This window comes from Micromonospora sp. SL4-19, from assembly GCF_047921475.1.
Lineage (GTDB): Bacteria > Actinomycetota > Actinomycetes > Mycobacteriales > Micromonosporaceae > Micromonospora.
Genome location: NZ_JBLROB010000001.1, coordinates 56,572 through 114,242, shown reverse-complemented (window position 1 = coordinate 114,242; position 57,671 = coordinate 56,572). Strand labels below are relative to the sequence as shown.

Annotated in this window: 47 protein-coding genes and 1 pseudogene (2 of these 48 only partly in view); 23 read left to right on the top strand and 25 right to left on the bottom strand. The window is 71.8% G+C overall.

Annotated elements, in window-relative coordinates:
• A protein-coding gene (locus tag ACNAVT_RS00500) for a LamG-like jellyroll fold domain-containing protein (protein WP_416291700.1) crosses the window boundary here: on the top strand, positions 1-704 show its 3' end. It extends 3,529 nt beyond the left edge of the window; the window shows 704 of its 4,233 coding nt (coding positions 3,530-4,233); the start codon falls outside the window, past its left edge; the stop codon is at positions 702-704.
• Between the two features lie 161 nt (positions 705-865).
• Here ACNAVT_RS00500 and ACNAVT_RS00495 read toward each other — a convergent pair whose 3' ends face one another.
• On the bottom strand, positions 866-1,678 hold the full coding sequence (locus ACNAVT_RS00495) for a maleylpyruvate isomerase N-terminal domain-containing protein (RefSeq protein WP_416291699.1): 813 nt from the start codon (positions 1,676-1,678) through the stop codon (positions 866-868).
• Positions 1,679-2,006: 328 nt separating this feature from the next.
• Here ACNAVT_RS00495 and ACNAVT_RS00490 point away from each other — a divergent pair, with 328 nt between their 5' ends.
• Positions 2,007-9,536 carry a LamG-like jellyroll fold domain-containing protein gene (locus ACNAVT_RS00490; protein ID WP_416291697.1) on the top strand — a complete coding sequence of 2,510 codons (7,530 nt, stop codon included), beginning with the start codon at positions 2,007-2,009 and terminating at the stop codon, positions 9,534-9,536.
• A gap of 59 nt (positions 9,537-9,595) precedes the next feature.
• The gene (locus tag ACNAVT_RS00485; RefSeq protein ID WP_416291695.1) at positions 9,596-10,096 is read left to right on the top strand and encodes a hypothetical protein; all 501 of its coding nucleotides are present in this window, start codon (positions 9,596-9,598) and stop codon (positions 10,094-10,096) included.
• A gap of 36 nt (positions 10,097-10,132) precedes the next feature.
• Here ACNAVT_RS00485 and ACNAVT_RS00480 read toward each other — a convergent pair whose 3' ends face one another.
• Positions 10,133-11,383: an MFS transporter gene (locus ACNAVT_RS00480; protein WP_416291693.1), complete on the bottom strand. Its 1,251-nt coding sequence runs from the start codon at positions 11,381-11,383 to the stop codon at positions 10,133-10,135.
• A 76-nt stretch (positions 11,384-11,459) separates the two neighbouring features.
• Here ACNAVT_RS00480 and ACNAVT_RS00475 point away from each other — a divergent pair, with 76 nt between their 5' ends.
• The 3 genes from ACNAVT_RS00475 (at position 11,460) to ACNAVT_RS00465 (ending at position 14,805) form a co-directional block, all read left to right on the top strand.
• Positions 11,460-12,032: a hypothetical protein gene (locus ACNAVT_RS00475; protein WP_416291691.1), complete on the top strand. Its 573-nt coding sequence runs from the start codon at positions 11,460-11,462 to the stop codon at positions 12,030-12,032.
• A gap of 149 nt (positions 12,033-12,181) precedes the next feature.
• Positions 12,182-13,513, top strand: a complete 1,332-nt coding sequence (locus ACNAVT_RS00470; protein WP_416292806.1) for an AAA domain-containing protein — start codon at positions 12,182-12,184, stop codon at positions 13,511-13,513.
• Positions 13,514-13,515: 2 nt separating this feature from the next.
• On the top strand, positions 13,516-14,805 hold the full coding sequence (locus ACNAVT_RS00465; protein ID WP_416291689.1) for a D-alanyl-D-alanine carboxypeptidase family protein: 1,290 nt from the start codon (positions 13,516-13,518) through the stop codon (positions 14,803-14,805).
• Between the two features lie 15 nt (positions 14,806-14,820).
• Here the strand turns inward: ACNAVT_RS00465 and ACNAVT_RS00460 are convergent, their stop codons facing one another.
• The gene (locus tag ACNAVT_RS00460; RefSeq protein ID WP_416291687.1) at positions 14,821-16,509 is read right to left on the bottom strand and encodes a dolichyl-phosphate-mannose--protein mannosyltransferase; all 1,689 of its coding nucleotides are present in this window, start codon (positions 16,507-16,509) and stop codon (positions 14,821-14,823) included.
• Here ACNAVT_RS00460 and ACNAVT_RS00455 point away from each other — a divergent pair.
• The gene (locus ACNAVT_RS00455) at positions 16,508-17,131 is read left to right on the top strand and encodes an FIMAH domain-containing protein (RefSeq protein WP_416291685.1); all 624 of its coding nucleotides are present in this window, start codon (positions 16,508-16,510) and stop codon (positions 17,129-17,131) included. The genes ACNAVT_RS00460 and ACNAVT_RS00455 overlap by 2 nt on opposite strands.
• 43 nt (positions 17,132-17,174) lie before the next feature.
• Here the strand turns inward: ACNAVT_RS00455 and ACNAVT_RS00450 are convergent, their stop codons facing one another.
• From ACNAVT_RS00450 to ACNAVT_RS00415, 8 genes are all read right to left on the bottom strand, one after another.
• Complete coding sequence (locus tag ACNAVT_RS00450; protein ID WP_416291683.1) at positions 17,175-19,346, bottom strand: APC family permease; 2,172 nt, start codon at positions 19,344-19,346, stop codon at positions 17,175-17,177.
• A 143-nt stretch (positions 19,347-19,489) separates the two neighbouring features.
• Complete coding sequence (locus ACNAVT_RS00445; RefSeq protein ID WP_416291681.1) at positions 19,490-20,140, bottom strand: SAM-dependent methyltransferase; 651 nt, start codon at positions 20,138-20,140, stop codon at positions 19,490-19,492.
• A gap of 172 nt (positions 20,141-20,312) precedes the next feature.
• Complete coding sequence (locus tag ACNAVT_RS00440; protein ID WP_416291679.1) at positions 20,313-21,497, bottom strand: YncE family protein; 1,185 nt, start codon at positions 21,495-21,497, stop codon at positions 20,313-20,315.
• Positions 21,498-21,586: 89 nt separating this feature from the next.
• Entirely contained in the window at positions 21,587-22,636 is a 1,050-nt protein-coding gene (locus ACNAVT_RS00435; protein ID WP_416291677.1) for a DUF418 domain-containing protein, read from the bottom strand.
• Between the two features lie 507 nt (positions 22,637-23,143).
• A complete protein-coding gene (locus ACNAVT_RS00430; RefSeq protein WP_416292804.1) occupies positions 23,144-24,352 on the bottom strand; it encodes an ABC transporter permease in 1,209 nt (402 codons plus the stop codon).
• A 56-nt stretch (positions 24,353-24,408) separates the two neighbouring features.
• Positions 24,409-25,104 (bottom strand): ABC transporter ATP-binding protein, encoded by a 696-nt coding sequence (locus tag ACNAVT_RS00425; RefSeq protein WP_416291675.1) that lies wholly within the window; start codon positions 25,102-25,104, stop codon positions 24,409-24,411.
• Positions 25,101-26,204 carry an efflux RND transporter periplasmic adaptor subunit gene (locus ACNAVT_RS00420; protein ID WP_416292802.1) on the bottom strand — a complete coding sequence of 368 codons (1,104 nt, stop codon included), beginning with the start codon at positions 26,202-26,204 and terminating at the stop codon, positions 25,101-25,103. Before ACNAVT_RS00420 ends, ACNAVT_RS00425 begins: the two co-directional genes overlap by 4 nt.
• A gap of 107 nt (positions 26,205-26,311) precedes the next feature.
• Positions 26,312-26,866 carry a hypothetical protein gene (locus tag ACNAVT_RS00415; RefSeq protein WP_416291673.1) on the bottom strand — a complete coding sequence of 185 codons (555 nt, stop codon included), beginning with the start codon at positions 26,864-26,866 and terminating at the stop codon, positions 26,312-26,314.
• Between the two features lie 133 nt (positions 26,867-26,999).
• Between ACNAVT_RS00415 and ACNAVT_RS00410 the strand changes: the two genes are divergently transcribed.
• Both ACNAVT_RS00410 and ACNAVT_RS00405 read left to right on the top strand, forming a co-directional pair.
• Positions 27,000-27,656 carry a response regulator transcription factor gene (locus ACNAVT_RS00410; protein WP_416291671.1) on the top strand — a complete coding sequence of 219 codons (657 nt, stop codon included), beginning with the start codon at positions 27,000-27,002 and terminating at the stop codon, positions 27,654-27,656.
• Positions 27,653-28,903 carry a sensor histidine kinase gene (locus ACNAVT_RS00405; protein ID WP_416291669.1) on the top strand — a complete coding sequence of 417 codons (1,251 nt, stop codon included), beginning with the start codon at positions 27,653-27,655 and terminating at the stop codon, positions 28,901-28,903. The genes ACNAVT_RS00410 and ACNAVT_RS00405 overlap by 4 nt, the downstream gene beginning before the upstream one ends.
• 50 nt (positions 28,904-28,953) lie before the next feature.
• Here the strand turns inward: ACNAVT_RS00405 and ACNAVT_RS00400 are convergent, their stop codons facing one another.
• The gene (locus tag ACNAVT_RS00400; protein ID WP_416291667.1) at positions 28,954-29,274 is read right to left on the bottom strand and encodes a GYD domain-containing protein; all 321 of its coding nucleotides are present in this window, start codon (positions 29,272-29,274) and stop codon (positions 28,954-28,956) included.
• 482 nt (positions 29,275-29,756) lie between these two features.
• Between ACNAVT_RS00400 and ACNAVT_RS00395 the strand changes: the two genes are divergently transcribed.
• Complete coding sequence (locus ACNAVT_RS00395) at positions 29,757-33,008, top strand: ATP-binding protein (protein ID WP_416291665.1); 3,252 nt, start codon at positions 29,757-29,759, stop codon at positions 33,006-33,008.
• 164 nt (positions 33,009-33,172) lie between these two features.
• Here the strand turns inward: ACNAVT_RS00395 and ACNAVT_RS00390 are convergent, their stop codons facing one another.
• The 3 genes from ACNAVT_RS00390 to ACNAVT_RS00380 are packed head-to-tail and all read right to left on the bottom strand — an operon-like array spanning position 33,173 to position 35,614.
• Positions 33,173-34,027, bottom strand: a complete 855-nt coding sequence (locus tag ACNAVT_RS00390) for an ABC transporter permease (RefSeq protein ID WP_416291663.1) — start codon at positions 34,025-34,027, stop codon at positions 33,173-33,175.
• Positions 34,024-35,037 carry an ATP-binding cassette domain-containing protein gene (locus tag ACNAVT_RS00385; protein ID WP_416291661.1) on the bottom strand — a complete coding sequence of 338 codons (1,014 nt, stop codon included), beginning with the start codon at positions 35,035-35,037 and terminating at the stop codon, positions 34,024-34,026. The genes ACNAVT_RS00390 and ACNAVT_RS00385 overlap by 4 nt, the downstream gene beginning before the upstream one ends.
• Before the next feature lie 22 nt (positions 35,038-35,059).
• Entirely contained in the window at positions 35,060-35,614 is a 555-nt protein-coding gene (locus ACNAVT_RS00380) for an NADPH-dependent FMN reductase (RefSeq protein WP_416291659.1), read from the bottom strand.
• Between the two features lie 158 nt (positions 35,615-35,772).
• Here ACNAVT_RS00380 and ACNAVT_RS00375 point away from each other — a divergent pair, with 158 nt between their 5' ends.
• Positions 35,773-36,273: a GNAT family N-acetyltransferase gene (locus ACNAVT_RS00375; RefSeq protein WP_416292800.1), complete on the top strand. Its 501-nt coding sequence runs from the start codon at positions 35,773-35,775 to the stop codon at positions 36,271-36,273.
• A gap of 365 nt (positions 36,274-36,638) precedes the next feature.
• On the opposite strand, the gene ACNAVT_RS00370 is transcribed toward ACNAVT_RS00375, so the two are convergent.
• The 4 genes and pseudogenes from ACNAVT_RS00370 to ACNAVT_RS00355 form a co-directional block, all read right to left on the bottom strand.
• Positions 36,639-37,136 carry an aldo/keto reductase gene (locus ACNAVT_RS00370; RefSeq protein WP_416292798.1) on the bottom strand — a complete coding sequence of 166 codons (498 nt, stop codon included), beginning with the start codon at positions 37,134-37,136 and terminating at the stop codon, positions 36,639-36,641.
• 98 nt (positions 37,137-37,234) lie between these two features.
• A pseudogene (locus tag ACNAVT_RS00365) lies at positions 37,235-37,552 on the bottom strand (aldo/keto reductase); the annotation flags it as partial.
• Between the two features lie 186 nt (positions 37,553-37,738).
• A complete protein-coding gene (locus ACNAVT_RS00360) occupies positions 37,739-38,773 on the bottom strand; it encodes a hypothetical protein (protein WP_416291657.1) in 1,035 nt (344 codons plus the stop codon).
• A 152-nt stretch (positions 38,774-38,925) separates the two neighbouring features.
• Positions 38,926-39,780 carry an aldo/keto reductase gene (locus ACNAVT_RS00355; protein WP_416291655.1) on the bottom strand — a complete coding sequence of 285 codons (855 nt, stop codon included), beginning with the start codon at positions 39,778-39,780 and terminating at the stop codon, positions 38,926-38,928.
• Between the two features lie 245 nt (positions 39,781-40,025).
• Here ACNAVT_RS00355 and ACNAVT_RS00350 point away from each other — a divergent pair, with 245 nt between their 5' ends.
• The 4 genes from ACNAVT_RS00350 to ACNAVT_RS00335 are packed head-to-tail and all read left to right on the top strand — an operon-like array spanning position 40,026 to position 44,724.
• Positions 40,026-41,654 (top strand): vWA domain-containing protein, encoded by a 1,629-nt coding sequence (locus tag ACNAVT_RS00350; protein WP_416291654.1) that lies wholly within the window; start codon positions 40,026-40,028, stop codon positions 41,652-41,654.
• Positions 41,651-42,250 (top strand): hypothetical protein, encoded by a 600-nt coding sequence (locus ACNAVT_RS00345; RefSeq protein WP_416291653.1) that lies wholly within the window; start codon positions 41,651-41,653, stop codon positions 42,248-42,250. Before ACNAVT_RS00350 ends, ACNAVT_RS00345 begins: the two co-directional genes overlap by 4 nt.
• Before the next feature lie 16 nt (positions 42,251-42,266).
• Entirely contained in the window at positions 42,267-43,403 is a 1,137-nt protein-coding gene (locus ACNAVT_RS00340) for a hypothetical protein (RefSeq protein WP_416291652.1), read from the top strand.
• 13 nt (positions 43,404-43,416) lie between these two features.
• Positions 43,417-44,724, top strand: a complete 1,308-nt coding sequence (locus ACNAVT_RS00335; protein WP_416291651.1) for a toxic anion resistance protein — start codon at positions 43,417-43,419, stop codon at positions 44,722-44,724.
• 52 nt (positions 44,725-44,776) lie between these two features.
• On the opposite strand, the gene ACNAVT_RS00330 is transcribed toward ACNAVT_RS00335, so the two are convergent.
• The gene (locus tag ACNAVT_RS00330) at positions 44,777-45,316 is read right to left on the bottom strand and encodes a DUF1697 domain-containing protein (protein ID WP_416291650.1); all 540 of its coding nucleotides are present in this window, start codon (positions 45,314-45,316) and stop codon (positions 44,777-44,779) included.
• Positions 45,317-45,431: 115 nt separating this feature from the next.
• Complete coding sequence (locus ACNAVT_RS00325) at positions 45,432-46,103, bottom strand: hypothetical protein (RefSeq protein ID WP_416291649.1); 672 nt, start codon at positions 46,101-46,103, stop codon at positions 45,432-45,434.
• 175 nt (positions 46,104-46,278) lie between these two features.
• On the opposite strand from ACNAVT_RS00325, the gene ACNAVT_RS00320 reads away from it, so the two are divergent.
• From ACNAVT_RS00320 to ACNAVT_RS00310, 3 genes are all read left to right on the top strand, one after another.
• Positions 46,279-47,496, top strand: a complete 1,218-nt coding sequence (locus tag ACNAVT_RS00320) for a HupE/UreJ family protein (RefSeq protein ID WP_416291648.1) — start codon at positions 46,279-46,281, stop codon at positions 47,494-47,496.
• A gap of 173 nt (positions 47,497-47,669) precedes the next feature.
• The gene (locus ACNAVT_RS00315) at positions 47,670-49,598 is read left to right on the top strand and encodes a fibronectin type III domain-containing protein (RefSeq protein WP_416291647.1); all 1,929 of its coding nucleotides are present in this window, start codon (positions 47,670-47,672) and stop codon (positions 49,596-49,598) included.
• A gap of 92 nt (positions 49,599-49,690) precedes the next feature.
• Positions 49,691-50,770, top strand: coding sequence for a WxL protein peptidoglycan domain-containing protein (locus ACNAVT_RS00310; protein ID WP_416291646.1), 1,080 nt, complete (start codon positions 49,691-49,693; stop codon positions 50,768-50,770).
• A gap of 60 nt (positions 50,771-50,830) precedes the next feature.
• Here ACNAVT_RS00310 and ACNAVT_RS00305 read toward each other — a convergent pair whose 3' ends face one another.
• Together ACNAVT_RS00305 and ACNAVT_RS00300 are read right to left on the bottom strand one after the other, a co-directional pair.
• A complete protein-coding gene (locus tag ACNAVT_RS00305; RefSeq protein ID WP_416291645.1) occupies positions 50,831-51,265 on the bottom strand; it encodes a Rho termination factor N-terminal domain-containing protein in 435 nt (144 codons plus the stop codon).
• Positions 51,262-52,236, bottom strand: coding sequence for a ParA family protein (locus ACNAVT_RS00300; protein WP_416291644.1), 975 nt, complete (start codon positions 52,234-52,236; stop codon positions 51,262-51,264). The genes ACNAVT_RS00305 and ACNAVT_RS00300 overlap by 4 nt, the downstream gene beginning before the upstream one ends.
• Positions 52,237-52,354: 118 nt before the next feature.
• Here ACNAVT_RS00300 and ACNAVT_RS00295 point away from each other — a divergent pair, with 118 nt between their 5' ends.
• The 5 genes from ACNAVT_RS00295 to ACNAVT_RS00275 are packed head-to-tail and all read left to right on the top strand — an operon-like array spanning position 52,355 to position 56,337.
• On the top strand, positions 52,355-53,974 hold the full coding sequence (locus tag ACNAVT_RS00295; protein ID WP_416291643.1) for an AAA family ATPase: 1,620 nt from the start codon (positions 52,355-52,357) through the stop codon (positions 53,972-53,974).
• Positions 53,975-54,002: 28 nt separating this feature from the next.
• Complete coding sequence (locus ACNAVT_RS00290; RefSeq protein WP_416291642.1) at positions 54,003-54,455, top strand: hypothetical protein; 453 nt, start codon at positions 54,003-54,005, stop codon at positions 54,453-54,455.
• Positions 54,452-54,664, top strand: a complete 213-nt coding sequence (locus ACNAVT_RS00285) for a DUF2997 domain-containing protein (RefSeq protein ID WP_416291641.1) — start codon at positions 54,452-54,454, stop codon at positions 54,662-54,664. Before ACNAVT_RS00290 ends, ACNAVT_RS00285 begins: the two co-directional genes overlap by 4 nt.
• Positions 54,648-55,673, top strand: a complete 1,026-nt coding sequence (locus ACNAVT_RS00280; protein ID WP_416291640.1) for a type II secretion system protein GspK — start codon at positions 54,648-54,650, stop codon at positions 55,671-55,673. Before ACNAVT_RS00285 ends, ACNAVT_RS00280 begins: the two co-directional genes overlap by 17 nt.
• Complete coding sequence (locus tag ACNAVT_RS00275; protein WP_416291639.1) at positions 55,651-56,337, top strand: 4Fe-4S single cluster domain-containing protein; 687 nt, start codon at positions 55,651-55,653, stop codon at positions 56,335-56,337. The genes ACNAVT_RS00280 and ACNAVT_RS00275 overlap by 23 nt, the downstream gene beginning before the upstream one ends.
• A gap of 10 nt (positions 56,338-56,347) precedes the next feature.
• On the opposite strand, the gene ACNAVT_RS00270 is transcribed toward ACNAVT_RS00275, so the two are convergent.
• Entirely contained in the window at positions 56,348-57,067 is a 720-nt protein-coding gene (locus tag ACNAVT_RS00270) for a hypothetical protein (protein WP_416291638.1), read from the bottom strand.
• Between the two features lie 2 nt (positions 57,068-57,069).
• A protein-coding gene (locus ACNAVT_RS00265; protein WP_416291637.1) for an ABC transporter permease crosses the window boundary here: on the bottom strand, positions 57,070-57,671 show its 3' portion. 181 nt of this gene lie beyond the right edge of the window; 602 of the gene's 783 nt are visible here — the last part of the coding sequence; its start codon lies off the right edge, out of view — the gene reads right to left on this strand; the stop codon is at positions 57,070-57,072.

Sequence of the window (57,671 nt, the reverse complement as noted above, 5' to 3'; positions counted from 1 at the left end):
TCGGTGAGACCACGGCCAAGTCGGGCTGGCCGGCCACGGTGAAGTGGAGCGGCCTGACCGAGCGTGAGCTCTACGCCTGGACCACCACCAGCCGCACCGGCAACGGTGACCAGGTGGGCTCGGTCGACCAGTTCGGCGGCATCTTCATCGCCACCGCCGCCGGCACGGACGTCACCGCGCCGGTGCTGACTGTCCCCGCCTCGACCTCGGTCAAGCAGGGGCAGGACTTTGATCCGCTGGCCGGGGTCACCGCGGTGGACAACACCGACGGTGATGTCACCGACCGGATCCAGGTGATCGGCACCGTCGACACCACCACCCCGGGCAGCTACCCGCTGACCTACCTGGTCGCTGACACCAACGGCAACCAGGCGGTCGCCAACCGGGTGGTCACCGTCACCGCGACCCCGACCGTGGAGCGCACCCCGACCTCGGTCCGGGCCAACGACGTACAGGTCAACTGGAAGGCGACCCTGAAACTGACCGCAACCGTCACGCCCACCAAGGCGACCGGTCCGGTGCAGTTCATGATCGGTGAGGACGTGCTCTGCGAGGCCCAGGTCAAGAAGGGCACCGCCTCCTGCAGCGTCCGCATGCTGCCCAACCCCGGCACCCACAAGGTGCGGGCGGTCTACGGCGGCGACGAGACCCACGCGGCGTCGTACGTCGAATTCACCCTGACGGTGATCGACAACAAGCGCTGATCGAGGGGCGCTGAGGCAAGATCCCTGAGCGGGGCCGGTTCTGTCGGGCCGGCCCCGCATCTGTTTCACGGTGACCCCAGCGGTCTGCGCGGCCGGCTACCGCTCCTGAACCGCGATCGCGGAGTCCTGGTCGCCGCCCCGCGTCCGGCTGGGTCAGGCCGTCACGGGATGGCGAAGAAGCCGAGGAACCGGAAGGCGAGCCACGGCTTGCGTCCCCACGCCCGCAGTTTCCCGCGGGCAATCAACGGCCACTGGCCGCTCAGGCCGGTGCTCAGCAGGAAGAACGACACCGGGTCGACCGAGATGGTGCAGTCGACCCGCCGCGGTGGGGTGTCGCTGACCGTGGCGACCCCTTGGGTGAAGAGCACCCAGAACCGGGAGAGGCCGCGCAGCCGCAACTCGTAGCACGCGCTCAGGTCCCGCACGGCGGCCCGGTCGACGAGGCGGGGCATGGTGGTGCGGATGAACGGCAGGATCAGTTCGACGTGCTGCGGCCGGACGATCGGTGGCAGCCGAAGCGCGGCGGCGATCGCGGTGCCGTGGCTCAGCATGTGCGCGAGCAGATAACAGCTGAACACGCCCAGCGGCATCGGGCCCATCGGGGTGTCGACGATCTCCGTGGCGGGTCGGACCCGGGCCGCCTCGATGAACGCCGCGGCCTGTCCGGCGATCCGCTGCGCGAGTACGCCCGGGTTGCGCTCGGTGTATTCAGTCAGCGACTGCGCGTTCGCAATGGCCAGCCCGGCCTTCGTTCCGTCGCCGTGAGTTGCCGGCCGGCCGGCGGCGATGGTGGCCATGAGTTCGTTGGCCGTCGCCAGATGTGCTGCCGCTTCGGCGGCGGTCCAGTCCGCGCCGGGGATGGGGATGTCGGCGGTGGGTAGCGGGCCGATCAGATCGGCCAGCCGCTTCGCTACGGCAAGGATTTCGTCGGGCAGCTCGCCACCACCGGCGGGGTCGGCTGTCGTCGGGGCCATGACCGCCGATCCTGATCGATCCCTAGCATCCTGTCCAGACGCCGGCTCGCGCTGTGTGCCGGGACCGTCCAGCATCCCGGTGGCTTCGCCATCGTTCGCCCGATGTGGTCGCTGACAGGGGTTAGTCGACGATCTCGACTACTACGTTCCGTGCTCTATCTGTTACCGGTCACATAATCAAGGTCTTGATCGATGCATCTCCAGCAATCTATGTTCTGCTCGCCTCGACTGGGGGGCCGAACGGGAGGGCGCTGTGCCGACGCATCGCTGGCAGTCTCGGGTGTTCATCACTGCGGCCGGCGGGGCCTACGCCGGTTGGGTTCGCCGGTTGGCGATTCTGTTGGCGCTGGTCCTGGTGGCGACGCTGACAGAGGTGCCAGAGCGTCCGGTCCGCCCAGCGCAGGCGGCAGCGCCCGCGGCGGCACCGAAGCCGAAGTGCCCGGATGATCGGGCGGATGAGGTGTCGGCGGCGGTCGCGGCGAAGATGTGTGGCGCTCGGGTGGAGGTCGCGGGCCGGCGGTCGGAGACGACGCAGGTGTTCGCGAACCCGGACGGCACGTTGACGGAGGAGCGGTCCCTCGCTCCGGTACGGGTGCGTGAGGGCGACCGGTGGGTGCCGGTGGACTTGACGCTGGAACGTCGGGCGGACGGCTCGGTCGCGCCGAAGGCACATCCCCGGGCGCTCACGTTCTCCGGTGCCGCCTCGGGTGCGGGGGAGCATGAGCTGGTCGCGGTGGGTGAGGGCGCTGACCGGAGCTCGCTGGCGTGGGTGGGACCGCTGCCGGAGCCCGTGGCGGAGGGCCGCACGATCACCTACCCGGACGTGCTGCCGAGTGTCGACCTGGTGTTCCACGCGCACACGACCGGCTACGAGCAGCACTTTGTGGTGAAGGACCGGGGCGGGCTGGCGCAGGTGCGCAAGCTCAGCCTGCCGATGCGGACCGGCAAACTCGCGGCGGTCGCTGACGGCATGGGCGGCCTGGTGTTGAAGGACGCCAAGGGCGGGCAGGTGGGGCGGGCTCAAACCCCGTTGATGTGGGACGCCGAGGTGGCCCCGCAGTCCCTGGAGCACGTCAACCATGGCCGGGTCGGGCTCCGTGCCCTTGGCAAGGGGGCCGGTCGTACGGTGGTGGAGTTGACGCCGGACGCGGCGTTCCTGGCCCGGTCGGACCTGTCGTTCCCCGTGACCATCGACCCGCCGACGTCGCTGTCGCCGTCGTTCGACGCGTTCGTGCAGAACAGCTACAGCAGTGACCAGTCGGGTTCGCCGGATCTGAAGCTCGGCTACTCCAACGACGGTGGTTCGTTCACGGCGCGGTCGTACCTGCGGTTCAACACCACCGGGTTCGCGGGCAGTCGGATCATCACGGCGAAGCTGCGGCTCTGGAACTACCACTCGTGGTCGTGCACGGCGGCGTCCTGGGAGGCGTGGCGCACCGACTACGCGGATTCGTCGGTGCGGTGGACGAACCAGCCGGCCGCGCGGGCGAAGGTCGGCACGTCGACGGAGACGAAGGGCTACAACGCCTCCTGCAACGACGGCTACGTCTACATCGAGGTCGGCCCTGCCCTGCAGTACGCGGCGGACACCAGCGCGACCAGCGCGAGCGTGATGCTGCGGGCGACAAATGAGTCGTTGAACCTGTCGTGGAAGCGGTTTGACTCGGCCGAAGGCGTCCATCCGCCGTTGGTGACGATCACCTACAACAGCGCGCCGGGCACCCCGTCGGCGCTGGCCGTCGCGCCCTGCTACACCCTGTGCGGGGCGGGGGCGCGCACCGCCGCCGTGCGGCCGACGCTGTCGGCGAAGCTCGCGGACGCGGATGCCGGGCAGACGTTGCAGGCCGAGTTCGAGGTGCGCAACAAGACCACCCAGGCGACGGTCGCGACGTCCGGTTTGCTGTCGGGTAACCCGGCGTGGACGAACGGGTCGACCGCAAGCTGGCAGGTGCCGGTCGACCTGGTCAACGACACCCAGTACGAGTGGCGGGTGCGGGCCAAGGACGCGTGGAGCTACGGCGCCTACAGCGCGTGGACGACGCTCACCGTGGACACCGCCAAGCCGGGGGTGCCGTTCGTGTCGGCCACCATCTACCTCAACGACGGGCAACCACACGGTGGCGCGGAAGCGCCGGACACGTTCACCTTCACCCCGGCGTCCGGCACCAACGACCTCGCGGCGTTCGTGTACAAGCTCGACTACGAGGCCACGGCTACGACGCTGTCCGCCACCGGCGCCACGTCGGTGACGGTGAGCCCGCGCGACGGGCATCGCACGCTGACGGTGCAGGCGAAGGACTCCGCCGGCAACCTGTCCAACGCCAACCAGTACGTGTTCGACGCCGGTGCGGCCGCGTTGGCGCAGCCGCTACCCGGAGCGACAATCGTCAAACGCACCAAGATGCAGATCAGCACCCCGGTGGCCGGCTACACCCGCGCCTATTTCGAATACCGGCGCGGCCCGGGCGGGGCGACATTGCCGGTCCCGTCGGCGAACCTGACCTCGGCAACCGGTGCCCCGATCACCGCCACCGCGGCCAGCCCCGTCAACCTGTCCTCGCTGGGCGGGTACGCGATCTGGAACGCCACCGACACCCTGGGCCTGGTCGGCGGCGTGGTCGAGGTCCGCGCCCAGATCTACACCGCCACCGGCGGCACCCCCGCCTACACCACCCCGTGGGTGCGCGCGTCGGTCGACTCCAGCGGTGACGGGGCCGCGAGCGACGAGATCGGACCCGGCTCGGCGAACCTGCTCACCGGGGACTACGCGCTCTCCGCCACCGACACGGACGAGATGGGCCTGACGGTGGCCCGGTCGTCGTCGTCGCGGACGCCGACCGACGGCTATCAGCCGATGGGGCAGCTGCTGACCGCGAACCAGCAGCAGGTCTCCACGGACCTGGCGGGGTTCACCGTGCCGTTCACCTCGGCGGCGGCCCGATCGACCGCGTTCGGTCAGGGTGAGGTCACCCCGGTCGCGTCTGTGGAGATCACCCCGGTCACCACGACCAGCAACGACACGTATGTGGCCGTTGGCGGAGACGGCGGCGGCATGCGGCTGGGCATGGTCGCGGGCAGGATGTATCGGGCGACGGGGTGGATCTATGTGCCCGCGAGCACCGGTCTGGTGCCTGCCTTCGCCCAGCGTGGCCTGCGGATCGTCGGCTTCTACAAGCTCGGCGACAACTACTTCGAGGTCGCCTCGCCCCTGGCCGCGTACACCGACGGCTGGCAGGAACTGTCGGTGGACATGAGCGTGCCCGCCGGTGCGACCGAGGCGTTCTTCCGGCTCTACAACGGCATGCAGGGCGGCTCCGGCCGCAAGGTCTACTGGGACAACCTGTCGGTCACCGAGATCATGGCCCCGTTCGGCCCCGCCTGGTCCGGCGGGGCGACCGGTGGCGCGGCCGACGTCGACTACACCACCGTCACCCTGCCTGAGCCATCGCTGGCCCAGGTCAACACCATCGGCGGCGGCTGGATCACCTTCGCCCGCAACCCCGACGGGGTCAGCTATACCCCTGAGCCGGGGGCCGAGGGCATGGTGCTGAGCAAGGTCGGCAGCACGGCCTACCGGCTGACCGAGCTCGACGGCAGCGTCACCGAGTTCACCCAGCAGGGCAGCATCTGGGCGGCCACGTCGTCGTGGACCTCCGAGGCCAACACCACCACCCGCTACGTTTACGACACCACGGGCGGCCGGGCGTTGCTGAAGAAGGTCATCAACCCGGTCGAGCCTGGGGTGGACGACACGAACCGCTGCACCACCGCCGTCCCGGCCCGTGGCTGCGAGGTCCTCGAATACGAGTACGCCACCACCACCAGCTCTGGACTGAGCCAGAGCGTGTTCGGTGACTACACCGACCGGGTCTCCGGCGTGAAACTGTGGACCTGGGACCCGAACACGTCCGCGATGACCGCCACCCAGACCGCGAAGTACGCGTACGACAACCTGGGCCAGCTCCGCGAGGTGTGGGACCCTCGGGTCAGCCCGCCGCTGAAGACGGCCTACGAGTACACCGGAGGCCGGGTCAGCAAGCTCACCCCGGCAGGTGAGCTGCCCTGGCAGTTCGACTACGGCAACCCCGACATCGACGCCGCGGCGCTTCGCTGGGACCTCGACGCCGGCTCCGGCACCACCGTCACCGACTCCTCGGGCAGCGGCCGGACCGGCACCATCGCCAGCGGCGTCGGCTGGGCCCAGGGCAACGACCCGGACAACCCGGCGGACAAGGCAGCCGCGTTCACCGGCGGCACCGGCCAGCAGATCAGCGTCGCCGGCACCACGCCGTCGAACACCTCGTCGTACACGGTGTCGGCATGGGTGCGGATCAAGGACAAGTCGGTCAACCGGACGGCGGTGTCGAAGGACGGCACCCGGACCAGTGGGTTCTTCCTCAACTACGTGGCCGCCGACGACAAGTTCGCCTTCTCCCGCGTGACCACGGACAGCGACACCGCCACCCCGGTGCGGGCGCTGGCGAACACCACCGCCGTCGCCGGGCAGTGGACCCACCTGACCGGCGTCTACGACACCGCCAGCGGCAAGATGAAGCTCTACGTCAACGGTGTCCTGCAGAACACCACCGCGGCGACCGGCGGTTGGGAGGCCACCGGCGGCTATGTGATCGGCCGGGCCAGGTGGGCCGGCGCCGCCAGCAACATCTGGGACGGCGAGATCGACGACGTCCGCATCTACGGCAAGGCCCTCACCGACGACCAGGTCGCCACCCTGGCCGGGGACGAGAACGCCGGGCGGCTGCTGAAAGCCCGCCGCGCAGCGCTGCAGCAGGGCTCCAAGACCGCCACCGACGGCGAGGTTGCCACCAACCTGGTCTACAACGTGCCGCTCACCCAGGCCGCCGGCGGCCCCTACAACCTCGGTGCCGCCTCGATCGCCACCTGGGGGCAGATCGACCTGCCCACCGACGCCACCGCCGTGTTCGGGCCGGAGGACAACCCGGGCCGCAACCGGGCCACCCCCACCGCCCCCGGCACCGGCGGCTACCCCTACGCCACCGTCCACTACCTCTCCGCGGGCGGTAAGGAGGTCAACACCGCCACGCCGGGCGGGAACATCGACACCAACGAGTACGACCGGTTCGGTAACGTGGTCCGGACCCTGGAGGCCACGGACCGGGCACTCGCCCTGGGCATCCTGCCCAACGCCAGCGCCTACCTCGCCGAACTCGGGCTGGCGAACTCCGACACCGCCACCCGGGCTCTGGCGCTGTCCACGGTCAGCGCGTACAGCGCCGATGGTGTTGATGTCGTTGACACCCTTGGCCCCACCGTCACCATGGTCCTGGAGAGCCCGCTGGCCGACCCGGACGGGGCCGGACCGCTGCAGGCGATCCCTGCCGGCGCCACGGTGATCGGCCGGACACACAGCGCAAAAACCTACGACGAGGGCAAGCCGGACGGCGCAACCTACCACCTGGTGACGACCGAGACCGAGGGCGCGCAGGTCGTCGGCTACCCCGACGCGGACGTCCGGATCAGCAAGAGCGGCTACGACGCGCACAACGGCGGCACGTCCGGCTGGGTGTTGAAGACCCCGACCAAGGTGATCGCCGACGCGGGGCCGGGCGGCCGGAACCTGACCGCTTACACGGTCCACGACAGCGCGGGACGGGTGACCAAGTCCTGGGGGATCGGATCCTCCGGCTCGGATGCGAAGGGTAACTACGCGATCTACTACACGGCCGGGCCGAACGCCAGCCAGGCATCGTGCGGGAACCGGCCGGAATGGGCCGGCCAGCCGTGTGTGACCAACGCCAACAGCACGATCACCGGCCACGACTCCGCCCGCATGCCCGGACACCTGCCGTGGCGCAACATCGAGCGGTACAACCGGTGGGGTGACCCGGAGAAGATCGTCGACTATGTCGAGGGCGCCTACCGGGTCAGCACCACCGGCTACGACTCGGCCGGTCGGGTCAGCTACAGCTGGGTGTCCAACGACCTCGGCGGATCGCTGGGATCGGTCAACACGGTCTACGACACGACCACCGGCAACGTGATCGAGAGCCGCTTCGACGGTTCCAAGATCACCCGAGAGTACGACCTGCTGGGCCGGCTCGCCGTGTATACCGACGCGGACGGCGGCCGGACCGTCAACGAGTTCGACCGATACGGCAAACCGACCAGGGTGTCCGACCCGACCGGCTACGCCGTCTACGCCTACGACCGCAACGCTGAACCGCGTGGCCTGATGACCAGCGTCACCGACAGCGTGGCCGGCACCTTCAAGGCGAAGTACTCACCCGACGGGCAGCTCACCGAGCTGAAGTACCCCGGCGGTCTGACGCGCACCGACCGGCTCGACGCCAACCTGCAACCGGTGGAGCGGACCTACACCCGCGACTCCGACGGCGCGACGATCTACTCCGAGTCCGTGGTGGCGAACAGCGCGGGCCAGTGGGTGAACCACTCCTACACCGGCGGCGCCAAGAACTACGGCTACGACCGGCTCGGACGCCTGGTGAAGACCCGGCACGACAGCGCCATCACCGGCGGCTGCGTCACCCGCACCTACACCTACGACGACCGGTCCAACCGCACCCGCAAGGCCAGCTTCGCCCCGGCCGCCGACGGCGGGTGCCAGGAGGACACGGCCGATGCGGAGGAAGACCATAGCTACGACACCGCCGACCGCCTGGTCGACGCCGGCTACGTGTACGACAATTTCGGCCGCACCACCGCGCTGCCGGGCGGGCTGACCAACACTTACTACGCCAACGACCTCGTCAAGCAGCAGCAGCTCGGCGACACCCGCCAGACGTGGACCCTCGACCCGGCGCACCGGTTCCGGGCCTTCACCACCGAGACCCTCGTCAACGATGCCTGGGTCAACACCACCTCCAAGCTGAACCACTACGGCGACGACTCCGACAAGCCTCGATGGATTGCCGAGGACGCCACTGGCGCCGTCACCCGGAACGTCCCGGGGCCCGACGGTGACCTCGTCGCCACGACGTCCTCGAGCAGTGGCGCCCGGCTGCACCTGACCAGCCTGCACGGAGACGTGGCCGCGACGGTCGACACCGAGCTGACCGAACCCGAGCTGTTCGACTACGACGAGTTCGGCGCGCCGATGCAGGCACAGGCCGACCAGCGGTACGGCTGGCTGGGCGGCAAACAGAGGTCCGCTGAGACGCTCGGCGGAGTCGTCCTCATGGGTGTTCGGCTGTATCTGCCGGCCATCGGCCGGTTCCTGCAGGTCGATCCCGCCGAGGGAGGCAACGCGACCGCCTATGACTACTGCACTGGCGATCCGGTCAACTGCTTCGACCTGGACGGAAAGTGGGGCCTCTCGTCCCTCAAAAATGGCCTCAAGAAGATCGCCGGCGCGGCGGTGTCCGCCACCAAATCGGTGGGCTCCTTCCTGATCCAGAATGCGGGCACCATCTCGGCCGTCACCGGCGTCCTGGCATTCGTGCCAGGCCTGCAGTGGATGGGTGCGATATCGCTGGCCTTCGGGGTGATCGACGCGGTGTCGTCCTGCAAGGGACGGAAGGCAGTCTCATGTGGCCTGGGCATCGCGGGAGCCGTCATCGGTGGCTCGGCGATGAGGTTGGCGAAGACCGCGAACAAAGCCCGAGCCGGTTATCAGAGCGCCCAGAAAGCGCGGGCCGCCTACAAGCCAGGGGCGAACTCCCGTAAGTTGCAGAACAAACGCAAGCTGAGCAAGGCGGCGGTGAACGCGAGAAAGGCCTTCAACAAGGCCCAGCGGCGGTACAACCCGTGGAAGTACGCCGGTGTTGGCTACGCTGCCACGGCGGGAGCCCAGACGGCCTGCAAGTTCGTGCGTCCGTGCGGAAGCAGGGTGAGTAGGTGGCGAGGCGGTTGGCTCTGAGCGACGACCGGGGTCCGAGGGATTCCCTCTCGGACCCCGGCGGTCGCCTGGTGCGTCTGATGGCCGCACCGGTGGTCTGGCTGACGGGGTTGGCCGATGACCGGGCGGCACTACGCCGCCAGACGGTGCAGCGGCCGACGCACTCCGTCGAGGCCAACCTGCGCAACCAGGAACGAGGCTACGCGTGGACGGTGTTCGGCGCATCGTGGGCGTTCGGTGGTGTGGCTGCTGACCTGCTGCTCGAGCCGGTGATCGGGAAGACGGCCGCCGACACGTTCTTTGGTGTGGTGATGTTCGGGCTGGTGCTGTCGGCGGTCAGCGCAGGGTTGAGCGGGCTGCGAGCCATGGCGGCGGGCCGGTGGGGCTGGCTGGTGTTCCCCGGCGATGCGGCGGACAAGAAGACCCGGCTGCGGCTGCGCCAGCGCCAAGGCTCCCAGGCAAACACCAGCGGGCGCCGGCGCGTGCGGTTGGTGCGGTGGGCGTGCCAGCCGTGGCGGTGGGATCCGCTGGTCGCGGCGATCGTGGCGATACCGTTCTACTTTGCCGGCGTGAACGTGTGATCGGCACATCCCCGATGCGGCGGTGCGCGGCCGACCTCACCGAGACCCGCCAGTAACTGCCGAGGCCTCGTCCCCGTCATGGCCTCCGGCGGAGTGCGCCGCCAGCATCGGAGCGGCCGGTGAGGGACGGGCGGTGCGCGGTCGCGCGTCAACGGCGAGAACCGCCAGCGCGGCCAGCGTCAGCAGCCCGCCGGCAAGCGCGAGCGGCTGCGGCCCCGGGCCGGGCAGGAGGGCACTGCCGAGCAACGACCCGACCCCGATGCCGACGTTGATGGCGGTGCTGACGCCGGCCGACGCGAGATCGGTGCTGCCGGGGGCGAGTTGGAGCATCCGGCTCTGCACGGCGGTGCCGAACGCCGCGTAGGCGATGCCGATGCCGGCGAGCAGGACCGCCGTGGCGGGCCGGAGCGAGCCGAGCGCGTACAGGCCGAGCAGGCTGGCCGTTCCGACGCCCAACGGTGCCAGCAACGAGGCGATCGGATGGGCGTCCAGGGTGCGGGCGACGATGATCGTGCCGGCGACGCCGGCCACGCCGGAGACGAACAGCAGCGGCGCCAGCGCGGCAGCGGTGAAGCCGCTGACGTCGAGCAGGAACGGCGTGACGTAGGTCTGCAGGGTCAGGAAGCCGGTGATGCCGAGGGCGGTGGCGACCAGGAGCATCGTGAAGCGCCGTGCGTGCGGTGCGGTGCCCCGGGCGGCACCCCCGGCGGCCGGTGGGTAGGACGGGATCAGCGCGACCACCGCGACGGCGATCGCCAGGCCGACCCCGGCCAGCACCGCGAACGACGCACGCCAGCCGGCCTGCTGCCCGAGCCAGGTGCCCAGCGGCACGCCGAGCACCGGTGCGAGCGCCGCCCCGGTCGAGAACAGTGCCACCACCCGGCCCCGCACGGCGGCCGGGAAGGGGCCGGTCACGGTCGCCGAGGCGACGGACCAGAACAGGGCCTGGGTCAGCGCGGTGACCAGGCGGGCACCGGCCAGCACGGCGTACATCGATGCGAGCGCGGCCGCGACGTTCGCCACCGCGAACAGGATCATCGTGGCGCCGAGCAGTTGGCGGCGAGGGATCCGGTGGGTCAACCGAGCCAGCGGTACGGACGCCAGCACGACCACGACGGCGTACCCGCTGACCAGCAGGCCCACCTGCGAGCGCGACCGGTCGAGGTCGGGTGCGATGACGGTGAGCAGGCCGATCGGCAGCAGCTCGGTCGTGATGAACGCGAACGCGGCGAGGGAGAGCACGACGAGCGCCGCCCTGGCCCTGCCCGGTGAAACCTCCGGCGCCACGTCCCACCCTCCTGTCCGACTACCCGCGTCAGGCCAGCGGCCCCAGGTGCCGCCGCCGTAACACTAAGCTGACGCCGTGCCGACGGAGGATGGCGAAATCGACCTGGACAGGTACGAGCGTGAGCCGGCCGGATCGGCGGGCGCCGGCCCGAGAAGGCTCGCGGCAAGGCACTCGCTGGCCCTGCGCTTCGTCGCTGCCTTCGTGGCCGGTGTCGTGCTGGGCGGCGTCGGTGTCAAGGTGCTTCGAGACTCGCGTGAACAGCGGGAGCGGACGGTCTCACTCGTGGCCATGCCTGCATCAACCAGTGGCGTGAGTGCGGGCTCTCCGGGCCTGGTTCGACTGCAGGGTCAATTGGCGTTGATCAACGCCGGCTCCGCGCCGCTCACGGTTCATGCGGCCACGGGGCAGAGGCCGGACGCGCGGATCAGGGACACCGGCCAGTCGCGGCTGATACGACCTGGCGGCACCGTCCTGATCGACGTCGAGCTGCGATTCGATTGCTCGATCCCGATCGAGAACGAGCCGTTGCCGACGCGGTTTTCGGTGAAGACCGACGACAACCAGGACAGAGAGGTCGACTACCCGGTCGCCGTAGGGGAAAGCGTCTGGCAGCGAGACGCTGCGCAGGCGTGCCAGCGCCTGCTCTGACGCCCGTCCCCTGCGGGGGCACCTCCGGGTCGAGCTGGTGGTCTTGCGAACCGCTGCCCCGGCACGTACAACCGGGTGTCCGTGGGCGCCGGGCCGCCGCCCCGACCGATAGGGTGCCGGAAACGCCGTGCCGGGGAGGGGACATGTCGATGCTCGCTGAGCTGGCGGTGCCGCCCGCGGTCGAGGCGGAACGGGTCATCACCGCCGTGCTGGCCGACCTGCGCTCCGGCGCGCACCGGGGCGTGGTGGTCGACTCCCCGCCCGGCGCCGGCAAGTCCACGCTCGTGGTCCGCGCCGCCGTCGAACTGGCCGCCGCCGGCGAGTCGCTGATCATCATCGCGCAGACCAACGAGCAGGTCGACGATCTCATCGACCGGCTCGCCCGCAAGGCCCCCGAGCTGCGCATCGGCCGGCTCTCCGCCACCGACTACAAGCCGTCCGAGCGGGTCGAGGGCCACGAGACGGTCCGGGTCGCCGCCAAGGTCGCCGACCTCGCCGGCTCGGCGATCATCATCGGTACGGCTGCCAAGTGGGCCACCGTCGCCGAGGGCGTCTGGCCGTGGGCGATCGTGGACGAGGCGTACCAGATGCGCTCGGACGCCCTGCTGCGCGTGGCCGGCCGGTTCGAGCGGGCGCTGTTCGTGGGGGATCCCGGGCAGCTCGACCCGTTCTCCACCGTCGAGACCGCGCGCTGGACGGGCCTGACCTGGGATCCGATGCAGTCGGCGGTGGCCACCCTGCTGCGGCACAACCCGGAGCTGCCCGTACACCGGCTGCCGGTCTCCTGGCGGCTGCCCGCCACCGCGGCGCCGGTGGTGGCGGCGGCGTTCTACCCGTTCACCGGGTTCCGGGCCGGCACCGGGCGGGCCGACCGGGCGCTGTCGTTCACCGAGCCCGGACCGGGCGACCGGTTCGACGCGACCGTCGAGGTGGCAGCGGCGACGGGCTGGGCGCTGTACGAGCTGCCGGCCCGGCACACGCTGCGTACCGACGGGGAGGCCGCGGCGGCCTGCGCCGCCCTCGCGCTGCGGGTGCTGCGGCGCGGCGCGGTCGCGATCTCCGAGCAGGCACCCGACGGCGCGCCCGTGACGGCGGACCGGATCGCCGTGGGCGCCGCCCACCGCGACCAGGTGGCGGCGATCCGCGCCCGGCTGGGCGAGGCGGGCGCCGGCATCACCGTCGACACCGCCAACCGCCTCCAGGGCCGGGAGTACGACGTGACGATCGTGCTGCACCCGCTGTCCGGGCGGCGGGACGCGACCGCCTTCCACCTGGAGTCCGGGCGGCTCTGCGTGCTCGCCTCCCGGCACCGGCACGCGTGCGTCGTGGTGGCGCGGGCGGGGATCCCGGAGCTGCTGGACGCGCACCCGTCGACCGAGCGGATGCACCTGGACGTGCCGGTCAAGTTCCCGGACGGCTGGGCGGCCAACCAGACGATGCTCGCGGCCTGGCAGAGAGATCACCTCGTGGGGGAGATGTGAGGATGTCCGACTCCGCGACGGCCCGGGTGATCGAACCGGTCCCGCCACCACCGCCGGCCCGGCGCCGTGCACCAGGCATCTGGGCGTTGGTCACTGGCCTGCTGCTCCTGCTCCTGGCCGCCACCGCGTTGGTCGCGATCGAGCCGCTGCACCGCCCGCTGCCCGCGCCGACGGTCACGCGGACCCTGCCCACGTCGGCGATCATCCCCGGCACGGCCCCGAAGCTGCCATGGCCGAACACCGGGCAGGCCGCCCTCTGGGTCGAGGGGCTGGGCTCGCTCGGCAAGTCGGGCAAAAGCAAGCCGGTGCCGATCGCGAGCGTGACCAAGGTGATGACCGCGTACGTGATCCTGACCGAGCACCCCCTCGACCCGGGCGAGCAGGGCCCGAAGCTCACCGTCAGCGCGCAGCAGGCCGCCGCGTACCCGAAGGAGCAGGCGCGCGGGGAGTCCCTCGTGGCGGTCGTCGCGGGCGCCGTCTTCACCGAACGGCAGGCGCTGCAGGCCGTCCTGCTTCCGTCGGCGAACAACATGGCGCGGATCCTCGCCGCCTGGGACGCCGGCAGCATCGAGGCGTTCGTCGCCAAGATGAACGACACCGCCGCCGCGCTCGGCATGACCGACACCCACTACACCGACCCGTCCGGGCTCGACCCCGCCACCGTGAGCACCGCCGTCGACCAGGTGATCCTGGCCCGGAAGGCGATGGAACTGCCGGCGTTCGCGGAGATCGTGGCCCAGAAGAAGGCCACCCTGCCGGTCGCCGGCACCGTGAAGAACTACAACGAACTGGTCGGCAAGGACGGAGTCGTGGGGATCAAGACCGGGTCCACCGACGAGGCGGGCGGCTGCCTCGCCTTCGCCGCCGTCGTCAAGGTGGGCGGCCGGAAGATCACCATCGTGGGCGCCATCCTGGGGCAGCCCGGCGCCAACACCCCCGTGCAGCTGGACCGGGTGTTCCGGGCGACCCGTCCACTGCTGCGCACCGCCGCCGCCGCGATCGCGGTGCACCCGGTCGTGCGAGCCGGCGATGAGGTCGCCACCGTGCAGGGACCGTTCGGTGCCAGCACGACGATCAACGCGGCGAAGGACGTGAGCGTGGTGGGCTGGCCCGGCCTGCGGGTGCGGCTGGACGTCGACATCCCGGCCGTGCCGGCGGAACTTCCCGCCGAGACCGAACACGGCCAGGTCCGAGCCACCGTCGGTGAGGGCAGCCCGGTGGCCGCCGCGCTACGCACCGGCGTAGGGCTGGAAGCCCCGAGCACCTGGGATCGCATCCGCCACCACCGCTGAGCCGCCCGTCGGCACCTAGATCCAGCGGTTGCCCAGCCACATGCGAGCTGCCCAGTCGGCGTACGGGATGGTGTCCCCGACGTAGATCGGATAGAAGTACGCGAAGCAGGCGGCGACCAGCAGCACGTACACGCCGGCGACGATCGCGCCGATCAGGCGGCGGTCTCCCCCGCTCTCCGGGGCGCCGCCGGTCCTAGCCGGGACGCGGGCCGGCGCCATGATGGCGCCGAGCACATAGACCACGGCGAGGATCAGGAACGGCTCCGCCGGGATGGCGTAGAAGGAGAACATCGTGCGGTTGTCGGCGGCGGCGAAGTAGAACCAGGGCAGCAGCCCGGCGATGACACCCAGCCCGATCGTGCCCGCCCGCCAGTCGCGGCGGGCGATACCGAACCAGGCCAGCGCGCCCAGCGCCGGGATGAACGACCACCACAGCAGCGGCGTACCGAGCAGCAGGACCTCCAGGGTGGGGGTTGACCCGCCACACGTCCCGAAGCAGTGGAACTGGAACGCGACCGGCCGGCCGAGCAGCAGCCACTGCCACGCCGACGACTGGTACGGGTGCGGGGTCTGCAGCCCGGTGTGGAACTTCAGCGCCTCATGGTGGTAGTGCCACAGGTTCTGCAGCGCGCCGATGACGGGTGCCTCCCGCTGGCCGGTGTCGCGCAGCCAGTGGCGGAGATAGCCGTTGTCGCTGGCGAACCACCCGGTCCAGCTCGCCAGATAGACCGCGCCGACGATGGCCCCGCCGAGCACCAGCCAGCCGGTCTCGTCGAGCAGCGCGTCGCGCCACGGGCGCCGTACGCCGGCCGAGCGCCGGGTCTGGGCCTCCCAGTAGAGCATCAGCGCGGCGAACACGACGACGTACCACACGCCGCTCCACTTGACCGCGCACGCGCAGCCGAGCAGGGCGAAGGTGGCCAACCGCCACCACGGTACGGCGAACCGGGGCCGTCCCCTTTTGCCGGGCGCGGTCGGGTCGAGCCCGTCCGCCAGCGCCCGCAGCCACCGGCGCCGCCGGGCGTCACGGTCGAGGATCAGCGTGCCGAACGCGGCGAGGACGAAGAACATCAGGAAGATGTCGAGCAGCGCCGCCCGGGACAGCACCAGCTGCATGCCGTCCAGCGCCATCAGCAGCCCCGCGGCGCAGCCGAGCACGGTGGATCCGAACATCCGCCGGGCCACCCGGACGAGGATGAGCACCGAGACGGTGCCGGTGACCGCCGCCGAGATACGCCAGCCGAACTCGTTGTAGCCGAAGAGCCACTCGCCGAGCGCGATCATCCACTTGCCGAGCGGCGGGTGCACCACGTACTTGCCGGCGTTGGTCTTCTCGTCCCACTCGATCCCGTGGACGAGCAGATCGTGCGCCTCGGTGGCGTAGTAGAGCTCGTCGAAGATCTTGCCCTTCACCTGCGCGAGGTTGAGCAGGCGCAGGACCCCGGCGATCGCCACGATCACCGCGGTGGCCACCCAGGAGCGCAGGTCTCCACGAGGATCGAACGGGGCGAGGCGTCGCCTCACGGCGTCCGGTAACGCCGGGCGCGGCACGCCGGGCGGATTGTCGACGCGGGACGCGGTCACCGGGCCCGGCCCAGTTCGTTGACGACTACGGTGCCTGTGCTCTGCGTGGTAGCCGCCTCGGTCATCCGCGCATCGTAGGTGGAGAACTGAAGGGTTTGGCGACCTTCGCAGCTTTGGCATGATGTCCGGCGTGTCTGCCAACTCCGATCCGCGTTTCACCGACCCAGATCCGCCCACCACCGCCTTGCCTGTGGTGAACCCGGGACGCGGCCGACACCGGTCGTTGGACGACGGGCGCCGGGTCATGTTGGTGGCCGCGGCGGGCGCCGTCGTCGCGGTGGTGGCCGCCGCGCTGATGGTCGGCTTCGGCGGCGACGACGGCCCGAAGGGCTCCGGCCCGGTTTCCGCACTGGCCACGCCCGCCGACGAGCCATCCGTTGCGCCCAGCGAGCTGCCCGCGACCGAAGCGCCGTCGCCCACCCCGACCGCGTCCCCGTCGCCGCGGCCCACGGTGCGGCCCCCGGCCAGGCCGGAGCAGCTCGTCGCGGGCCTGCGGGCAACGGTGGACGGCCTCGCGCAGCAGGGCGACCTTCGCCGTGGCGCAGCTCGGGAGCTGAACAAGCGACTGCGTGAGGTCGAGGAGAAGCTCGCCGACGGTGAGGCGCGCGAGGCGCGCGAGAAGCTGCGCGGCTTCGTCGAGAAGCTGATCAACCTCCGCGAGGATGACAAGATCAGCAACAGGGGCTACGAGTTGTTAATCGCGGGGACCACCCAGCTCTCACAGGCCCTGCCCGCCCGCTGACCGCGCTCGGCGCGGCCCTCGCACACGGCCGATCCGGCTGACGTCAACGAGAGGGGTGGTGCGAGTCGTCGGACACTTGTACGGGCATGCTGGTGATGACGACACCGGGTAGGCGGCGCAGGGCCTTGCGGAGGCGATGCTCGATTCGTGAGTGCAGGACCTTCTGCCAGGGATGGTCCACCACCACCTCGGGTATGACCACCGTGAGAGTGAGGTCGGGGCTCCTTTCGTGCAGCTGGCCGATGTACTGGGCCAGGGGCTCGAGGATCTCCCGGTGCGGCGACACCACGATCTCCAACCGGATGTGGTCACCCCAGGCCGTCCACTCGTCGCGGAGCCGGTCGGCTTCCTGATCTTCGGGGCTGACGTGCACGGCGAGTGACGGCTGGCCGAGCGACACCACGTAGGCGAGAGCACGCAGGGTCGTCTGGTCGAACCGGGCTACCGGGACGACCAGCAGGTGGCGTACCCGTTGGGGTAGGAATTCTTGCGTCATGTCCCGCTCGCTCTTTTCGGAGGGCAACTGTGTCGGGGCGGGGCGCAGGGACACCGCCTGCCGTACCCGGTCGTAGTGCCGTCGTATCCGTAGGCACAGGACGACCAGCACCGGCACGGCGACCACCACCACCCAGGCGCCTGAGGCGAACTTGGTGATCGCGGCGGTCACCAGCACGATCGCCGAGAGCACCGCTCCGAACGCGTTGATCGCGGCCCTGCGTCGCCAGCCCGGCTCACGGTGCCGCCGCCAGTGGTTCACCATGCCGACCTGCGAGAGCGTGAACGCCAGGAAGACACCGACCGCGTAGAGCTGGATCAGGGACTGGGTGCGGCCCCCGAACGCGGTGAGGATCACCGCGGAGGCGATCGACAGGGTGATCAGGCCGTTGCTGAGGGCCAGCCGGTCACCCATGTGCAGGAACCGGCGCGGGACGTAGGCGTCGCGGGCCATGAAGTACAGCAGCCGGGGCAGGTCGTTGTACGCGGTGTTCGCGGCCAGCAGCAGGATCAGCGCGGTGGCCGCCTGGATGATCCCGTACCACGGTCCGTGGGGGAAGGTGCGGTGAGCGAGCTGGGACAGCAGGGTCTCGTTCGCCCGCGGGGCCAGGCCGTTGAGGTGGACCAGGAACATCAGGCCCGCGAAGAGGAGGATCAGGATGCTGACCATCCAGGTGAGCAGGGTGCGGGCGTTGCGCCACTCGGTGGGGCGCAGGGCCGGTACGGCGTTGGACACCGCCTCGATGCCGGTCATCGACGTGGCGCCGGAGGCGAAGGCGCGCGCGATGAGCAGCACGCCGAGTGTCTCCGTCGCGGGCACCGGTGGTGCCGGGGCCACGGTGAATCCGCGTGCCGCGGCCTGCGTGAGCCCGACGAGCGTCATCCCCCCGATCGCGATCAGGAACAGGTAGGTGGGGGCGGCGAAGATGTTTCCCGCGACGCGGATCCCGCGCAGGTTGCCGGTCAGCAGGGCGGCGATGACCAGCAACGACAGCGGTACGGCCAGTGGGGTCAGCGCCGGCATGGCCGACGTGATCGCGGCGATTCCCGCCGCCACCGACACGGACACGGTCAGCACGTAGTCGAGGATGAGTCCGATCGCCGCGGTCAGCCCGGCCCGGGGGCCGATGCTGTCGCTGACAACCAGGTAGGAGCCCGCGCCGTGCGGGTAGGCGCGCACGGTCTGCCGGTACGAAGCACCGACCGCCAGCATCAACACCACCAGCGCGCCGGCGATCGGCAGGGACAACCCCAGGGCCGCAGTTCCGGCGAGGACCAGGATGGTCAGCAACGCCTCCGGCCCGTACGCCACCGACGACAGCAGGTCGGACGAGAGGATCGGCAGCGCGATCAGTTTGCGCATGCGTTCCCGCAGCACGGACCCGCTGGACAGGGGCGGCCCGAGCAGCACCCGACGGATCCGGACGGCGAGCCGACCCACGTCGGTGTCGGGCTGCTCCGCCGCCGGAGTCGTGGTGAGCTCACCCGGTTGATCCGGCCGGAACTCTTCATTCGGCGCTCGGGGGTGGGCCGCGCCCGGCCCGGTGGGACGAAGCTCGGGATCCACCGGCAGCGCCCGCGCCGATTCGTCGACCCGCCACTGGTCACCCAGCCGGCGCAGCGCCTCAAGATCCGGCGCCGACAGGGGCGGGAACTCCGCCGATGGGCTCAGCGAGACGGTCGGCCGCTCCTGGCCCTCACCGTCCCGCTCCTTGCCCAACGCCCGCTCCTACTGCTCAACACCCGCCAGCCGTACTGACGATCCCAGGAACACCCGGCCCGGCGACGGTGATCCGGCGCATTGGTGCCACATGATCGGCACTGCCTCCGGGGGCGCGAGCGGCGGCTGTCCGACGGCGAGGCTCAGTGCGGCAGGCGGCGGGTCAGGACGACGTGGTCGACGAGGGTGCCCGTCTCGCCGTCGGGGCCGGTGCCCGTCCGGTGCGCGGCCCCGAGCCGTTCGGTGTGCCAGTCGTCGGGGTGGAGATCGAGCGCGGCGAGGATCTCCTCCGGGCTGGCGAAGTGGGCGTGCGGGTGGCTCTCGCGGGCCCAGGACGGTGGTGCGCCGTGCTCGACCACCAGGAGCCGGCCGCCGGGCGCGACCGCCCGTGCCGCCGCGCGCAGCACCGCCTCCCTGGGCAGTTCCAGCGGGGACTGGAGGAACTGCGCCGAAACCAGGTCGTACCGGCCCTCCGGGAAGGTTCGGGTCAGGTCGTGCATGGCCACGGTGATCCGGGACTCCACACCAGCCCGGGTCGCCTCGGCGGTCAACCGGCTCAGGGCGGTGGTCGAGACGTCCACGGCGGTCACCCGCCAGCCCCGGCCGGCCAGCCAGATCGCGTCGCCGCCCTCACCGCAGCCCAGGTCGAGCGCCGTGCCGGGCGGCAGCGGGTCCACCACCTCGGCCAGGACGGCGTTCGCCCGGCCGCTCCACACCCGGTCGCGCTGTTGGTACAGCTCGTCCCAGAACCGGGCGGTGTCCTCGTCCACCGGGTGGGCCCCGTGCTCGGTCATCGCGTCTCCTCCTCACCGGGCGAACGGCCGTCGCCCCGACTCGGCGATGGTGCGTCGCCGGGACACGAGTCGGCAAGGATTCTTGCCGGTTCGGCAAACACTGAACGACGGATCAGAAGGTTAGAGGTTCGAGAGCCTTGCCGCGGCCGGCCCGGCCGGGACCGGAGCGGCCCTACCGGATGTTCCCGGTGTGGCCGAGGGAGTAGCGGCCGGGCTGCGGCCATACGGTCAGGCCGTGCGGGCCCCGACCGACCGGGATCCGGGCCAGCAGCTTGCCGGTCTCCGTGCTCAACACGTACACCTCGTCGTGGTAGCGCCCGGACAGCCAGAGCTGCTTGCCGTCCGCCGAGAGACCACCCATGTCCGGACTGCCGCCGCCGGGGATCCGCCAGGTCGTCCTCGGTTTCAGGCCCGCCAGGTCCAGGACGGTCACGCTGCCCTCGTCCCGGTTGGTGACGTACGCCAGCCGCGCGTCGCGGCTGAAGTAGATGCCGTGGGCGCCCCGGCCGGTACGGATGAACCCGGTCTGCCGGGTGGCCTGGCCGTCGAAGACGTACACCCCGTGGGCGCGCATGTCGGCGACCAGGAAGTGCTGCCCGTCCGGGGTGAGCCGGGTGTCCTGGGGCATCCCGTCGGACGCCTCGGTGAGCCGGAAGTCGCGCAGCTTGCGCAGGCTGGCGGTGTCCAGGACCAGCATCCGATTGGCGAACTCACAACTGAACAGCATGGTCCTGCCGTCGGCGGAGTAGTCCATGTGGTTGATGCCGCCGCACTCGGGGAACCGGACCGACCGCACCCGCTGCCAGGTGCTCACGTCGTAGAAGTCCAGCCGCTGGTACGCCTCGGCGACCACGATCGCCTGCTTGCCGTCCGGGGTGAAGTAGAGGTTGTAGACGTCCTCGAGCTTCCGGAACTGGCCCGGCTTGCCGGTCCCGGCGTCGACCGGGACCAGGCCACCGTTGGGGATCTGACTGGACGCCACGTAGAGCGTGCGCAGATCGTAGGAGGGCACCACGTGCTGCGGCTCGGGCCCGCCGGGGAACTTGTCCACCACCTTGTAGGTCGCCGGGTCGATCACCCAGACGTCGTTGCTCTTGGTGTTCGGCACGTAGACCAGCGGGCGGTCGCCGCGCACCGGAGTGGCGAGCTGGTTGGGGCCGGCGGCGGCGTAGACGTTGCCGGCCGCTGGGTAGGTCGGCATGCCGGGCGCTAGCGGCCCGAACGACCGGCCCGCCGAGGTGCCCGCGGACGGGCTGGTCAGCGCCTCCCTGGTGGGTGCCCGGTCGTCGGTGCAGGCCAGGAGCCCGGCCGACAGGAACAGGACCGGCACGGCGGCCAGCAACCGACTGCGGGACATTGCCTCACAATAAGGGACAGATGCCTTAGAGGGCGGGGAGAGCCGCAGGGCGGTGATGCTGTGCCGTACGAGCCACTGCGCGAACCTGGTCACCGGGTCCGGGTCGGGTGCTGGCCGTCGTCCGGCTCCACTACGGTGGCTTCCGCGTAGGACTTGTGGCGCCACGCCGGCCACTCGGCGTTGGTCACCGCCCGGAGGATCCACTCGACCGGGCCGTACCGGTGGGTCCTCATCCAGCGAGCGCTCAGTACCAGCTGCGCGGCGAAGATGCCAAGTGCGATGGCCAGTACGCCGGCCGGTGGTACCCGGCCGATCAGCCCGAGTCCGAGTCCGGTGAAGATCAGAGCACAGATCAGGGACTGGCCCAGGTAGTTGGTCAACGCCATCCGCCCAGCCGGTGCGAGCGCGGCCGATATGCGACGCCCTGCCGGTGTGTGGAACAGCCGCAGCATCGTGGCGGCGTACGCGGCCGCCAGGGCCGTCCCGGTGAGGGTGGCTAAGGCAAGGCCCTCGTCCGTGGTGCGGCCGCCCAGGGCTACGACGGCAAACGCGCCGGCGAGACCAACGGGGTATCCAACGCGCTGGATCAGGCGCAGACCGCGAGTGTGCGCCGACACGTCGTCCAGCATCCGGCGACGGCTGGCGGCGAGCCCCAGAAGGAACATGGCCAGGGCGACCGGTCCTTGCAGCATCGCCGTCCCGGCGATCATATGCGGTATCGAACGGACGTTCTGGGCGATGACGGAGGCCGGTCCGCCGGCCAGCGCCGCTGTGATGCTTTCCCCGGCCATGAGGGCGGCCGACTGGTCGACCGACCGCGCCTCCGCCAGGGCCATCGAGCCGAAGAAGAGCACGACGACCCCCACAAGCAGCCCGGTCAGGATCACCGCCGTGCGTGGCCGGATCCGGTGTATGGCGAGCAAAACCAGCCCGAGTACGGCATAGGTGGTGAGGATGTCGCCGTGGAAGAGCAGCACGGCGTGCAGTCCGCCGAGCACGAACAGTCCGGCCATCCGGCGCAGGAATCGCGGCCGGAAAGTGGTGTTCCGGTGCCGCGTTGCGTCGAGTTGGAGCGTGAAGCTGTAGCCGAACAGAAATGAGAAGAGTAGGTAGAACTTCATCTCGAACAGCAGCGCCACGCTGTCGTGGATCCGATGGTCAAGCCAGGAGGGGTACGCCGGGTCGGGGATGCGGTGGAACGCGTAGCCCGAGGCGAAGTACCAGATGTTGACCAGCAGGATGCCGAACAACGCGAATCCCCGCAGCGCGTCCACGTCCAGGATCCGATCGAACGCATCACTGCTCGGTGGCGTCCGAGCCATGGCCCTCTTTACCCGGAGGGCAGCGGTGTTCACCACGGCCCGACCGGGATCCACGGGCCGCCGCCAGCCGCCTCACCACGGCCCGCCCGCGACTTAGTCCACCCTTGCGGTTCGAACCACGGCGAGCGGCTGCAATCGCACAACCTGCGCTGTCCAGCAGTCAGACGATTCGGTCGCGATCTCCGCCCCGCAGTCGCACACCAGGTTCGGGCCGTCGCAACCGTCCAGGCCGCAGCAGCCGTTCCGGCGCTCGTCGTCCGGATGCAGGTGACGCACCTGGCGGGTTGTGGCCGACGTCGACCACAACCCGCCAAGAACCGCCGCTCAGGGCGTGGCGAGCGCCTCGGTCGGGGCGAGGCGGGCAGCGCGGATCGCCGGGTAGAGCCCGGCGAGGGCACCGATCAGCAGGGTCGCGCCGACCCCGCCGGCCATCGCCCACACCGGCACCACGGTCGGCCACGACTGGGAGAACGCGTAGCCGGCCGTGACCCCGCTGCCCAGCAGCACCCCGCCGATCCCGCCGAGGGCGGACAGCAGCAGCGACTCGGCCAGGAACTGGGTGCGTACCTGGCCGCGGGTCGCGCCGAGCGAGCGGCGCAGGCCGATCTCCGGGCGCCGTTCCAGCACCGAGATGACCATCGTGTTCGCCACCCCGACCCCACCCACCAGCAGGGCGACCGCGCCGAGCCCCAGCAGCAGCCCGGTGAACGCCTCGTCGGTGGCCTGCTTCGCGGCGAGCGCGTCGGAGGGCCGCGACACCTTCACCTCGTTCGGCGCCTCCGGGTTCGCCGTCGCGCCGAGCACCGCGCGTACCGCCTCGACCGCCCGGTCGGCGGTGCGGGCGTAGACCGTGGTCGGGTGCCCGTCGAAGCCGAGGTACGACGTCGCCGCGTCCCAACCGACCAGCGCGGACAGGTCCAGCTCCGGAGCCAGCGGCGCGGGAGCCAGAATCCCCACCACGGTGAACCACCGTCCGCCGAGCTGGACCTGCACGTCCGGCCCGGCGGCGCCGATCCCGAGCCGCCGCGCCGCGGAGGCGCCGAGCACCACCGCCGGATAGCGCGCGGTGGCGGCGTTCAGCCAGGTGCCGCTGACCACCTCCAGCCCGACGGTGTCGCGCAGCTCGAGGCTGGCGGCCCGAGCGGCGATCCCTCCGCTCTCGCCCCGGGAGATCAGATCCGACCGGTAAACCCTGGCGTCGGCCAGCAGCCCGGTGGCGGCGACCGTCCGCACCGGCCCGATCCGCCCGATCATCGCCACCGACTCGGCCGGCAGTTGGGCGTTGTCGCCGAAGAGCGTGTTGCCGGGGCCGACGGTGAGCAGGTTGGTGCCGAGCTCGGCGAGCGTGCGGTCCAGCTCCGCCCGGGACGACGCGGAGATCCCGACGACCGACACCATGGCGGCGATCCCGATCGCGATGCCCAGCGCGGACAGGAACGCCCGCAGCGGCCGGGTGCGCAGCCCGACGCCGCCGACCCGCAGGATGTCCCGCGGACGGAGCCGGGCGGGCGCCAGCCGTACCGGCCGGCCCACCTGTGCCGCCTCAGGTCGCGACCGCGGGGCTCGCACCACCGGTTCGGTCCTCGCGCTCACGCCGGCACCCCCACGGAACGGTGGTCGGCCACGATCCGGCCGTCGCGCATCTGGACCCGGCGGGGCAGGCCCGCCGCGATCTCCAGGTCGTGGGTGATCACCACGATCGTGGTCCCGGCCGCGTGCAGGTCGCGCAGCAGCGCCAGCACCCCGGCGCCGGACGCGGAGTCCAGGTTGCCGGTCGGCTCGTCGGCCAGCAGCAGCGCGGGGGCACCCACCACCGCGCGGGCGATCGCCACCCGCTGCCGCTCGCCACCGGACAGCTCGTGCGGCCGGTGGTCGAGCCGGTGGCCCAGCCCGACCCGCGCCAGCGCGGCCTCCGCGCGCCGCCGCCGCTCCCGCAGGGGTACGCCCGCGTAGAGCAGCCCGTCGGCCACGTTGTCCAGCACCGGCACGTTCGGGGCGAGGTGGAACTGCTGGAAGACGAAGCCGATCCGGGACGACCGGAGCGCGGAGAGCTGCCGGTCACCGAGATCCGCCACGTCGTACCCGTCGATGCGCACCCGGCCGGTCGAGGGCCGGTCCAGGGTGCCGATCAGGTGCAGCATGGTCGACTTGCCCGACCCGGAGGGGCCGACGATCGCGACCAGCTCACCGGACCGGATGGTCAGCGACACCCCGTCCACGGCCCGTACGCCGCCCGGATAGACCTTGGCCACCTCGTCCAGCTCGACGACCGCGTCGCCGGTCACGTCGGCATCCCCACGGTCGCCCCCTCGGCGAGCCCGGCACCGGAGACCTCCACCCGGCCGGAGGCGAACAGCCCGGTCTCGACCGCCACGATCCGGGTCGTGGACCCCTCGACCAGCTGCACGCCGTAGCCGCCCTCGGCCAGCGCCAGCAGCGCGGCGACCGGCACGGTCAGCACGTCCTCGCGTTCGGCGGCGGTGAACGCCACCTTGGCCGTGGCCTGCTCGAAGCCCGTCAGCGCCTTCGGGTCGGCCACGGTCACGGTGACCTCGATCTTGGTCTCCGGATCGCTCTGGCCGCCCGCCCCACCGCCGCTGCCGCTCTCGATCACCGTCTCCGTACCGGAGATCGTGCCGGCGACGTCCTTGCCGTTCGGCAGGGAGACGGTCACCTTGGCACCCTTCCTCGCCAGCCGCTCGTCGTCGACGGCCAGGGAAACCGTCACCACCCGGGCGGTGCCGGTATAGATCAGCACAGGCTGGCCCGGCTGGGCCAGGTCGCCGAGATCCGCCTCGTGGCTGTCCACCCGGACCGCGCCGTCGGCGTAGACGACCCGGCCCAGCTCGACCCGGCCGGTCTCGGGCAGGCCGAGGTCCTCCTGCCAGTGCCGCACCGCATCCGCGGTGGCCGAGGTGTAGTCGTCGTCGACGGTGAACCCGGAGTAGCCGAGCGCCTTGAGGTTCTGCTCGAGCTGCCGCACGTCGGCGCCGGACATGCCGGGCCCCAGCGTCCGGTAGGCCGGCAGCCGGCCGTACAGCAGCACCACCTTGGCGTCGTCGACCGCGAACAGCGACTTGCCCCGGCTGACCTGGCCGCCGGTCATGGCCAGCGAGGTGACCGTGCCGCCCATGCGGAGCGATGCGGTGTGGGTGGCGCCGTAGCCGAGTGTCCCGTCGAAGCTCTCCGAGTCGACCAGGGTCTGCCGGGTGACCTGGGCGGTCGCCGGCGGCAGCCCGCCGCTGGCCGGCGTACCTGCGTTGCGGTCACCGACCCCGACCGCGGCCGCGGCCCCCACGGCGGCGGCGACCACCACCGCGGAGGCGACCACCAGCGGCGTACGCGCGCGGCGGCGACGACGGTTCCGCCTTGCGCCCGCCGACATCGGACCAGCAGGCGCGGTGACGGCGGGCGGCGCGGTGGTGCTGGCGGGTGCGGAGACCACCTCTGTTCGCGACTGCGGGGCTCGCAAACCCGGCTCAATCCTCGCGCTCACTGGGTCCTCTTCATCATCAGCGGCGTGTCACCCTGCCGGCACTTCTCGATCGCGGCCCGCACCGTCGGGCTCTGTGGGTCGAAGCCGGCGTTGCCCTTGATCTCGAAGCTGCCGTCCGGTCCTGGGTCCGGGAAGTCCGGCACCCCGTTCTCCCGCATGCACTTGGCGAGCTGCCGCACCTTCTCCACCTGCTCCGCGTCGAGCTTGATCGGCTTGCCGCCGTTGGGCATCAGGCTGCGGCACTTCTCCATGGCCGCCTGCGCCTTCGCCCGGTCCTGGCCGGCCGGGATACGGACCCGGAACCCGCCGCCCTCGCCGGGCTCCGGGTCCGGGAAGTCCGGCATCCCGTTCTCCCGCATGCACTTGGCGAACTCGCGCTGCCGGTCCTCGTCGCTGACTGCGACGACGCTGGCGCTGGGCGAGGCAGCGGCCGCATTGCCGCCGGCCGTGGCCACCTGCTCCCCGTCGCTGTCGGCACCGGCGCAGCCAGCGAGCGCCGGCCCGAGCAGCAGGGGCAGGACGAGCAGTGTCTTTGCCGCCCGTAGGCGCATCGCACGACTCCTTCCCGTACGGGCCGGCGCGGATCGCCGGCCGATACGGACGAGTCGACCGCAGCGGCGGTATCCGGGGCGTAACCGCCAGCGTTAACGCCCTCGTTATCCGCGACCGCGTCACCATGGGACGGTGCGAGTGCTTGTGGTCGAGGACGAGACGCTGCTGGCCGACTCCATCGCCGAGTGGCTGCGCCGGGAGTCGTTCGCGGTGGACGTCGCCTATGACGGGGACGCGGCGCTGGAACGGCTCGGCATCACCGACTACGACGTCGTGGTGCTCGACCGGGACCTGCCGGTGGTGCACGGCGACGACGTCTGCCGGGCGGTGGTGGACAGCGGAAGCGAGACGCGGGTGCTGATGCTGACCGCCGCCGCCGCGGTGCGCGACCGGGTGGCCGGCCTGGCCCTGGGCGCCGACGACTACCTGATCAAACCGTTCGCGCTGGTCGAACTGTCCGCCCGGGTGCACGCACTGGCCCGGCGGGCCCGACCGGCGGTTCCGCCGAAGCTGAGCCGGGCCGGCATCGTGGTCGACCCGGCCCGGCGGGAGGTCTACCGCGACGGCCGGTTCGTCGCGCTGTCCCGCAAGGAGTTCGCCGTGCTGGCGGAGCTGGTGCGGGCCGGCGGGGCGGTGGTCTCCGCCGAGGAACTGCTGGAGCGGGCCTGGGACGAGCACATCGACCCGTTCACCAACGTCGTACGGGTGACCGTGATGAAGCTGCGCCGCAAGCTCGGCGACCCGCAGGTGGTCGAGACGGTGCCCGGAGTGGGGTACCAGATCCCGTGAAGAGACTGACCATCCGCGCCCGCCTGACCCTGATCCACGGCGGCCTCCTGCTGCTCGCCGGCGTGATCCTGCTCGGCGTCACCTACGTGCTGGTCGACCAGCGGCTGCGGGAGCCGTTGAACGGTGTGTTCACCAGGGCCCAGGTCGTTCAGGCGGCCCCCTTCGGCAAGGTGCCCACCCCGGGCGGCGCGGCCGAGCAGGTGCGGATTCTGATCCAGGCGGCCCAGGACGAGGCGAAGCGCACCGCGTTGGAGTCGCTGCTCACCCAGGGCGGGCTCGCGTTGCTGCTGATCTCGGCGGTCGCCCTCGGCTTCGGCTGGCTGATCGCCGGGCGGGCGCTGCAGCCGCTGCACCAGATCACCGGCACCGCCCGCCGGATCGCGGCCGCCGACGCGGCCGGGCGTGGGCTGCACGAGCGGATCGCGCTGCAGGGCCCCCGGGACGAGGTGAAGGAGCTGGCCGACACCTTCGACCTGATGCTGGAGCGGCTCGACCGCTCCTTCGACGGCCAGCGGCGGTTCGTGGCGAACGCATCGCACGAGCTGCGCACTCCGCTGGCGCTCAACCGGTCGCTGCTGGAGGTGGCGATGTCCCGGCCGGGCGCTTCCGCCGAGCTGCGGCAGCTCGGCGAGACCCTGCTGGCGGTCAACGAACGCCACGAACGCCTCATCGACGGGCTGCTCACCCTCGCCGACTCGGAGCAGCAGGTGGTCGACCGCGTCCCCGTGGACCTCGCCGAGATCGCCGGCCACGTCCTCGACCAGGCCGCGAGCACGCCGGAGCTCACCGTACGCCGGCAGCTCGCGCCCGCCCGCACCGCCGGTGACCCGGTGCTGCTGGAGCGGCTGACGCAGAACCTGGTGGAGAACGCGATCCGGCACAACCTGCCGACCGGCGGCGAGATCGACGTCAGCACCAGCACCGCCGACGGCCGCGCCGTCCTCCTGGTCGCCAACACCGGCCCCGTGGTGCCCAGCTACGACATCGAGACGATCTTCCAACCGTTCCGGCGACTCCGCCAGGACCGCGTGGCCGCCCCCCGGTCGAACCCCGAGCGCGGCGGTGCCGGGCGCGGCTTCGGGCTCGGCCTGTCGATCGTGCGGGCGGTGGCCCAGGCGCACGGCGGCACCGTGCACGCCTACCCGCGGAACGGCGGCGGCCTCGTCGTGACGGTGGCCCTGCCACCCCTGGGCGCGGCAGTACCCGCGCAACCGGCGCGGGCCCTGCCCGCCGTCACGCACCGCTGATCGGCGAACCGTCAGGGACAGCGGTCAACAGTCGTGACCGAGCTGGCGGGTCACTTGCCCGGGGCCTGGTAGGCCACCTTCATCCGGACCGCCTCGTCGACCTCCTCGGGTGTCAGCACCGGGGTGATCCGCGTGTCCACGCCGCCCGCCGCCCGGATGGCGATGGCCAGCGCGGCTGCGGCCTTGTGGTCCGGCAGTTCACACACCACATAGGTGTCGTACTTGCCGAACGAGAAGTGCAGGGACTCGATTCGCCCGCCGCTGGCCTCGATCGCGTGCCGGGCTATCTCGGCGCGCTTGCTACCACCGTCCGAGACCAGGCCTTTGACCCCGTCGGTGGTGTAGGAGGATTCCAACAGGAATTTCGGCATCTCGACATCACCTCACACGTTTCCGGCACCGCGCGACCGCCGGTGCCCCTGCTCCTGGATTGGTCAGTTCCGGGATGCGCTCAGCGCGTCCCCTGGCGTTGGATCCGTTCGCCGCGTTCGACCTTGGCCCGGCCGTGGTCGCGTTCCGTCCCCGACGTCCCGGTCGCGGCCCGCAAGTGCCGGCGCTCTGGCGAGCGCTCGACCTCCGAGCCCTGCCGGCCCCGGGCGCCGCTGCCCGGATTCCGTCCGGCACGCGCCGATTCGCCACCAGGGTCGTGCTTGTTCGGCTTGTGACTACCCATGCGCAGTGCGTACCCGACCCAGCAGGCGGTAGTCATCGGAGGCGATCTCGCCAAGTAGCCGACTCCTCGCCAGGTTGAGCGGCAGCCGCATGACCGAGGCGGGAGGAATCCATTACAGGTCGCCCTGGCATGTGTGGAGTTCCGCCCGATGTCAGACCGGTCCGCTACCGTCGCGGAGTTATGGAGCCGCGGTTCCGCGAGACCATCATCGGGCGGGAGCACCCCGCGGGCCTGCTACGCGCCGAAGTGGACCGGGTGACCGCGAGTCACGGCGGCTTCGTGCTCGTCGCCGGCGAACCCGGCATCGGCAAGACGACGCTCGTCACGGCCGCGGCCGAGGAGGCCCGGGGACGTGGCGCGCTGGTGCTCGGCGCCGCCTGCTGGGATTCCGACAGCGCACCCGGCTACTGGCCCTGGGTGCAGGTGCTGCGCGGCCTGCGCCGCTCCCCGGACGACTGGGCGCTGGCCCGGGAGGCCGCCGAGTCCGGTCTCACAGTCCTGCTCGGCGAGGCGACCGGCGGCACGACCGACGAGGACGACGGCGAGCAGGAGGAGTTCGCGCTCCACGACGCGGTGACCACCGCACTGGTGGCGGCCGCCCAACGCCGGCCGGTCGTGGTCGTCCTCGACGACCTGCACTGGGCCGACCCGGCCTCGATGCGGCTGTTGCGGTTCGCCGTCCAGCACACCTGGTTCGAACGGCTGCTGCTGATCGGCACCTACCGTGACGCGGAGGTCGAGTCCGGCGACCACCCGCTGCGCCCGTTGCTGATGCCACTCACCGCGAAGGCCACCACCATCACCCTCACCGGCCTGTCCCGCGACGACGTGGCCGCGCTGATCACCCGTACGGCCGGCCGCGAGCCCGACGCCGCGCTCACCGACGAGGTGCACCGGCGCACCGGCGGCAACCCGTTCTTCGTCGAGCAGACCGCCCGGCTGTGGCGGGCCGACGGTCTGGTCACCACGATCGCTCCCGGCGTCCGGGAAGCCGTGCGGCGACGCCTCGCCCAACTGCCCGCCGCCGTGGTCGAGGCGCTGACCGTCGCCGCCGTGCTCGGCCGCGACTTCCACCGTCAGGTCCTCGCCGCCTGCGTACCCGCACCGGCGGCGCAGGTCGACCGGCTCCTGGACCGCGCGGTGACCGCCCGGCTCGTGGTCTCCCGCGGCGGCGGCCGGTTCGCCTTCGCCCACGACCTGGTCCGGGAAACCCTCTACGACGGGTTGCCCGACGAGGCCCGCCGCTCCCGGCACGGCGCCGTCGTCCGGGCCGTCGACCGTGCGGCGGCGCTCGCCGACCGGCTGATCCCGGCCGACCTGGCCCGCCACGCCTGGCTCGCCGGCGCCGACCTCGACCCGTCCCGGGCCGCCGACCTGCTGGTCGAGGCCGCCCGGGACGCGGGCCGCCGGCTGGCCGTGGAGGAGTCGGCGTTGCACTTCCGGCGCGCCCTGGAGGTCGTGGAAGATCCGGCCCACCGGGTCAAGATCATGGCTGAGCTCGTCCAGTCGCTGCGGCACGCCGGTGACCGTCACGAGGCCGAGCGGCTCCTCGCCGACGCCGCGGCGCTCGCGCTCACCCTCGACGAGCCGGGGGTGCTGGCCCGCGTCGCCATCACCGCGCACCGTCACTACGCCACCACCGGCCGCGCCGATCGGGAGGAGCTGCTGCGCGAGGCGTACCGGCGGCTCATCGGCGAACCCGACGGCAGCCTGCCGCTGAGCACCCTGGCCGCCGACCTCATCACCGCCACCGAGACCCTCGCCCGCCGCGGCCACGACGACGAGGCGCTCACCTTCAGCCTGTGGGCCCGCCACGACACCACCTGGGGCCTCGGCACCGCCGCCGACCGGGCCACACTGACCGCCGAGATCCGCGACGTGGCCCGCCGGACCGGCGACCGGGAAACCGAGCTGTGGGCGACCTCGCTGCGCTGGGTCGCGCTGCTCGAACTCGGCGACCCGCGCTACCACCAGGAACTCGTCGCCTTCGTCACGGCCGGGCGGGAGGGCGACATCGCGAGCCACCGGATGGGCGCGGCCGTCGACGGCGGCATCATCGCCGGATTCCGGGGCGACTTCGCCGAGGCGGACGAGCTCCTCGCCGAGCTGGCCGGCTTCGGCGGGTGGGAGCAATCCGACCACGCGTTCATGGCCCCCCACCTGCGCTGGGCGCGGCTGCTGCTGCAGGGCCGGTACGACGAGATCGACACGCTGCTCGCCGGGCCGGACACGGCCCGGCACCCCCACCTGGCCCTGCTCCAGGCGATCACCGCCGCCGAGCGGGGCGACGCCGAGACCGCCGCTCGGCTGACCGCCGGCATCGAAACCGCCGGCACGACGTACGCCGGGGCCGTGTCGCCGCTGTGGCTGCGGGTGCGCGCGCAGACCGCCGCCGCCACCCGCGACCCGCGGCGCTGCACGGAGGCGCGTCAGGCGCTGGCGCCGCACCGCGGCCGGTGGATGGCCGCGCTGTTCGGCTGCGACATCTGTGGCCCGGTCGACCACTGGCTGGCCGCCGTCGACGCCGCGCAGGAGCGCTGGGACGACGCGATCGCCGGGTTCGAGGCGGCGCGCGCCGCCGCGGACCGGATGGGTGCCCGACCCTGGTCACTGATCATCCGCGCCGCGCTGGTGGACGCCCTGACCGGTCGCGGTCGCGCGGGCGACGTGGCCGCCGCGACCGAGCTGCGTGCCGCCACCGCGGCCGAGGCGCGTGCCCTCGGCATGGCGCAGGTGCTGCACCGGCTGGGCGTCGCCGCTGCGGAGCCCGCCGTTGCCGGCAGCCCGGCCCCCGCAGCGCGCGGGCCGGGGCACGCCTTCGCCGCCGAGGGCGGGGGCCGCTCTGTTGCTGCCGCACCGGCGCCACCCGGCGTTGCCGCGGTCGTCGACCACGAGTTCCGCCGCGACGGCGCCGTGTGGCGCCTCGCGTACGCCGGCACGGTGGTGCACCTGCCCGATGCCAAGGGGCTGCACGATCTGCGCCTGCTGCTGAGCCGCCCGGGCGTCGACATCCCCGCGGTCGAGCTGCTCGACCCCGCTGCCGGGCCGGAGCTGGTCGCTGCCCGGCGCCTCGGCGGCGACCCGGTCCTCGACGACGAGGCCAAGGTTCGCTACCGGCGCCACCTGCAGCGGCTCGATGAGGAGATCGACCGGGCCGCCGCCCGTGGCGACGACCCGAAGGCGGCCGCCCTCGACGCCGAACGGGCCGCGCTGCTGGACGAGCTGCGCGCCGCGGCCGGGCTGGCCGGCCGCAGCCGCCGGCTCGGTGACGAGGCCGAGCGGGCCCGCAAGGCGGTGACCGCCCGGATCCGGGACACGCTGCGCCGGCTCGACGACCGCCATCCGGCGCTCGCCGCCCACCTGCGCGACAGCGTCTCCACCGGCAGCTCCTGCCGCTACCTCCCACCCGAGCCCGTGCCCTGGCACCTCTAGCACGCGTCCCCGCCCGACTCCGCGGCCTCGCCTTGGGCAGCATCGAGAACGGCTTCCGGCACAACTGGCGGTGGACGAACGGCGTCCGGTAGCGACGCACGCGAGCCCGTACGACGGCGGGGGTACCGCCACGTCGCGGCGGTACCCCCGATCCGATCCGGCAATCAGCGGCGGTTGTAGCGGTACATCGTCAGCGTGCCGAAGACCACCACGAACCCGGCGCTCCACAGCAGCAGCCACATCGTGTTCGTCGCGTCGGGCGACCCAGCCATCGCCGCCCGCACCGACGCCACCAGGTGGGTGATCGGGTTGACCTTGACGAACGCCTGGAGCCAGCCCGGCATGGTGCTCGGGTTGACGAAGACGTTGCTCAGGAAGGTCAGCGGGAACAGCACCATCATGCTGACCCCCATCACCGACTTCTCGCTGCGCAGGACCAGGCCGAAGAACGTCCAGACCCAGGAGAACGCGAACGAGAAGACCACCAGCAGGCCGATCCCGGCCAGCACGCCGAGCAACCCACCGCCGGGCCGGAACCCGAGCGCCAGCCCGACGCCGAGGATGACCAGCGCGGCGAGGATGTAGCGCAGCACGTCACCGAAGATCATGCCGACCAGCGCGGCCGGTCGCCAGACGGGCAGGGTCCGGATGCGGTCGAAGACGCCCTTCTCGATGTCGTTGTTGAGACCGACCCCCGTGTACATGGTGATCATCACGACGCTCGTCACCATGATGCCGGGCAGGAAGAACTGCAGGTAGTCCCGCGGACTGCCGGCGAGGGCACCGCCGAACAGGTACGTGAACATCAGCACCATGATGATCGGAAACGCCGTCACGTCGAACAGCTGCTCCGGCACGTGCTTGATCTTCAACAGCGCCCGCCAGCCGAAGATGAACGACGCCGACAGCGCACCCGGCCGCGGCGGCCGGGCACCGGGCGCGAGGACCGTCGCCAGCGCCTCGGCCGACGGTACGTAGACGGACGGCGCCCGCCCGGTCGTGGTCGCGGTCTCGCTCATCGGGCTGCCTCCAGCTCGTCGTCCCGCTCGTCGGCCGCGACGGCGGGGTGGTCGGTCAGGGCCAGGAACACCTCGTCGAGGCTCGGCTGGCCCAGGGAGAAGTCGTCGACGACGATGCCCGCACGGGCCAGCTCCCCGAGCGCCCGAGCCGCCTGCTCGCCGGCCTCCAGGTCGCTGCCCTCCTCGCCGACCCGCGCCGTCAACGCCACCGGATCCGGTTCGAGCTGCACCGGCACGCCCAGTGCCACCCGGAGCACCTTCTCCGCCTCCGACCGCTGGCCCGGGTCGCGCAGCCGCACATGGATGGTGCCGGACCCGACCGACGACTTCAGCTCGCCCGGGGTGCCCTCCGCGATCACCTTGCCGTGGTCGACCACCGCGATGCGGCCGGCGAGCTGGTCCGCCTCGTCCAGGTACTGCGTGGTCAGCAGCACCGTCGTGCCGTGCGCCACCACCGCCCGGACGATCTCCCACACCTGGTTGCGGCTGCGCGGATCCAGCCCCGTCGTCGGCTCGTCGAGGAAGAGCAGGTCCGGGGTGTTGAGGATGCTCGCCGCGATGTCGATCCGCCGCCGCATCCCGCCCGAGTACTTCTTCACCTGGCGGCCGGCCGCATCGGTCAGGCCGAACGCGGCCAGCAGGCTCTCCGCCCGAGCCCGGGCGTCCGTCTTGCCCAGCCCGAGCAGGCGACCCAGCAGGACGAGGTTCTCCATCCCGGTGAGGTCCTCGTCGAGCGAGGCGTACTGGCCGGTCAGGCTCACCCGGGCGCGCACCGCGTCGGCCTCGGCCACCACGTCGTGGCCGAAGATCCGCGCCCGGCCGCCGTCGGGGCGCAGCAGCGTCGCCAGCACCCGCACCGCGGTGGTCTTGCCGGCGCCGTTCGGGCCGAGCAGCCCGTAGACGGTGCCGGCCGGGACCTGGAGGTCCAGGCCGTCGAGCGCGCGGGTCGAGCCGAACGACCGGACCAGCCCGTCGGCCTCGACGGCCAGACCGGTGTTCCGTTTACTCATGATCACTACCTTCCTTCGACATTCAGGAGACGTACGGGCGCGCCGCCCGGCCCTCGCGCAGCGCCAGACCCCACCAGCAGAGCTCGTCCAGGAGGACGCGGGCGTCCTGGCGCAGCTGGTCCTCGACCTGCGGCGTCGGTTCACCGCCGAGCAGGTCGACGCCGACGATGTCGCGCACCGTCACCGCGTGCAGGGCGGTGAAGACCGTCCGGAGCTGGTCGACCGCGTGCAGGCCGACCGAACGGCAGCCGTACGACACGAAGCCGACCGGCTTGGCCTGCCACTCGTCGTACGCGTAGTCGATCGCCTGTTTCAACGAGGCCGGGAAGCTGTGGTTGTACTCGGGGGTGACCACGACGAAGGCGTCCGCCCGGCTGACCTGCGCGACGAACGACCGCATGCTCGCCGTCGGCTCGGCCGGGTAGCTGGCGGGGAAGTCGTACCCGGCGAGGTCGACGACGGTCACCGTCATCCCGTCGCGCTGCCGCGCCTGCTCGACGAACCAGCGACCGACCCGGTCGCCCGCCCGCCCCTCGCGCGTGCTGCCGATGATCACAGCGAGCTGCAGCGGCACCATGCTCCCTCCCCGGCTCCGTCGGATCTCACCCCTCAGGCGCCAGACGGCAGCCGGCAGCCCGCCAGATCTGATCTGGCGGGACCGGCGAACGCGGCCCGAGGTGTCGGCGGCGGCTGCTTCAATGGCGCCGGAGAAGAGGAGGGACAACCTTGACCGACGTGCGTATCCAGCCGTGGACGGAGGAGGACCTCGACCTGCTGCGGCGGCTCAACTCGCCGGAGGTCCGGCGGCACACGGGCGGCCCGGAGACGGACGAGCAGGTCGTGGGCCGCAACGCGCGTTATGCGCGGATGAGCGCCGGTCCCGGGGGAATGTTCACCATCGCCCTGCCAGGTGGGTCGAAGGTGGGCAGCGTCGGCTACTGGGCACGCACCTGGCGCGGCGAGCAGGTCTGGGAGCTGGGCTGGGCGGTGCTGCCCGCTCACCAGGGCAGGGGGCTGGCCACCGCGGCGGTGCTCGCGGCGCTGGACGCGGCCCGCGCCGAGCGGACCCGCCAGTGGGCGCACGCCTACCCGTCGGTCGACAACCCGGCGTCGAACGCGGTCTGCCGCAAGGCCGGCTTCACGTTGCTCGGCGAGACCGAGTTCGAGTACCCGCCGGGGCGGATGATGCGCTCCAACGACTGGCGGCTCGACCTGACCGGCAAGACCGAGGAGTGACCGTGCCGGCGGCTGAGAGACGACCGACCCCGGCGGTGCCTCCTTGCACCGCCGGGGTCAGACCGGTCGAGTCAGTGCTGCGGTAGAAGTCGTCGTTCGCCAAACGCGGCAGTAGTTGAGCGAGTACCTGGTTCAGCGCGCCCGCTTTTCTGTGCCGGTTCTGGTACGTCGTGACGATGCGTGCGCCCTGGCGGGACGGCCACCGACCTACGCGGATGGCGGGACCTGGCGTACCGGTGAGGGGCGGCCGGGCCGCGCGGACGGCCGGGCCGGCCCCGCCGAACGGTGGATCTTGCGCTGCGGCTCGGCGGGCGGCCGTCAGGCGACCTCGTGCGGAAGCCGCGGAGCCTCCGCGTGCTGCCGGATCACCGGGCGGTGTCCAGACTGGCCCGCTGCTCCGGGGTCAGCTCCAGGTCCACCGCGGCGAGGCTCTCCTCGAGCTGCGCCACCGAGGAGAAGCCGACCAGCGGGATCGCCGGAACGTCCCCGCCCATCAGCCACGCCAGGACCACCTGGTTGACCGTCGCGCCCGTCTCCGCCGCCACCGCATGCAGCGCGGCCAGCCGGGCCGGGGTGCTCGGCAGGTCGTACTCGGCGCCCAGCCGTTCCGGCCGGGCATACGCGCCCTTGAGTAGCGGCGAGTAGGCGACCAGGGTGAGCTGCGGCTCGGCGCGCAGATAGCTGGCCAGGTCCGGGCCGACCCAGCCGACGTCACCGTCCGGGTCCAGCTCGACCGGCAGGTCGACCCGGCTGGGCAGATAGCTGCGGTGGTACTGCAGCACCTCGTACCCGGGCAGCCCGGCCGCGGCGGCGATGCTCCGGGCCCGCTCGATCCGCCACGTGCGGTGGTTGCTCGCGCCCAGCAGCCCGACGGTGCCCTCGCCGACCAGCTCCGCGAAACCTCCACGGTCTCCCGCAGCGGCACGCTCCGGTCCTCGATGTGCGCGTAGAGCAGGTCCAGCCGCTCCACGCCGAGCCGTTCCCGGCTGCGGTCGGCCGCCTCGCGGATCACCTTCGTCGACAGGCCCTCCGGATTGTCCACGTAGCTGGTACCCGGGGCGAGGGGCCGCGCGCCGAGCTTGGTGGCGATGACCACCTCGGCGCCGACGCCGCGGCTGCGCCGCCAGCGGCCGAGCAGCTCCTCGCTCTCCCCGCCCTGGCCCCCGTTCTGCCAGAACGCGTAGTTGTCGGAGGTGTCGATGAAGGTGCCGCCGGCCTCGACGTAGCGGTCGAGGATGGCGTACGAGGTGGCCTCGTCGGTGGCGGTGCCGAACAGCATCGCCCCGAGGCTGAGCACGCTGACCTCCCGGCGGGTGGCCGGGTCGGTGCCGATGGTGCGGTATCTCATGGGTCCTCCCCTTGGGATGAGCGCCGACACCGACCACCCTCGACCTTCGAGCGCACGCGAAGTCAAGGCCCTGTCAGGGCAGCTCGCCGTAGCCACCCGCGAGCACACGCGTGCCGGTCAGTAGCCGGTGACGAAGGAGCGGGTGGTGGTCTGTCCGTTCCAGGTCGCGGTGAGGGTGCCGATCGCGGCCGGGGACAGGTCGGCCGCCCCGATGATCGGGAAGACCGCCCCCGGGCTACCCGCTGGGATGTCGACGGTGGCGGGCACGTTCACGCCGGCCAGGCCGACCGAGAGCGCCACCCGCGCGCCGTCCGGGTTGGGAGCGGTGCCGATGCCCACCACACCGGTGACCGTGCTGCCGACCCGGACGAACCCCGGCCCGACGGCGAAGGCCGACGGCACGGCGGCCACCGGCGCGCTGTCCCGGGTGGCGCCCAGGGACGCGCTGGGGTTCCCCTCGTTCGGTTCGCCGTCGCCGTAGACGGGCGCGGTGAAGCTGACCTTGGTGGCGCCCTCGGGCACCACGACCAGCTGCGGCACCGACACCCGCACTCCGCCGTAGGCGCTGTTGGGCGAGAGGTTGACGTTGAGGCCACCGGCCATCGCCGGGGCGGTCAGCTCCACCGTCCCGGTCACGGTCTGTCCTTCGACCACGACCCGGCGGTCGAACCGCAGGTCCTTGACCCCCTGCACCGACGGATCGGCCGGTACGACGGTGACCGTCCCCGCCGCGACGAGGCCCTGCCCGGGCGCCTGGGCGTAGAGGGTCCTGACCTGCGTCTGTTCCACGTACGCGGAGAGCCGGATCGGGAAGCTCACGCTGTTGCGTCCCTGCGGCACGTAGACCTGGCTGCCCACGAACGTCGCGTAGACCACGTCGACGTAGAGCGAGACCCAGATCCCGCCCACCGGAGCCGGGCCGGACAGCGTGATGGTCTGGGTGGCCAGCTGTCCGGCACTGATGGTCGGCGGGCTCACCGTGCCACCCGACACCAGAGGTGCGATGGTGCTGGTCGGCGTGGGGGTGGGGCGCGGGCCTGGCTTGCCGGGGCGGCCGCCGGGGGCGGCGCCGGCGGCGATGGGGGCGACGGTGAGCAGCGCCACCGCCACCGCGGCGGCGCCGACTGGTCGGAGCAGAGAGGACAGTCGCATCTGAGGACCCCGTTCGTGAAGGCAAGAGGTCCCTTGACCAAACCCCGCATCACCGGCCGGGAACCAGCCCGACGGGCGGTCCGTAGCAGTCTCGTAAGAAGTGGCCCGGGCACGCGGGCGGCGCCCCGTTACCGGGGCCCCGCACCGTTCGCTCAGCTCGGCATGTAGTCGAAGGTGTCCGGGTTCGGGCCCTGCCGGCCGGCCTCACCCTGGTCCAGGCTGCTGATCCGGTCCATCGAGGCGTCATCCAGCTCGAAGTCGAAGATCTGGAAGTTCTCCTCGATCCGCTGCGGCGTGGTCGACTTCGGGAAGACGATGTCGCCGCGCTGTATGTGCCAGCGCAGCACGACCTGGGCCGGGGTGCGGCCGACCAGCTCGGCCACGTCAATGATCGTCGGGTCGCCGAGCACCTTGCCCTGGGCGATCGGCGACCACGCCTGGGTGAGGATGTTGTGCGTCCTGCCGCACTCGCGCACCTCCTCGTTGCCGAAGTACGGGTGCGCCTCCACCTGGTTCACCGCCGGCATCACCTCCGCCTCGGCGGCCAGCCGCTCGAGGTGCGGCACCTGGAAGTTCGACACGCCGATCGACTTCGCCCGGCCGTCCCGCTGGAACTCCTCCAGCACCTTCCAGGTGGAGACGAAGTCTCCGTCGTAGAGCGTCGGCAGCGGCCAGTGGATCAGGAACAGGTCGATGTAGTCGAACTTCAGCGCCTGCAACGTCGACTCGAACGCGGCGCGGGCGTCGTCCGGGCGGTGGGAGGCGTTGCTCAGCTTGCTGGTGACGAAGACGTCCCCGCGGTCCAGCCCGGCGGCGCGCACCGCCTGGCCCACCTCGGCCTCGTTGCCGTACATCTCGGCCGTGTCGATGTGCCGGTAGCCGACCTCGAGGGCCTTGCCGACGGCCCCGGCGGTGTCCTTCGGCTCGATCTGGAAGACCCCGAAGCCGAGCAGCGGGATCCGGTTGCCGTCATTGAACGAGATGTTGGGAACGGTGTTCGCGGCCATGCAGCCTCATCTCCCATCGTCGGGGGTACCCGGAAGCGCTTCCACGTGTTTCGTCCGGACTCGTACCACCGTCGTCCTACCCGCTGCGGCCGGTTCCTCACGGCACCGATGGGGTGATCCGCGCCAACTCGATCATGACGCCTGAAGTTCACCGAACGTTGGCCGCCGCGTTGGTTTACCCCTGCTACCAAGACCTCGATCCGCGCAGGGCGCGGGTCCTCCACCCGGACAGGAACGAGGTGCAGGTGCGGGCCAGAAGATTCCCGGCGCTGGTCATGGCGGTGCTGGTGCTGCTCACCGGCTGTACGACGAGCGGGCCGACGACCGAGCGGACCGGCGGGCCGACCACCGGCATGCTGCGGATGGTCGCCGGCAGCGAGCAGCAGAGCGTCGTCGACACGATCGTCAAGCCCTGGTGCGCCAGCCGGCATTACCGGTGCGAGGTCACCTTCAAGGGCTCGGTGGACCAGGCCCGGCTGCTCGGCGCCAGCAGCACCGATTACGACGCGTACTGGTTCGCCTCCAGCGTCTTCCTGCAGTTGGGTGACCGGGCCAATGCGTTGCGCGACGTCCAGCCCATGTTCCTCACTCCGGTGGTCTTCGCCGCCTGGCGGTCCGAGATGGACAAGCTGGGCTTCGCCGGCCGCTCCAACGTCCCGATCGCCGACATCCTGCGCGCGGTCGAGTCCGGCCGGACCAAGGTGTGGATCACCAATCCCACCCAGTCCAACTCCGGTGCCACCGTGCTGTTCGGCTTCCTCAACTACTTCGCCGGCAACGGTCCCGGCACCCCGCTGACCCAGAGCCAGCTCGACTCGCCCGCCGTCGAGCAGGGGGTCAGCCGGTTCGTCAAGGCGATGGACCAGACCCCGCCGTCCACCGGCACCCTGATGACGGAGTGCCTGGCCCACCCGGACCAGTGCCGGTCCCTGTTCACCTACGAGGACCTGGTCATCGAGAAGAACGCCGAGCTGGTCAAGGCCGGCAAGGAACCGCTGCTGGTGGCGTACCCGCAGGGCTCCCTGGCGGTCAGCGACGCCCCGCTGGGCTTCCTGCCGCAGGCCGGCAACGACGACGCCCACCGGATCTTCACCGAACTCCAGAACCACCTGCTCAAGGACGCCGGGGCGCAGGCCGCGCTGCTCAAGCTGGGCCGCCGGCCGGCCGCCGGGGTGGGACTCACCCTCGACAACCCCGACCCGGGCGTCTTCAACCCTGCCTGGGGCATCCAGGCCACCATCAACGAGCAGGCCATCCAGTTCCCGGCCGCGTCGGTCATCCAGGCGGCGCTGGACCGCTACCAGACCCGCTATCGCCGGCCGGTCGCCGTCTACTACTGCCTTGACGGCAGCGGCTCGATGGGCGGTAACGACGGCTGGACGGGTGTCCAGGCCGCGGCCGGGCAGATCTTCGACCCCGACCAGGCGGCCCTGAACTTCCTGCAGACCCACCCCCAGGACAGCACCACGGTCAGCATCTTCAACGGCGGCATCACCGGCGGCAGCCCGTGGACGGTCCAGGGCAACGACCCGGACGCGCTGCGCGACCTGACCGGCAAGGTCACCGCGTACGACCCCGACGGCGGCACCGACATGTATGCCTGCCTGCTCCGCGCGGCCGACGAACTCGCCCGACCCCAGCCCGACGGCCGCAAGCGGCTGGTCGTGCTGATGACCGACGGGCAGTCCAACAGCGAACGGCGCGAACAGGCGGTCACCGCGCTGCGGTCGGCCGGCGTGCCGGTGGTCGCGATCGCCTTCGGCCGGGACGCCGACCCGACCCAGCTCAAGGAGGTGGCCGAGGCCACCAACGGCACCTTCGTGCGGCAGGACGACCTGGTGGCGGCCCTGCGGCAGGCAGCGGGGTACAAGTGAGGCATCGCCTGGCCGCACCGGTCGCCCTGGCCGCCGCCGTCGGGGCCTTCGCACTGGCCTTCGCCGTCACCGGCAGCCTGCTCTGGTCACCGCTGCTCGCCGCCGCCACCGCGCTCGGGCTCTATCTGATGCTCGACGATCGGTCCGCCGCCCGAGCCGAGCACGACACGTACGCCGACGAGGCCCGGGACCGGGTCGACGAGGCGCTGCGGGTGCTCCGCGGCATCGAGCGGCTCAGCCGCGACGTCCGCCCGCCGGAGGCCCGCCGCGCCCTGGAGGACGCCTGCCGGTACGTCCCGGAACTGTTCGACCGGGTCCGGGACCACTCGCCGGACAGCCTCTACTCCACGGCGTCCCGGATGGGCGGTCACCTGCGCAGCCTCGACGGCGCGGTACGGCAGTACCTGGACATCCAGCGCCAGCCGGTGCTCTACCACGACCCGGACACCCTGCGCCGCAACGGCGAGGAGGCGTTCCGGCGCTTCGCCGACTTCGCCCTGGACAGCGTCCGGCTGGTCAACCAGGGCGACATCGCGCAGTACGCCGCGAACCTGGACACCGTCGCCCCACCGATCCTGCCCGACCTGGGCCGATGAAGGAGTCACGTTGAGAATGCCCAGCACCCGGTTCCTGATCGGGCTGGTCATGGTGATCGTGGTCTGCGTCGTCGCGGCGGTGCTGTGGCGCCGCTCCTCGGACAGCCCGGCCACCGCCGCCCCACCCACCACCGTCACCTGCGTGGGCGGCTCGGAGAAGTCCGAGCTGATGGCCGACGACGAGGTCAAGCGGATCCTGCGCGAGGACTACCGGCTGGAGGTCGCCTTCCAACCCCTGGGCTCGTACGACCAGGTGCAGCTGAGCACCGACGAGATCAAGGCCCGCAAGCTGGACTGCCTCTGGCCGTCCAGTGCCAGCGCCCAGGGCGTCTTCGAGGCCCAGCACGCCGGCGCCTTCCCGGACTACCGGGCGGAGAACCTGCTCCAGTCGCCGGAGGTCATCTACGCCGGCCCGCGCGGCACCGACGCGCTGGTACGCAAGGGCATCGTGCAGCGCCGCGGCGACCGGTACTTCGTCGTCGACATGAAGGGCCTGCTGCTGGACCACGTGGTCAAGCGCCGCACCTGGGAGGCGATCGGCGCGACGGACCTGCGCGGGCCGATCACCGTGGCCAGCACCGACCCCGCCAAGTCCAACAGCGGATTCACCCTGGCCCAGCTCCAGCTCAACATCATCGCCACTGCCGACGGGTTCTCCGCGCCGAGCCTCGCCCAGGCACGCCAGGCCCTGCCCACGATGCGCGCGCTGCACGACGCGCAGGGCCTCCAGTCGCGCAGCTCCGACTCCGGGTTCCGGGAATGGCTCACCCAGGGCGGCGAGTTCAAGGCCCCGCTGTACGCCGGCTACGAGAACCAGATCATCCAGCAGGTGGTGCAGAGCGGCGACAACAGCACCAGCCTGCTGCGCAACGTTCGGGTGCTCTACCCCGACCCGACCATCCACAGCGATCACCCGGTACTCGCCCTCGACCCGGCCGCCGGCCGGCTCATCGACGCGCTCAAGGACCCGAAGATCCAGACCATCGCCTGGCAGCGGTACGGCTTCCGCTCAGCCGTGCGGGTCGGCGCGAACGACGTCGCCGAGTTCCCCGGCATCGGGCTCGCCGACCAGGTCCGGGCCGCACCCGCGCCCGCCGCCGACGTGACGCTCGCGCTGCTCAGCTGCATGAAGGACGCCACCACCTGCAAGTGAAGGGACCCACGTCATGACCGAGGGACTCCAGATCGACTTCGGCAGCATCGTCGGCGGCCCGGCCGATCCGCCCGCCGGTGCCGCCGACGCCGCCATCACCACCGCGCTGGCCACCGCCGAGCCGAAGACGTTCTCCTGCACCGCGCTGCTGACGGGGGCGCAGCGGGCCCAGGCCGAGCAGGCCGCCCGCCAGCTCTACCCGACCATGCTGGCCAACACCGACGCCCTGGCGAACTTCGGCACCCAGGCGCTGGACCAGGTCAACGCGCAGGTCAGCCGGATCTTCCGGGAGGTCGGCCGGGTCGACATCCCGGAACTGACCGGCATCATGCACGAGATCAACGACCGGATGCGCAGCTTCCGCCGCAAGTACGACCCGAGCGACCCCAAGGTGCGGGAGACCTTCACCAAGTTCTCCGACGCCATCCGGGGCCTGTTCCGCAAGGGACGTGACCTGCTGGAAATGCTCTTCGAGGAGGCCCGGACCGTCGAGCAGCAGCTCGACCGGGTCGCCGGGCAGCTCAGCGACAAGCAGATGCAGCTGCGCCGCAACGTGGTGCTCTGCGACGAGCTCTACAAGGCCAACGAGGCCGCCATCGGGCAACTCGTCGGCGCCATCGCGGTGATGGAGCTGATCCGCGACGTGGCACTGGACGATGCCCGGTCCATCACCGTCACCCCCGGCGCGCCCGACGAACGGGACCAGCAGGAACGGCTCTCCCTGGTCACCGAGTTCGCGCAGGCACTGGAGGTGCGGATCAACGAGTTCCAGCAGCGCCTCTTCGTCGCCTGGTCCACCTCGCCGCAGGTACGCAACATCCGCACCCTCAACTACGGCCTCGGCCAGCGCCTCGCCTTGTTGATGAACCTCACCATCCCGACGATGAAGCTCACCATCGCCCAGTGGGCGCTGCTGTTGCAGGCCAACCAGGCCGCCGACATGCAGCAGGCGGTCGCGGACGGCGCCAACGACGTGCTGTCGGCGTACGCGGCGGCGTCGAAGACGGCGGTGCCGCAGATCGCCAAGGTGATCCAGACCCCCACCGTCCGCCCGGAGACCATCCTCGAGGTCGCCGAGTCGATCGACGCGCAGGCACGGGGCATCGAGGAGGCGGTCCGCTACGGCCAGCAGAAGCGGGCCGAGGTGGTCACCGCGATCGTCACCGCCAACCAGTCCATGTCGGAGTCCTCGCAGCGACTCAGCCGTACCGTCGTCGAGCTGGTCACCCGAGCCAAGGAGCCGGTCGCGCTGCCCGCCGGACCGCAACTCCCGGCGGCAGTGCTGGAACAGGCCCCGGCCGTCGTCCCCTCCCCTCGCTGACGGATCGCCACACGCCCCGGCCGGTCACCCGGCCGGGGTCCGGCCCCTGCGCTCAGCCGCCGGTCAGGTCCCGCAGGGCCAGCACCGACTTCCAGTTCCGCGTGGTCGCCACCACGCCCAACGTCTTCTCCAGGTACGCGTTGGTGAACTTCGTCCGCCCGTACCCACCGTCGGGGTAGTGCAGGAAGACCTCCCGGCCGGTCACCGCGTACTCCAGGTTCTCCCCGCCGGGGACGGTCAGCGCCGCCACCTTCGCCTTCGTCGGCGCGGCAGCCAGGAACGCCACCAGCAGCCGGGTCGGATCGTCCTGCCGGCCGGCGTACGGGCTGGCCTCGGCGACCGCCGCCAGCTCGGCGTCGCTGCGGACCAGCACCGGCACGGTCAGCCCCAGCTCGTCGGCGATCGCCCGCTCAATTCCCCGCGCCAGCTTCCCGGCGTCGTTCGTCGGGCTGGTGAAGACCACGTTGCCGCTCTGCAGGTACGTCTTGACGTCCTCGTGCCCGAGGTCGGCGACCAGACGACGCAGGTCGGCCATCGCGATTCGGGTGGCGCCGACGTTGACACCCCGCAGCAACGCGGCGTAGCGGGTCATCCCGGGCCTCCTCGCGTCGGCGTCACTCGACAGCAGCCTAGTGCCGCGGCAACCGCATCGCCTCACGACTGAGGTGCATGCCGCCGGCGGCGCCGAACCGTCGCCGTGCGCCCGGTCAGTGCCGGTCGAGCCAGATCACGATCCCGGTCAGGTCGTTGAGCACGGCCGCGACGCCCGCCCTGATGGCGGCCGCGCAGCGCTCGCCCGTGAACGAGTCGGGGTCGTACGTCGAGGACATGCCCAGCCCTTCGCCGCGGAACGACGCGCCGGACCAGTCGACCGCCGTGACGTTGTGGGTGGGCTCGGCCAGCTCCGCACCCACCACGAGGAACTGCTGGGACAGGTGGCTCGGGGTGACCAACGCGAGTGGGTCGACGAGGTCGTTGCCCGCGCTGACGATGAGGTCCGGGCCCATCTCGAGGGCCCGGGTGATGCTGGGAACGAGGTCGTGGCCGTCGTCTGCGACCACCGTCCTGAGGTCGACGTGCTCATCCTCGGCCCAGTCCTTGACCGCCGTCACGAGGGCCCGGGTCGGGCGGTCGTCACCCATGGTCAGCAGCACCACCCGGTAGCCCTTCGACGGGCGTACCCCGCTCCAGGAGCCGGGCCGTGGGGTGACGGTCTCCTCCGGGGCGGGCGGGGCGGCCGGGTCGATGAACCCCGGGCCGAGCGTGCCGATGGCCGTGGGCCTGGGGCGCGGTCGTGACCAGTCGTCGCCGGAGCTGCATCCGGTGACCAGCGTGACGGCCGCGGCCAGCAGGGCAACGGTCCGAAGCGGGGGGCGCAAGGCGACCGTCCTTTCGAGGGCTCGCGGGAATACGCGTGCTCCTTCCTATCCCAGTTCCGGCCGAGGTCAATCCGCTGACGGCCGCTCCGGCGGATTGTTCTTCAGCGGTTCGCCAGCGGTCCGGTCGGTGTTCAGCCGTGACGTGCACCGTGCACTCGCCAAGCGAAGGAGCCGCATGTCAACACATGTCCGCCGGACCGCCGTCGCCGCCGTCGTCGGGGTCATCGCGGCGGTGTGCGCTGTCCTGAGCGCCGGGCCGGCGCTCGCCCACGGGTTCACGTCGACCGTGTACCTCCATGTCACCGACGGTGACGAGGGCCATGTACGGACGAAGCTGGAACTCGAGTACGACCTCTTCGTCGTCTCCGTCGCCGACTCCCAGCACGACGACCCCCTCTTCAGAGCCGGAATCCCGGCATTCGAGGCCGGTGACACCGCCGGGCAGGCCGCGGCGCTCAACGCCCATGTGGAGTCGGCCGTCAGGTACGTCACCGAGCGCCTCTCGGTCACCGCGGGCGGCAAAACCTGCACGCCGGCACAGGTCGGCGACTTCACGATCGGCGCACGGGAAGGGGTGCCGTACGCCGATCTGCTACTCGACTGGGCCTGCCCTGAGCGGGGCGACGAGCACGAGGTGCGCAGCGTGCTGTTCCCCGACGCGGAGAAGTACGTGAAGGGCACCAAGACGATCGTCACCTACGAGATCGACGGTCGCTCGGGCAGCGCCGCGCTCGACGCCGGTCGTCCATCCTTCTCGACCGGCCAGTCGTGGTACGAGCGGTTCTGGGAGTTCTTCCGCCTCGGCGCCGAGCACCTGCTGACCGGGATCGACCACATCCTGTTCCTGCTGGCGCTCATCGCCGGGTCACGGCGGCTGCGGGAGATCGTGCTCGCGGCCACCAGCTTCACCCTCGCGCACTCGGTGACGTTCATGCTCGCCGCCCTCGGCCTGGTCGACGTGCCGGCGCGGGTCGTGGAGCCCGTCATCGCGCTGTCGATCGCCGTGGTCGCCGGCTGGTACCTGTGGCGGATCCGGCGGCGCGGCGACCACGCCACCGACCTGGAGACGGCGGGAGACGGTCACTTCAGTCTGGACCGTTCGGGCTGGACCCGTCTCGGGGTGGTGTTCTGCTTCGGCCTCGTGCACGGCCTGGGCTTCGCGGGCGCGTTGGGGATCGACGAGGCGTGGTCGTGGACCCTGCTGTGGTCCCTGCTGGTGTTCAACGTCGGCATCGAGGCCGTGCAGCTGGTGATCATCGCGGTCGTCTTCCCACTGCTGATCGTGCTGCGTCGCCGGGCGCCGAGGGCCGGCCTCTGGGCGACGGGCGCGATTTCAGCGGGCGTATCCGTTATGGGACTGGTCTGGTTCGTCCAAAGGATCCTCGGCTTCTGAAACCGGCACAGGGTTCCGGGAACTTCAACTGATCCGCCGGATCGGATTCATGGTCGATTCACCGAACGACGAAACCTTGAGTCCGCTTCTCCGCACCTCTCCTCTCCAGAAAAGGGACGGAATCAATGAGATCGCGTATCTCAACACGGGCCCCCGGGCTTGTGCGACGCCGCGTGGCCGCAGGGGCCACGGCGGCCTTGCTGGGCCTGGCCGCGGCCCTCGGTAGCGGCCTGGGCACCAGCGCCGGCGCTGCCGACTCCACCGCCCTCACCGGCATCATCCTCGGCGTGGGCGCCGACGAGTCCCAGCGCATCGTGAACTGGTACTCGTCGGTCGACACCGCGCAGCAGGTCCAGCTCGCCCCGACCGCCTCGCTCGTCAACGGCGAGTTCCCGGCCGGCGCCGCCGCCTTCGACGCGATCGGCGGGACGAACATCGCCACCAGTGGTGGCTTCAACCGCCACGCGACGATCACGGGCCTGAAGGAGCACACCGCGTACTCCTACCGGGTCGGCGCCGAGGGCGACTGGTCCTCGACGTACTCCTTCAAGACGCAGGACTTCGAGGGCGACTACGACTTCCTGTTCTTCGGTGACCCGCAGATCGGCTCCTCCGGCGACGTGCCGAAGGACCAGGCCGGCTGGGAGGAGACCCTGAAGGTCGCGACGGCGGCCAACCCGAACGCCGAGCTGCTGGTCTCGGGCGGCGACCACGTCGAGACCGCCGGCACCGAGACCCAGTGGAGCGCGTTCCTCGCCCCCGACCAGCTGCGTCAGGTCCCGTTCGCCGCGACCATCGGCAACCACGATGTCGGCTCGAAGGCCTACGAGCAGCACCACTTCACCCCGAACACCGACCGGTCGGGCGCGCTGTACAGCAACGGCAACCCGGATTCCAACACGTCGGGTGGTGACTACTGGTTCATCTACAAGGACGTGCTGTTCATCGACATCAACAGCAACAGCTACCGCACCGCCTCGGGTGGTGGCGGCGACGAGGCGCACATCGCCTACATCACCGATGTCGTCAACAAGCACGGCGCCAAGGCCAAGTGGAAGGTCCTCCTCTTCCACCACGCCATGTACTCGCCGGCCAGCCACGCCAAGGACTCCGACGCCAAGGTGCGCCGGGTCGACTTCCCGACCGCCTTCTCCAACCTCGGCATCGACATGGTGATGGCCGGCCACGACCACGCGTACTCCCGCAGCTACCTCATCAAAAACGGCCAGAAGGCGAACCCGGACGAGCAGCCCGGCGCGGCCGACGTGTTCGCCGGCCCGGGCGGCGTGCTCTACGTGACGGGTAACTCGGCCTCCGGCTCGAAGTACTACGACATCACCGCGCCGGACAACAGCGGCACGAGCGGTGCCGGCAACGGTGCCGACCCGCTGAACCCGAGCAGCTACTGGTACAACTCGGCGCAGAACCAGGAGCACGTGCGCAGCTACGTCAAGGTTCAGGTGCGCAACGACAAGCTCGTCGTCGAGAACCTCCGCAGCGGCACCTGCGCGGCGCCGAACGCGGCGGTGGAGCGTGGCCTCAAGTGCACCAACACCGCCACGGACCAGCCGGTCGGCTCGATCGTCGACAAGGTCACCGTGCACCCGTACCAGGGCAGCGGCCAGAACATCCAGGTCGACGTGCCCAACGCCGCTCCGGGCGAGTTCGGCTGGACGATCGACGGCTACAACGGCCTGGTGGACCTCGGCACCGCGCAGGAGCACAACGGCGACTACTTCGCGGCGACCGGCAAGATCAACCCGATCGTCGTGTCGGACAGCCGCCGCTCGCTCGCGCCGTGGTCGATCTCGGCCAGCGTGGGTGACTTCCGGGACGCCGACAAGACGTTCTCCGGCGCCTACCTCGGCTGGACGCCGTACGTGCTCGACGCCGGTGCCGGTGCTCAGGCCAGCGGATCGGTGCCGTCGGCCTACGACGACCACGGCCAGGGTCTGTCCGTCTCCCGCGGCCTCGGCTGGGCCGACCAGGGCCACCCCCGGGGCACCGCCAAGCTGGGCGCCGACCTGGACCTGAAGATCCCGGGCAGCGCCGAGAAGGGTAGCTACCGCACCACCCTCACGATCACTGCGCTGAGCAGCTGACCGGACCCGTTCCACCCGGCGGGGTAGGCGCCTTCGGGTGCCCACCCCGCCGGTCATTCCCGACCCGCCCGAGATCGCCCGAGGACTTCGAGATGCCCGAGCCCGCAACGCGCCGGAAGACCGCCGCCGCCGCCCTCGTTCGTACCGCCGCTGTGGCCCTGCTCGCCGCCTTCGCGGCGGCCGGCCTGGGTGCCGCGCCCGCGCTGGCGAGCGACGGCGACGTCACCTGGACGGTTCGGACGGCCTCCAACAGCTACGGCGCCGACCGGTCCAGCTTCAGCTATGCCGTCAACCCCGGTGGACAGGTCAAGGACGCCATGATCGTCGCCAACCGCGGCAAGGCTCCGCTCAGCCTGACCGTCTACGCCGCCGACGGCTTCACGACCGGCACGGGCCAACTCGACCTGCTCACCACGGACAAGAAATCGGTCGGAATCGGCGTCTGGTTCCGCGGCGAGCTCGACCGTATCGCGATCCAGCCCGGGAAGACCGTCGAGGTCCCCTTCACGGTCACCATCCCGGACAACGCCACGCCCGGCGACTACGCCGGCGGCATCGTCACCTCCCTGACGCAGGCCAGCGAAGCGGAGGGCATCAACGTGGAACGGCGCCTCGGTATCCGGATCAAGCTGCGGGTCAGCGGCGAACTCACGCCGAACCTCGCGATCGAGGACCTCCACGTGGACTACGCCGGCTCGTTCAACCCGTTCGTCAAGGGCGACGCCACCGTCACCTACCGGATCCACAACACCGGCAACGCCATCCTGTCGGCCCGGCAGGCGGTGTCGATCTCAGGTCCCTTCGGCTGGCTGCCGGCCGACGCGGGCGGGACAGCCTCGCCGCCGGAGCTGCTTCCGGGCGAGAGCTGGAAGGTGACGGTGCCCGTCCACGGCGTGGCACCCGCGGTCAGGCTCGCGGCGACCGCAACCCTCACGCCCCTGCTCACCGACGCGTCGGGCTCCACCACCTCGCTCGACCCGGTCCAGGTCACGACGCACGGCTGGGCCGTCCCGTGGGCGCTGTCGCTGCTGGTCATCGTGCTGATCGCGGGCGTCGTCGGGGCGCTCCTTCTCACGCGCCGCCGCGGCGCACGGCGCAAGCTGCGGGAGGACACCCGCGTGCGGGAGGCCGTCGAGCAGGCGCTCCGCGAGCAGGAGACGCAGTCGGCGTAGCGACGACCGTCCGCGGAGCTGGCGGGTGGCCCGTCGCCACCCGCCCGGCGGCGCCGCGCCTCAGCGCCGGCGGACGGCGGTGGAGTCGAGCCGGAAGCCGATGGTCCGGTCGACGATCCGCTCGACCAGCTCCGACTTCCGCAGCCCGGTCACCCCGCGCAGCCCCGCCCGGGCGGCCAGCGCCCGCAGCTCCCGCGTCGTCCAGGACGCCAGGTACGCCGTACCGTCGTCGCGCCGCGACATGGCGGCGAGCGCGGCGTGCGCCCGCTCGACGTCCACCCCGGACGGCGGTGCGGCGGCGGGGCCGGACACCGCCGGGGCGTGATCGCCCGGGGCAGGCACGGCGGTGCTGGCCGGTGCCGGCGGCGGGGGAGCGGCCGCGGGCAGCACGGCCAGCCGGGCGCGCCCCTGCGCCAGGGCGGCCAGGTCGTCGGCGGAGAGACCCGCCAGGAACTCGGCCACCCGGGCCAGCACCGCCCGCGTCGGGTCGGTCATGCCTCTGCCCCCGCCGTGTCGCTGGTGACGGGGGCGGGGGATGCGGCCGCCGAGGCGGGCTGGAGGTGGGCCATGAACTCGGTGGTGATCTGCCGCAGCTCCTCGCGGACCGGCGGCGCGGTGACCCGGTCCCTCAGCACCACCGGCACCCCGCGCGGGGTGTTCGTGGCGAACAGGGTCGGGTTCTCCCGCAGCGCGGTCGGAAACACCGGCACGCCCAGCGCGCGGACCTGGTCCATGTAGCCCTGGTGCGCGGCGATCGGCCGTTGCGCCAGCAGCTGGATCATCGTGAACACCACGCCCGCGATGCCCGGGGCCACCTTGTGGTGGCGGCGGATCTTCGCGAACCGGCGGGAGTCCGCGTTGTACCGGTCGACCAGCTCCCGCACGTTGCCGTGCAGGTAGTCGATTCCCAGGGTGGACAGATAGTCGGCCTTCGCCGGGATGAGCAGGTGGTCGCTGGCGATGATCGCCGACTGGGTGACCACGTTGAAGTTCGGCGGGCAGTCGATGAGCACCAGGTCGTACGGGTCCAGGGCCGGGTCGTGCAACCCCTGGTCGAGCGAGCCGCGCACCCGGAACAACTCGGCGTCGTACTCGTCGCCGTCGGCCACGCGCCGGGCCAGGGCCAGGTCGATGTCGACGAGCTGGAGGTGGGACGCGATCAGGTCGAGCCGCCCCGCGCCCTTGAGCTGCGCGTTCGCCGGGCCGGGGGTGACCACCAGCTCGCCGAGGGTCACCTCCGGGGTGTCCCCGCGCAGCTCGTCGTACCAGCGCTTGACCGTTCGCTCGTCGCGCAGCCGGTCCCGCCAGTCGTCCGGCTCGTAGAAGCTGAAGGTCAGGCTGGCCTGCGGATCGAGGTCGATCAGCAGCACCTTCATCCCTCGGTTGGCCAGCTCGGCCCCGAGGTTGGCGGTCATCGTGGTCTTGCCGACCCCGCCCTTGTAGTTGATCACCGATACGACGTACACCGGCACCTCCCCGACCGGGAACGGTAACGGGCGGCGTCGGCCGGCGATAGACCAGCACCCAGCATCGCCGGTGTTACAGTGCCGGCTCGGCGGTGCTGCTCGGAGGGGGGCAATCAGCATGGCCACGTTCCGCGACACGCTGTCGCAACTGCTGAAGGCGCGGATCCCGGTGCTGCTCGTCGAGTCGTACGAAGAGCAGCGGGTGCTCGCTGAGGTCGCCGCGGTGGCGCAGGACGCCTTGCGGGTGCGTACGCCCCGTCGGCTCTGGACCTGGTCGGCCACCCGCGGGCTGGTCTCCCCGGACGGTGGCGCCCGGCAGGGCACCACCGGCGCCGAGGCGGCCCTGGATGCCGCGCAGCGGATCGACGAACCCGCGGTCATCGTCTTCGCCGACCTGCACCCCGCCCTCGGTGGAGGTGGCCGGCCGGCGGAAGCGGGGGTGGTACGCCGGCTGCGGGACCTCGCCGCCGCGTTCCGCTCGGGGCTCGTGCCGCGCACCCTCGTCCTGGTTTCCCCGGTGCCGCACCTGCCCGAGGAGTTGGCCAAGGACATCACCGTGGTGGATTTTCCGCTGCCCGCCGAGGCGGAGATCCGTGCGGTGCTCGACGCCATGATCACGGCGAACACGGACAGCGGCCGGATCCGGATCGAGGTTGATGAGCGCGGTCGGGAGCGGCTGGCCAAGGCGGCCCTCGGACTGACCCTGAACGAGGCGGAGAACGCCTTCGCCCGGGCCATGGTGGACGACGGAGTGCTCGACGCCGACGACGTCAGCGTGGTGCACGAGGAGAAGCGGCAGGCGGTCCGCCGCTCCGGGCTGCTGGAGTTCGTCGACGGCAGCGTGCCGCTCAGCGACGTCGGCGGGCTGGAGAACCTGAAGCGTTGGCTGGCAAAGCGGGACGGGTCGTGGCTGGCCGAGGCCGCCGCGTACGGGCTGCCGGCGCCCCGGGGCGTGCTCATCACCGGCGTGCCCGGCTGCGGCAAGTCGCTGACCGCGAAGGCAGTCGCCGCCGCCTGGGGGCTGCCGCTGCTACGGCTGGACATCGGCAAGGTCTTCGCCGGACTGGTGGGCTCCAGCGAGCAGAACATGCGCGCCGCGATCCGTACGTCGGAGGCCGTGTCCCCGTGCGTGCTCTGGCTCGACGAGATCGAGAAGGGCTTCGCCGGCGGTAGCGGGGACTCCGGCACCTCCGCGCGGGTATTCGCCTCCTTCCTCACCTGGCTGCAGGAGAAGACCCGGCCGGTGTTCGTCATCGCCACCGCCAACGACTTCGCCGGGCTGCCCCCGGAGCTGCTGCGCAAGGGCCGGTTCGACGAGATCTTCTTCGTGGACCTGCCGACCCGCGCGGAACGCGCCGCCATCTGGCAGTTGCACATCGCCCGCCGGCTGCGTCACCCGGCCGTGGCGGGCGACCTCACCCTCGACCACGCCCTCCTCACCGAGCTGTCCGAACTCAGCGAGGGCTACTCCGGCGCCGAGATCGAGCAGGCCGTCGTCGGCGGGCTCGTCGACGCGTACGCCGAGCGCCGCCCGCTGCGTCGCGACGACCTGCTGCGGGCGCTGGTGAACATGGTCCCGTTGAGCGTCACGCAGGCCGAGCGGTTGAACGCCGTCCGGGCCTGGGCGGAGAATCGCGCGGTGGCCGCGACCGCCGCGGAGGACTGGGACCTGGACAACCGGTCCGCCGGATCCGGCCGCGCGGCCGGACCGAACGGCGGCCGGCGCGTCGAATTCTGATTCGTTCCATGCCTGTGAGGGGAGCTCGGTGAGCATCTCGTTGTTACTGCTGCCGCTGGCGGTGGCCTCAGTGGCCGCCGTGCACGCCGCCACCGACCGCGACGACCAGGACCGGACCATCTGCCAGGTGCGGACCCGGATGCGCGACGAGACGCTGCTGGCCGCCGCGCTGCGGGACACCGGTGCGGTGGTCGGCGTCGAGGGGCAGGCGCTCGCCGCGGCCTGGGCCGGGGTACGCGCCGACTTCCAGCGCGACGCCGACGGGATCTGGACGGCGCACCTCACCGGCGACGTGGACGAGGAGCGCGCGATGGTCATCGTGCAGGCGGTCGACGTGGCGTACGGGCGCCAGGTGCAGCGGGCGGTGCTCGACCGGTTGCGTGCGCAGGCGCCGGCCGCCGGGCTGCGCCTGGAGTCCGAGCAGGTCACCGAGGACGCCTCGGTACGCCTGGTCTTCGCCGTCGAGGGGCGGACGGCGTGAGCGCCCGGCCTCGGGTCGAGGTGACCGTGCACCCGGACGGTTCGGTGACCGCGCAGACCCACGACGTCCTCGGCGAACGCTGCCTGGACTACGTGGCAGTGCTGGAAGACCTGCTCGCCGCGCGGGCGGTCGACAGCACGTACACCGCCGACCTCAGCCGCACCGAGGCGACCGTGCGACAGGAGGACCGCGATGTCGACCGGGCCTGACGGCGGCTGGCCGGCGTACCCGCCGGGCCCGCCGGCCGCGGCCTACGGCCCCGGCGCGCCGGCGACGCCGATCGCCGATACGAACCCGGCCGGCGACTGGCGGTGGCGGTTGCTGCACAGCTGGTGGCTGCTCCTGCCCGCCCTGGGTTGCGGCTGCCTCGGCGGCTTCGGCTTCATCTATGTCGGCCTGCGGGCGCGTCGACCGGCCTGGTGGATCTCCGGCATCGGCTACGCGCTGCTCGGCTGGGCCGCGTTCGTGGTCGTCGGAGCGGCCGATGAGCAGTCCGTGCTGAGCGACGTGGCGGCTGCGGCAACCCTGGCGATCTGGCTCGGGGGCGTCGTGCACGCGCTCCTGATCAACTCGGCCTGGCTGCGCTGGCAGGCCACCCATCGGTCCTGGTACCAGCAGCCGACCGGTTGGTCCGCCACCGGCTACCCGCCCGGGCCGCTCACCCCGCCGCCCGGCCCAGCCCCTGGCTCCGCGGCCTGGCCGTATGGCAGTCCCACGACGGGTGGCTTCCCGACGTCCTTCCCGCCCGGCACTCCGGTGACCGGCAGCCCTGCGCCGCCGACTCCGCCCGGTGCCGGTGGTTACGTGGCACCGGCCCCGCCCGGCAGCCCGGCGGCGGGCGCCTTCGCCGAGCCCGGTCCGGGCACCGCGGACGGGCACCCCTGGACAGAAGCGAGCTCGCCGGCCGGCCCGGGCGTGCCGGGCCAGGCCTCCTCGCCGGCTGGGCAGTGGGACATGCCGCGGACCGGGTCCGCGGTGGACGTGAACACCGCCGCTGCCGCGCAGCTCGCCGCGCTGCCGGGCTTCGACCCGGACCGGGTGCACCGGGTGCTCGCCGAACGAGAGAGCCGCCGGGGGTTCGGCAGCGTCGCCGAGTTCGTCGCCGCCGCCGACCTGGCCCCGCACGAGTACGCCCGGCTGCGGGACGTCCTGGTCTGCGTACCGCCGGCGGATCCCGCCACGCCCGGTCAGCCGCATGGACGCGTACTCGATTTCTGAGGCCGGCCCGGGACGGCAGCCAGCGGGCCGGGCCGACCTGGTGCGGGTGGCCCGGTTCCTGGCCGCCACCCGCGCCGAGGGGCCGGGAGAGCGCACCGCCGTCTGGGTGCAGGGCTGCGCAGTGCGCTGCCCCGGTTGCTTCAACCCCCAGATGTGGGCCTTCCGCGGCGGCACCGCGGTCGCCCCGGCGGACCTGGTCCGGCGGGTGCTTGACGCCGGCACCGACGGGCTCACCCTGCTCGGCGGCGAGCCGTTCGACCAGGCCGCCGCGTTGGCCGAGGTGGCTGCCGAGGTACGCCGGGCCGGCCGCTCGGTGATGACGTTCACCGGCTACACGCGGGCCGGACTCGACCGTGCGATCGAGGCTGGCCGCGACGACGTGGCGCGACTGCTGGCCGAGACGGACCTGCTGGTCGCCGGGCCGTTCCGGGCCGACCTGATCGACAACCTGCGGCCCTGGGTGGGCTCCACGAACCAGGAGTTCGTGCTGCTCAGCGACCGGTTCCCGGACCTGCTCGACGAGCTGCCCCGGACCCCGGACCGGCTGGAGATCGTGGTCGACCCCGCCGGCCGGGTCGAGGTCAACGGCTGGGCGGAACTCGACGCGCTGGACGACCTGCTCGCCGGGACGGACCTGCGGCCGGCCAGGGGCGGGCGCGGGTAGCCTGCGGCCCCTATCGCCCCTGGTGCTCCCGGTCCGGCTGGCCCGGGACCAGCCGCCAGTACTGCCGCTTCTTCTCGTCCCGGACCACCACCCCGAGCCCCGCCAGCTCGCCGCGCAACTCCCGGGCCTCGCCGTCCCGGCCACCGTCGACCGCGCGCTGCCGGGCCCGCAGCAGCGCGTCCGCCCCGCCCGGCAGCCCCGGCAGCCCCTCCACCCACCGCCGGTACGCCGCTCGGTGCGGATCCTGCTCGACCCACGGCCAGCCCTGCCCGGTGAACGCCTCGCGCAGCCTTCCGCCGCTCAGGTCCGACTTCTCCCGGGCCAGCTCGCCGCCGTCGGCGCCCAGCAGCACCAGTGCCTTCCCGTCGAGGAACACACCAGCGACGGCGGCCCGTGCCACGTCCCGGCCGCGCCCGTCGCGGTGCAGCCGTACCCCGGTCCGGCCCACCGTCACGGTCAACCGCTCGCGGGTGCCCACGAGCGCGACCACCAGGCCGACCAGCGCCGGCACCGCCGCCCCACCCGCGTACGCCTGCGCCTCGGGCAGCCGCGTCAGCAGCTCGAACCAGCCCTGGAAGGGCACCCAGGGCAGGCCGGCCAGCCAGCCGGACGCGGCGGTGAGCCCCGCGCCCAGCCCGGCCCCGAGCAGCGGGAATCCGGCCCACATCACCACCAGCTCGCCGATCCCGCCGCTGACCACCGTGGTGTCGCCGTACCCCCGCGTCGCCACGGTCAGGACACCTCCCGCCGCAACGTCCGGACCAGCCCGGCGGCCAGCGGGACGACCATCCAGACCAGCAGCGACACCCCCAGCCGGGCCCACTGCCCCGCGGTCACGTCGGGCCCGAACAGCGGTTCCATCGTCACCCCGGTGTCCAACCAGCGGGCCGGCCCGCGCAGCGCCGAGATCAACCCGCCGAGGATCGTCCAGAGGGTGGGCAGCAGCAGGTAGGTGACGATCGCCAGCGGCGTGTTGAGCAGCAGCAGCCCGAACGCCGCGCCCATCAGCGCGTTGGCGACCTGCAGGACGGCTGCGTGCAGCAGCATGGACGCCTCGAACGACCAGGCACCCGCACCGCCGGTGGCCCGCGCGAGCAGCGTGGCGACGGCGGCCACGGCCAGGCTGACCAGCACCGACGCCAGCGCGGCCAGCACCATCGCGGCGAGCTTCGCGGCCACCACCCGCGCCCGGCGCGGTACCAGGGCGAACGTGGTCAGCGCGGTGCGCTGCGACCATTCCGCGGTGATCGAGAGGATGCCGAGGACCGGCAGGAGCAGCCCGGTCGGGAGCAGCGACGGGGTGAAGAACGCGGTGAAGGTCTGCTCGGTGTCCT

What these genes read in the sequence shown, in the direction of transcription:
- ACNAVT_RS00495 (WP_416291699.1), bottom strand. Translation starts at nt 1,678, where the DNA reads ATGGCCCCGACGACAGCCGACCCCGCCGGTGGTGGCGAGCTGCCCGAC.
- ACNAVT_RS00485 (WP_416291695.1), top strand. Translation starts at nt 9,596, where the DNA reads ATGGCCGCACCGGTGGTCTGGCTGACGGGGTTGGCCGATGACCGGGCG.
- ACNAVT_RS00470 (WP_416292806.1), top strand. Translation starts at nt 12,182, where the DNA reads ATGCTCGCTGAGCTGGCGGTGCCGCCCGCGGTCGAGGCGGAACGGGTC.
- ACNAVT_RS00465 (WP_416291689.1), top strand. Translation starts at nt 13,516, where the DNA reads ATGTCCGACTCCGCGACGGCCCGGGTGATCGAACCGGTCCCGCCACCA.
- ACNAVT_RS00455 (WP_416291685.1), top strand. Translation starts at nt 16,508, where the DNA reads ATGATGTCCGGCGTGTCTGCCAACTCCGATCCGCGTTTCACCGACCCA.
- ACNAVT_RS00460 (WP_416291687.1), bottom strand. Translation starts at nt 16,509, where the DNA reads ATGCCAAAGCTGCGAAGGTCGCCAAACCCTTCAGTTCTCCACCTACGA.
- ACNAVT_RS00445 (WP_416291681.1), bottom strand. Translation starts at nt 20,140, where the DNA reads ATGACCGAGCACGGGGCCCACCCGGTGGACGAGGACACCGCCCGGTTC.
- ACNAVT_RS00440 (WP_416291679.1), bottom strand. Translation starts at nt 21,497, where the DNA reads ATGTCCCGCAGTCGGTTGCTGGCCGCCGTGCCGGTCCTGTTCCTGTCG.
- ACNAVT_RS00420 (WP_416292802.1), bottom strand. Translation starts at nt 26,204, where the DNA reads ATGTCGGCGGGCGCAAGGCGGAACCGTCGTCGCCGCCGCGCGCGTACG.
- ACNAVT_RS00415 (WP_416291673.1), bottom strand. Translation starts at nt 26,866, where the DNA reads ATGCGCCTACGGGCGGCAAAGACACTGCTCGTCCTGCCCCTGCTGCTC.
- ACNAVT_RS00400 (WP_416291667.1), bottom strand. Translation starts at nt 29,274, where the DNA reads ATGCCGAAATTCCTGTTGGAATCCTCCTACACCACCGACGGGGTCAAA.
- ACNAVT_RS00395 (WP_416291665.1), top strand. Translation starts at nt 29,757, where the DNA reads ATGGAGCCGCGGTTCCGCGAGACCATCATCGGGCGGGAGCACCCCGCG.
- ACNAVT_RS00390 (WP_416291663.1), bottom strand. Translation starts at nt 34,027, where the DNA reads ATGAGCGAGACCGCGACCACGACCGGGCGGGCGCCGTCCGTCTACGTA.
- ACNAVT_RS00385 (WP_416291661.1), bottom strand. Translation starts at nt 35,037, where the DNA reads ATGAGTAAACGGAACACCGGTCTGGCCGTCGAGGCCGACGGGCTGGTC.
- ACNAVT_RS00380 (WP_416291659.1), bottom strand. Translation starts at nt 35,614, where the DNA reads ATGGTGCCGCTGCAGCTCGCTGTGATCATCGGCAGCACGCGCGAGGGG.
- ACNAVT_RS00360 (WP_416291657.1), bottom strand. Translation starts at nt 38,773, where the DNA reads ATGCGACTGTCCTCTCTGCTCCGACCAGTCGGCGCCGCCGCGGTGGCG.
- ACNAVT_RS00355 (WP_416291655.1), bottom strand. Translation starts at nt 39,780, where the DNA reads ATGGCCGCGAACACCGTTCCCAACATCTCGTTCAATGACGGCAACCGG.
- ACNAVT_RS00340 (WP_416291652.1), top strand. Translation starts at nt 42,267, where the DNA reads ATGCCCAGCACCCGGTTCCTGATCGGGCTGGTCATGGTGATCGTGGTC.
- ACNAVT_RS00335 (WP_416291651.1), top strand. Translation starts at nt 43,417, where the DNA reads ATGACCGAGGGACTCCAGATCGACTTCGGCAGCATCGTCGGCGGCCCG.
- ACNAVT_RS00330 (WP_416291650.1), bottom strand. Translation starts at nt 45,316, where the DNA reads ATGACCCGCTACGCCGCGTTGCTGCGGGGTGTCAACGTCGGCGCCACC.
- ACNAVT_RS00320 (WP_416291648.1), top strand. Translation starts at nt 46,279, where the DNA reads ATGTCAACACATGTCCGCCGGACCGCCGTCGCCGCCGTCGTCGGGGTC.
- ACNAVT_RS00310 (WP_416291646.1), top strand. Translation starts at nt 49,691, where the DNA reads ATGCCCGAGCCCGCAACGCGCCGGAAGACCGCCGCCGCCGCCCTCGTT.
- ACNAVT_RS00305 (WP_416291645.1), bottom strand. Translation starts at nt 51,265, where the DNA reads ATGACCGACCCGACGCGGGCGGTGCTGGCCCGGGTGGCCGAGTTCCTG.
- ACNAVT_RS00295 (WP_416291643.1), top strand. Translation starts at nt 52,355, where the DNA reads ATGGCCACGTTCCGCGACACGCTGTCGCAACTGCTGAAGGCGCGGATC.
- ACNAVT_RS00280 (WP_416291640.1), top strand. Translation starts at nt 54,648, where the DNA reads ATGTCGACCGGGCCTGACGGCGGCTGGCCGGCGTACCCGCCGGGCCCG.
- ACNAVT_RS00275 (WP_416291639.1), top strand. Translation starts at nt 55,651, where the DNA reads ATGGACGCGTACTCGATTTCTGAGGCCGGCCCGGGACGGCAGCCAGCG.